We start from the raw sequence: 55,125 nt of genomic DNA, 5'->3' as shown, positions 1-55,125 counted from the left end.
CACGCAGGTTCCGGGCGCTTTTCGTTTCAAGACCTCGCACGGTCTTCAGCCCACCAGCGCCTCGTATTCAACCCGCACGTCTTCGTCGATCTCCACACCACGCTGCCCACCGTACAGCCGGTCGTTGCGATCCTTGCGTGGGCCGGAAATCCAGTAGGGATCGCCGCTTTCGGTCTCGAAATAGTTGGCTTTGGACCCCGCCCCCTTGAGGCTCTGAAATCGTCGCCCCCTGTAATGGAGCGTCTTGCCGGACTTGGAGAAATAGACCCGCCCGATCACGGCGGGGCCATCCAGCCCGTCGGCCTTCAGCTCGATATACATGATGCGCGACCGCTCGATCCGGAAGGCCTTGGGCAACGGCTCGTCCGGATCGTCGGACAGGGCGGCCATGTTACTGCGCCCCGACCTCATGCGCTTTCAGGCGACGTTGTTTCGGAAAGGGCACGAGGTTTTCAGCCTCCTCGTCCCACAGCCGCAGGGTAAAGGCGTGCAGTGCCTCGCCAAAGGAGATGCGGCGCAGTTCGTGGGTTTTCTCCAGCTCGCGATGGGCGGCGCGCAACCGATAGGAGGGGATCGCGGCGACCAGGTGGTGGATGTCGTGTTTGGTGATATTCGCCACCATCTCGTCAAACACCCAGCCGAAATCGAGGCAGGACCCGCCTTGGATCGCTGCGCGTTCAAAATCCAGGTCCGGGCGACGGTCCCACCAGGTGCCTTCGAAATTGTGCTGAAGGTACACGAGCGCCACGCCGATGCAGCCGCCCAGCCAGATGGCGAAGGCGAAAGTGAACACGCCCGACCAGCCCTGCCAGGCATAAAGCCCGCCAAAGACCGCCAGGATCGCAAGGTTATGGGCCAGGATCGCCTTGACCCCCACCTTGCCTGCGTTCTTGGGCCAGCGGTAGACGAAGAAATAGGTCCAGAAGGACCCCACCGGGATCAGCACCGCGGGATGGCGGTAGAGGCGATAATAGAGGCGTTCCCAGAAGCCTGCCTGCTCCCATTCCGCGACCGTCATCGTGTAGATCTCGGTCGTGTGACGCTCGTTCAGATCACCGACATAGGCATGGTGCAAATTGTGGTTATAGGTCATCTGCGGATAGGCCGCGAAGGTAAAGGGCGACACCACATAGCCCCAGAACTGGTTCTGTGCCTTGGTTTCGAACAGGGACAGATGGCCCAGGTCGTGTTGCAGCACGTACAAGCGCACCCCGGCAAAGGCCAGCACCACGATGGCGGGCACTGCGACCAGCCAGTCCCCCTGCCCCACGGCCAGGATCGCGGTGACGGCAGAAAGGGCGTAGATGGCGATGTTGGACAGAAGGCTCAAATAGGCCAGGCGATTGTCCTTTTTCGTATAGGCCCTCAGGGCTTTGCGCAGTTCCATGGTCTTCTCCAAAATGCGGGACCGGGGATGGATATCCGGAGGCTGGCACCCGCAGCCGGGGCTGGCTTAAATCGGCTTGGAAACAATTTAGTAACGAACGGGGGGTGCAAGCAAGAGGGTGCACACCACCTATGATTGCGCTCGGCGGTGTCCCGCGCGGATCAGCGGGGGATGGCGACGCCCTTGCGCCCCGCCAGGTCGATGAAATACTGCCAGGCGACCCGGCCCGAGCGCGCCCCACGCGTGGCCTGCCATTCGATGGCTTCGGCGCGCAGGGTCTCGTCGTCGGTCTGGACCCCGTAGGCATCGCAATAGCCGCGGATCATCTGCAGGTATTCGTCCTGGTCGCAGGGATGGAAGCCCAGCCAGAGGCCGAACCGATCGGATAGCGACACCTTTTCCTCGACCGCCTCGGACGGGTTGATGGCCGAAGAACGTTCGTTCTCGATCATGTCGCGTGGCATCAGGTGGCGGCGGTTCGAGGTGGCGTAGAAGACCACGTTTTCCGGCCTCCCTTCGATGCCGCCGTCCAGCACCGCCTTGAGGCTCTTGTAATGCTGGTCATCATGGCTGAACGACAGGTCGTCGCAGAACAGCACGAAACGGTGGCGCGCGCCGCGCAGCAGGTTCAGCAGACGGCTGACCGAGGGCAGATCCTCACGTTGCAGCTCAACGATCTTCAGGGGCATGCCCTGGGCTTGAACCTCGGCATGTACCGCCTTGACCAGGCTGGATTTCCCCATACCTCGCGCGCCCCAGAGCAGCGCGTTGTTCGCGGGTAGCCCGCGGGCGAATTGCAGGGTGTTTTCCAACAGCGTATCGCGCGAGCGGTTCACCCCCACCAGCAGGTCGATGGCGACGCGGCTGACGTGTGGCACGGGCTCCAGCCGATCCGGGTCGGTGTGCCAGACGAAAGCACCGGCCTGGTCGAATTCGGGTGCTGCCAGAGGGGCCGGAGACATGCGCTCCAACGCCTCGGCAATGCGGATCAGCGCGTCGTCACCCGTCGCCCCAGTCATTTGGTGTCGTCCACCATGCCCGGGTCCTCGTCGTCACCGCCCTTGGTCCCGTCGTCCTCGTCATCTTCGTCGAACTCGGCCAGAAGCGGATCGTCGGCCTCTTCTTCGGGATCGGTGGCTTGGGTGGCATCTGCCGCCTTGGTCTCGGCGGTTTCGATATCCTCGTCATCCTCCTCGAACCACAGGCCTTCGGCCCGCAGGCGCGCTTCGCGCTGGCGTTCGACACGGGCGACCAGGAAGATCGAGATCTCGTAGAGGCCATAAACCACAACGAACAGGATGATCTGAGTGATCACATCCGGGGGGGTGACCAGTGCGGCCAGCACCAGGATGCCCACCATCGCGTATTTGCGCACGCCACGCAGGCCCGGAGCGGTGACCAGCCCGGCCTTGCCCATCAGGGTCAGAAGCACCGGCAGCTGGAAACACAGGCCGAAGGCCACGATGAACTTGATGGTCAGGCTCAGGTATTCCTGCGCGGAGCCCTGGAAGGCGATGCCTGCGGTGGCGTTTTCAATCGCCTCTTCGCCCAGGATGCTGCCCGGCTGCTGGAAGCCCAGGAAGAAGTCGAATGCCAGCGGCGTCACCACGTAGAAGGCAAAGGTTGCCCCCAGGAAAAACATGAAGGGCGAGGCAAGCAGGAAGGGCAGGAACGCGTTCTTTTCGCTCTTGTAGAGCCCCGGGGCGACAAAGCGCCACAGCTGGTAGCTGATGAAGGGGAAAGACAGGATCAACCCACCCAGGAGCGAGATCGACACCGCGACGAAGAAACCTTCCTGCAGCTTGATCAGAATCAGCCCGCAATCGGCGTGCCCGCGCAGGGCCATGGCGTCACACAGCGGATGGGTCAGGAAGTTGAAGATCGGGTTCCAGACCGTGAAACAGATCACCATGCCGACGATGAAGGCCAGCACGGACCGGATCAGCCGCGTACGCAGCTCGGTCAGGTGTTCGATCAACGGGGCGGAGCTGTCTTCGATCTCGTCGGCTTTGCTCATGCGTCAGGCTTTTCCGTGGGGGCTGGTGTCTTCTCGGCGGCTTCTGCAGCGGCCGCTTCGGCGGCCTCGGCCGCCTCCTTGTCAAGGCGCGCCTGGGCCTTCTTCGCCGTGGCCTCGTGGATCTTGCGCGCCGCTTCGGCACGTTCCTGGGCCAGTTTTGCGGTCTCGCCGCCACGTTCGGCGGCGGTCATCGGTTTGACGCCATCTTCCGAGGGTTTGGTGGGATCCCATTTCTCGAAACTGTCAGCGGCCTTGTTCAGCGCGTCCAACCCCATCGCCTTGGGATTGGTCACGTTTTTCAGGTCCTTGGCCACGTCCTGCACACCGGATTCATTGGCAGCTTCGTTCATCGCACGGCTGAACTCGCGGCCCAGCGACCGCGCCTTGGCGGTGAAGCGCCCCAGCGTGCGGAACATGCCGGGCAGGTCCTTTGGACCCACAACGATAAGCGCAACGATGCCGATGACCAGCAGTTCGGTCATTCCGATGTCGAACATGGGCCGCCCCTTAATCTAGTGTGCTGTGAGGACGGATCAGGCCTTGTCCTTGTCGATCTCGGGCGTCACGTCCTTGGCCTCTTCCGAGGCGGCCTTTTCGATCTCTTCCTGGCCTTCGGCGACGCCGCGCTTGAACGAGGTGATGCCCTTGCCGACTTCGCCCATCAGCGACGAGATCTTGCCGCGGCCGAACAGAACCAGCACCACGACGGCAATCAGAAGAAGGCCCGGCAGGCCGATATTGTTGAGCATTGGATGTCTCCCTTGAAGGCAGGGCTGTCCCCACCCTGTCATATATCGCCCTGTGTATTTATTGCGTTCGCCCGCAAGTTCAAAGCCCCAAAGCGGGATTTTGCGCAAGAAACTGTCTGAACAGCGGGAACAACCCCGTGACGGCTCAGCGATCCACGGGAAAAACGAAGCAGCGGTCGCGGCGGATTGCGATCCACAGCGCCGTGTCGCGCTTGGGCAGGAAGACCGAGGGAACGGTGGCCTTGAGCCGCGTGCCGTCACCGTCCATGACAAACTCCACCAGGCTTTCATTGCCGATGAAACGCGCCCGTTCCACACGCCCGCAGGCCCAGACGCCATGGTCCGGCGAGGGTTCCGGCGCGTGGCCGTTGCGGTGGAAATCCATCTTCAGGTGTTGCGGGCGCACGACGATCTCGACTTCGGCGCCATCCTCGAGCCCGGGGGTGAGGAACTGGCCGAACGCGGTCTTGGTCAGCGCCCCGTTCGACTGCCCCCGGATGACGTTCACGTCAGAGAAGAAGGCCGCCGCGGCCCGATCCACGGGCGTGTTGTAGATATTGTAGGGCGCGCCACGCTGCACGATTCGGCCTTCGCGCATCAGGGCGATCTCATCGGCCATGCGCATCGCCTCTTCCGGTTCATGGGTGACCAACAGGACCGCCGTACCCTCTTCCTTGAGGATCGCCAGCGTTTGGTCGCGCACCCCGTCGCGCAGCCGGTTGTCGAGGCCCGAGAAGGGTTCGTCCATCAACAGGATTCGCGGGCGCGGCGCGATGGCGCGGGCCAGCGCCACGCGCTGTTGTTCACCACCCGACAGTTCATGCGGGAAGGCGTCGATGTAGTCGGCCAGATCGACCCGTGCCAGCAGTTCCTCGGCGCGCTTGCGGTTCTCGGACCGGCTACCGGTCAGGCCGAAGGCAACATTGTCCCCGACGGACAGATGCGGAAACAGTGCAAAATCCTGGAACATCAGCCCGACCGAGCGTTTCTCGGGGGCGACGAAAGTGCTGCCACCGCTGATCAACTGCCCGTCGATATAAAGCTCGCCGGAATCCTGGCTGTCCACACCCGCGATGATGCGCAGGGTCGTCGACTTGCCGCAGCCCGAGGGGCCAAGCAGGCAGGTCACGTTGCCTGCGCTCAAGGTCAGGTCGACCCCCTGCACCACCGGACGTCCGGCAAAGCTCCGCGACAGGTTGCGGATTTCAAGGCGGGGCGGGGTGGCGGTCACGTGCGGTCTCCGGTTGGGTCCGACCATTTTCGTCAGACTTCGTCCGCAGATATCAGCCTCACCCGGCACTCGCAACCCTGCCGGGGGCACGCGTACCGGCCAGGACTGCGGCAAACCCGACCAAAAGGACGACAATGCAAATCGCCAGCAGTTGTTCGTATTTATGGCCTTCGGGCAGGATCCCGGCGGCCCAGGCGCTGGCGCGGGCGAAATAGAGCGCGGCGCCCAACATCGCCGCGGCGAAGCTGACCAGGTAGGACCAGCGCGCGACGGGGCGGTTCATCACCAGCCCGACCACCAGCACCGGGGTTAGGAACATCGAGGCCGTGCCCGACACGGCGACCGCATCGAAGAGCGACGCGTTGCCCCAGAGCGTCAGCCCCGCGCCGCCTGCCATGAAGAGCGCCATGACCACGCGCCCACCGGTCAGCGTGCGTGGGGCCAGGCGCAGTTCCTCGACCACCAGGCGCGCGGCGGAGGACAGCGCCGAATCGAGCGTGGACAGGGCGGAAACCAGCAGGCTCAGCATCAGCGCGGCAAAGACCCAGGTCGGGAACATGCCCGCCCAGCTGCCGATCAGTTGGTTGTCATATTCCGCGCCGACCAGGGCCGCCTGGATGCCGAAGGCGCCGAAGGCCAGGATCGACAGGGCGGAAATCCAGAAAGCGTGCAGGAAAGCCAGGCGTGTGGTCACCCGGTCGGCGATGAAGCCGCGGTCCATCATCACCGGGTCATGCACCGGGTAGGAGAAGACCTGGAGCGCCGCCACCGCCAGCAGCACCCAGCCGCTGTAGCTGCCGGACGCACCTTCGGCGGCAACAATGGCGGCGAGCGAGAAATCGGGCCGCGTCACCAGCGCCAAAAGGGCGACGGCGAAGACCACGAGGAACAGGACCATCTGCACCACATCCGTGCGCAGGGCGGCGGACAGACCTCCCCAGGCGGAATAGGCCAGGCCCAGAACCGCCACGGCGAGGATCGCCAGGGTGCCGTCGCCGCCCGTGATGGCGCCGAAGATCAGCCCGACCACCAGCAGATTGGCAAAGACCTCGGACAACAGGCGCAGGGCGATGACAAGGTTGTAGGCGCCGGTGCCGACGGCCCCGAACCGCGCGCGCAACCAGTCCTGGACCGAGGTGGCGCCCCCTTCGCGCAGGCGCCCGACGATGAAGCCCCCGGTCAGGAAGCTGAGGTAATAGGCGGCATAGGCCAGGCTGCCCGCGAAACCGTAGTAATAGCCCAGGATCGCGGCGTTCATCAGCGAGCGGGCGAAGATCCAGGTGGTGACCTGGCTCAGCACAAGGGTCCAGAGCCCCGGCGCGCGCCCCTGGGCATCTGCACCCGAAAAGAACCCCTGAACCGTTGCCCGGCGCGGGGCGGCGGCGAGGCTTGCCACCACCACGACCGCCAATCCCAAGATGGTCCACGTTGCTTGCATGATGCCCTCCTGCCAGCCTGCTCGGTTCTGCGTGTCGGACCCGGGTAGCAGGCTGGCTGGACCCCGGCCACCGGGTCACACGAGGATGTGAGCGGGCGTGTGGGCGCAGCGGGAAGCCCCGAAAACGACGCCGAATTGTCGCAGGGGGCCAAGAGGTGCCGCCCCACCCTGTCACCATGGGGGAAATGTGACCCGGCGGACCAACCCATGCGCCTGATGATTTCCTTTGCCTCACTGCTTCTGTCGGTGATCCTGCTTCAGCTCAGCTCGGGCGGTGTTGGCCCACTGGACGCGGTGTCGGGGCTGACGGTCGGCTTTTCCAAGGCCGAGGTTGGCCTGCTGGGCTCGGCGCATTTCCTGGGTTTCTTCATCGGCTGCTGGTGGGCGCCACGTCTGATGGGCTCGGTCGGACATTCGCGCGGCTTCGCGGTCTTTACCGCGCTGGGGGCGATCGGCCTGCTGGCCCATATGCTGTGGGTTGACCCGTTTGCCTGGGCGCTGATGCGCATCGCCACCGGCCTGTGCATCGCCGGTTGCTACACGGTGATCGAGGCCTGGCTGAACGCAAAGATCACGAATGAGACACGCGGCCGGGTGATGGGCGGCTACCGCATCGTCGACATGGGCGCGTCGCTTTGTGCGCAGCTTCTGATCGGCGTGTTGGAGCCTGCGCATTACGTCTCCTACAACGTGCTCGCGATCCTGTGCTGCGCGGCGATCCTGCCCTTGGCGATGACCCGCAACGCCCAGCCCGAAACGCCTGCCGCACCGCGTCTGAAACCGGGCATGGCCTGGTCCATGTCGCCCCTGGCCGTGGGCGGGGTGATCGTGGCCGCGCTCAGCTCGGCCTCCTTCCGCATGGTCGGCCCGGTCTATGGTCAGGAGGTTGGATTGCAGCTCGATCAGATCGCCTTCTTCCTGGCGAGCTTCGTCCTGGGCGGGGCGCTGGCGCAATGGCCGATGGGCTGGCTTGCGGACAAGTATGACCGGCGCTGGGTGCTGATCTGGCTGTCGGTGGCGGCGGTGCTGTCCTGCGGCACGACCATGCTGGCGGGCGGCGTCGGCACGCTGGGGGTCATGCTGGCCGCAGGGATCTTCGGCTTTACCACCTTCCCGATCTTCTCGGTCTCGGCAGCGCACGCCAATGACTTCGCCACCTCCGAGCAACGGGTCGAACTGTCGGCCGCGCTGATGTTCTGGTACGCGCTCGGCGCCATCGCAAGCCCCTATATCAGTTCGAAACTGATCACCGCCTACGGGCCCGGCGCGCTGTTTGCCTTCGTGGCTGTGGGGCATCTGGGGCTGATCCTGTTCGGCCTGACCCGGATGCGGGCACGTCCCACCGTGGAGGACAAGACGCCCTATACATATACGCCGCGCACCTCGTTTTCGATGGGGCAGCTGTTCGGGCGTCTGCGCGACAAATAGGCCCGGCGTGACAGGCTGGTTGACAGGCGGGGCGGCCATCGCATAGACCCGCGCCCTTTCCCGTTCGAAAGGTGCCGTCATGTCCTTGCCCGATTGCGATCCCATCCTGGCCGTGGATTTCGGCACCTCCAACACGGCGCTGGCGGTGCTGGGCGCCGACGGTTTGCACCGCATCCCCGTCGAGGACACCCATGACACCCTGCCCACCGCCGTCTTTTTCCCGACCGAGGGTGGCGGGATGCAGATCGGCCGCCAGGCCAGCGCCGCGCTGATCGAGGGCGAAGATGGGCGCTACATGCGCGCGTTGAAAAGCATCCTGGGCGATCCGCTTTTTCACGAAAGCCGCCTGCTGGGTGGACGTCGCCAGACCCTGGCGGATGTGGTCACGGCCTTCCTGGTCGAGATCAAGGCACGGGCCGAGGTGGCGACGGGGCTGCGGTTCGCCCGTGTGCAGTCGGGCCGCCCGGTGCGGTTTCACTCCGAAGACCCCACCCGCGATGCCCAGGCCGAGGTTGATCTGCGCGCCTGTTACCACGCCGCCGGATTCGAGGGGGTGGATTTCCTCTGCGAACCCGAAGCAGCCGCCCATGCCTGCCACCAGTTGGGACGCGACAGCCACACCGGTCTGATCATCGACATCGGCGGCGGCACCTCGGATTTTACGGTCTTCCGCAGTCAGGGCGGCGCGGTCGAGATCATGGCCAGCCACGGCATCCGCCTGGGAGGGACCGATTTCGACCAGAAGATTTCCATGTCCCATGTCATGGGCCTGTTCGGCCATGGCGGCCAGCTGCGCCGGACCTTCGGCGATGAGCTTCTGCCCATGCCCAACGCGCTGTTTCACGACCTGTCCACCTGGGCCAAGATCCCGTTCCTTTACACCCGCGAGACAGAGCGCAAGGTCGCGGACCTGCTGGCCCATGCGGTGGAGCCCGCGAAGGTCTCGCGCCTCAAGGAGGTGATCACCAACAGGCTGGGCCACGAAGTCGCCTTTGCGGTCGAGGACGGCAAGATCGCCGCCAATGCCGCCACGCCGCATGCAGGGATCGACCTGGGTTTCGTGGCACGGGGTCTGGCCGCGCCCATCACGCCGGGCAGCATGAACGCGGCGCTCACCGGGTTTGACACAGCGCTGACCCAGGCGATCTATGCCACGCTGATGCAGGCGCAGGTCGCGCCGGGCCAGATCGACACCGCAATCCTGGTTGGTGGCTCAAGCCTGATGCGGTTTGTCTCGGACGTGGTTGGGGCCACGTGCCCCACTGCAAAGATCGAACGGTCCGAGGCCTTTACCGCCGTGGTCGACGGGCTGGCGATTGCCAGCGCCGCCTGAGCCCAGCGTGGCATGAGTTTTATTTCAGCCCCCAGAATGTGATCAGCGCCAGCACACAGGCCAGGACCATTCGGGCAGTCACCACGGGGAATCGCCCCTCGCGAACTTTCGGCCATTTGAACGCAATTGCAATCAGACCAAGCCCGACTACCGCCACACAACACAGGAACAGTTCTTCGATACCCATTTCGCACTCCTTTTAAAACCAAATGCAGGCATGGGTTTTTATCTAACTATTTCAGCAACTTATCACGGAATTGCTTAGCTTTTCCGGACACCCCATCAGTGGCAAGCGGAGAAAACACATTCTCTTTCGGTTATATGGGGTCAATTTCATCTGTATTTTCGGTCTTGCAAGTGTATCGAATGCGATTCATAGCAATTACCACTCGCAAACAAACACATTGCAAACGCTATGGAATGCAATGTCATAACTTCAAATGCGCTCCTATCCATTTTGTGACGAGCGCATGCCATTTATCCCACGCTAATGCGATCCGTTACCACTCGCCTGGATCGAACTGCGTGCAATGTGGATCGAAACACCAACCGAGAGAGAGTGCGATTTAGAAGGACCCAACGCAATGAGCGACGAAACGCCACGCGAATCGCCGTTGAACAAGAACGCAAGTGAGCTCGTCTCAGAGCTCGCCTTGTTGGGTGCTGCCATTTCTGCCTCTATGCGCGAACTGCGCGATACCCCGGATCTTTCGCCCGATGGTGCGAAGACCCTAGACCTTCTACGCTCTGGATTGCAAATGTTTGATGCAGCAGTGGCTGATTTCCGCGGTCCGGTTGTGGCCGGAAATCCTCAACCGGCACAAACTGTCCGAACGGATATCCCCCGCGCGTCCAAGCCGTCCGCACCGCCGACCCCGCCGCACGCATCAAGCGCTTCGCCGCAGAGAAAGGCCAAGTCCCGCCCCCGAAATCCGGCCATGGACGCCGCCTTGCTGCACATTTTCGACTATGAAGACCGAACTGATTTTCCGATCGGGCAGTCCACCCTGAAGAAAGTCATGCGTCATTTCAACAAGGACGCCAAGAAATCGACCCTGGTGTCGAAAGTGAACCGCTGGAAGAATGATCATGACTATCTGCGCTGGAGCCACAGCGAGGACATTCACCGCACCCCGGCGGGGAAGGAAAAGGCCGACCAGATGATGGCGATTGCCCGGCGCGACGGGCATGAAGAGGCGATTGTGGCCGCGATCAACAAGGCGCTGAACATTCGCAAGGGGGAGTAACGCCCTCTCCCTCTGGAACTGCGGCACACATTAGTCTAGACCCCTGCCAAACAGTTTTGGGACATGACATGAACCGCATCCTCATCACCTCGGCCATTCCTTACATCAACGGGATCAAGCACCTGGGCAACCTGGTGGGCTCGCAGCTGCCTGCCGACCTTTACGCCCGCTACCAACGGGGCCGTGGGCGCGAGGTCATGTTCATCTGCGCCACCGACGAGCACGGCACGCCTGCCGAGCTGGCCGCGGCCAAGGCCGGCAAGCCGGTCGATGAGTTCTGCGCCGAGATGCATGAGGTCCAGGCTGAGATCGCCAAGGGTTTCCGCCTGTCCTTTGACAACTTCGGCCGCTCGTCGTCGCAGCGCAACCACAAGCTCACCCAGCATTTCGCAGGCAAGCTGGCGGAGAACGGGCTGATCGAGGAAGTCAGCGAGAAACAGGTTTACAGCCACGCCGACAAACGCTTCCTGCCGGATCGCTACATCGAAGGCACCTGCCCCAACTGCGGCTATGACAGCGCGCGCGGCGACCAGTGTGAAAACTGCACCAAGCAGCTGGACCCGACCGACCTGATCGACCCGCGTTCGGCGATCAGCGGCTCGACCGACCTGGAGGTGCGCGAGACCAAGCACCTCTATCTGAAACAATCGGCCCTGAAGGACAAGCTGGACGCCTGGATCGACACCAAGGCCGACTGGCCGGTGCTGACCACCTCGATCGCCAAGAAATGGCTGCATGACGGCGACGGGCTGCAGGACCGCGGCATTACCCGCGACTTGGACTGGGGCGTGCCGGTCAAGAAGGGCGACGAGGATTGGCCGGGCATGGAGGGCAAGGTCTTCTATGTCTGGTTCGACGCGCCGATCGAATATATCGCCGCCACCGCCGAGCTGGCGGATGAGCTGGGCGAGGATGACAGCTTCTGGCAGCGCTGGTGGCGTACCGACAAGGGCGCCGATGACGTGCGTTACGTGCAGTTCATGGGCAAGGACAACGTGCCCTTCCACACGCTGAGCTTCCCCGCCACCATCATGGGCTCGGGCGAGCCCTGGAAGCTGGTCGATTACATCAAGTCCTTCAACTACCTGAACTATGACGGCGGGCAGTTCTCGACCTCCAAGGGGCGCGGCGTCTTCATGGACCAGGCGCTGGAGATCCTGCCGGCGGATTACTGGCGCTGGTGGCTGCTGTCCCATGCGCCCGAGAACTCGGACAGCGAGTTCACCTGGGAGAACTTCCAGGCCTCGGTCAACAAGGACCTGGCCGACGTGCTGGGCAACTTCGTCAGCCGCGTGACCAAGTTCTGCCGCTCGAAGTTTGGTGAAGAGGTGCCCGATGGCGCCTATGGCGAGGCCGAGACCGCGCTGATCGAAGACCTGACCGCGAAAGTGCGCGCCTACGAAGGCCACATGGACGCGATGGACGTGCGCAAGGCGGCACAAGAGCTGCGCGGCATCTGGGTCGCGGGCAACGAATACCTGCAAGCCGCCGCGCCCTGGGCCGCTTTCAAGGAAGACCCGGCGCTGGCCGCCGGTTCCATCCGCCTATCGCTGAACCTGATCCGCCTCTACGCGGTCCTGTCGGCGCCCTTCATCCCCGATGCCTCCGCCACGCTGACGGAAGCGATGAACACCGACGCAGCCTGGCCCGACGATGTCGCCGCCGCGTTGGACACGCTGAAACCGGGCCACGGCTTCACCGTGCCCGACAACCTCTTTGGCAAGATCACCGACGATCAGCGCGAAGACTGGCAGGCACGGTTCTCGGGCACCCGGGACTGAGAACCCCACGGTTTGTGAAAGACCGCCCCACCCGGGCGGTCTTTTTCATTTTGGAGTATGGCCTTACAGCGCCCTCTTAATCCCAGCGCAGCGGGTCCAGACGCAAGAGCGCAACCAGTTGCGCGTATAGATCCGGCTCATCGGCCTGCAAAGCCTCAGGGCGCTCGAAGAACAGCTCGATGGACACGGCAAAGAACTCCTCCGGCCCTTCCGCACCATAGGCGTCGATTACCGTGCGTCGCCCGGCCTGCACCTGCCTCAAATGACGTTCGAAGGCCTCGACGATGACCCGGCGCCAGGCGGCAAAGCTCTGCCCGCGCGCCATCAGCGGTGCGCCGTCGGTCTGGCCGGAAAGCCCGTCGAGCTGGTGGGCGAACTCATGCAGCACCACGTTGCGCCCGTCGCCTTCGTCCAGCGCACCCGCCTCGCTGTGCTGCCAGGACAGGACGACCGGCCCGTGCTGCCAGCTTTCGCCCAGCCGCACCGTGCGCCGCTCGGTCACCACATAACCTTGCCGTTCGGCGCGCAAGGACTGAAACGCCCCCGGATAGACCAGCACGGTGCGCAGGTCGCGATACCAGGCGTCGCTGTTCGCCACCAGCAGGCAGGCCTGGGCGGCGATGGACAGGCGCATCTCGTCAGTCACGTCCAACCCGTCGCAGCCGATGAACTCGACCTGGTGGAGGAACAGGTTCACCTTGCCCTCGAAGCGTTCCCGCAGAAACAGCGGCAGGCGGCGGGTCAAGGGCACCTCGCGGGCCACAACTTGCCGCGCCCAGTCACTCAGCGGCTGCGCCAGCAACGCGGCCCGCGCCCGGCGCCGTGACCAGATCCACCAGAGCGCGGCACCACCCAGCACCACACAGAGAAACAGAAACAGCGGCATGGGCTCCTTTCAGCACGTTCTAGACAGAAAGCTAATCCCTCACCTTCGGCGCGCAACCCTGCCACTTTCATCTTTCCTCAAATATCCCGGGGGAGCGCGGAACGCGCGTGGGGGCAGCGCCCCCGCTCCTCCCCTTGCCAAAGCCACCGCCGCCTGAGACAGTCCGCCCAACCATCAGGAGGCAGCAGATGTTCACCCGCCAGGAAATTGAAGCCGCGCAAGAGCTTGTCTACCGGCACATGTCGCCCACGCCGCAGATCGAATGGCCGCAGCTGGCGGCCGGGACCGGCGCCCGCGTGGTGGTGAAACATGAAAACCACGCCCCCACCGGCGCCTTCAAGGTGCGCGGCGGGATCACCTTTCTGGACTGGGTGAAACGCAGCCACCCCGAGGCGCGTGGCATCATTACCGCGACGCGCGGCAACCATGGGCAAAGCCAGGCCCGCGCGGCCCGCGCGCTGGGGCTGGAGGCCAAGGTCTATGTGCCCCACGGCAATGCGGTGGAAAAGAACGCGGCGATGCGCGCCTATGGCGCCGATCTGGTGGAACACGGTCAGGATTTCGACGAGGCCCGGCTGGAGGCGATGCGCATCGCCAAGGCGGGCGATTACATCCCCGTGCCGCCCTTCCACAAAGAATTGGTGCGCGGCGTGGCGACCTATGGTTTTGAGCTCTTCTCGGCACATCCGGATCTGGACACGGTCTATGTGCCGATCGGCTGCGGCTCGGGCATCTGCGGCGTGATCGCGGCACGCGACCTGCTGGCGCCGGGGTGTGAGGTTGTCGGCGTGGTCTCCACCGAAGCGGCGGGGGCGAAACTGTCGGTCGAGGCCGGGGAACTGGTGGAAACCAATGGCGCCGCGACCTTTGCCGATGGCATGGCCGTGCGGGTGCCGGTGCAGGCGGCTTTCGAAGTCTATGCCGCGAAGGCCGCGCGGATCGTGGCCGTGAGTGACGCCGAAATCGCCGACGCCATCCGCCTCTATTTCCGCAGCATTCACAACGCGGCCGAGGGCGCGGGGGCGGCGGGCCTGGCCGCTCTGTTGGCCGAGAAAGATCGCCAGCAGGGTCGTAAGGTTGGGCTGATTCTGTCCGGCGGCAATATCGACACCGATTGGTTCCGGACGGTTCTGGCCGGTGAAGTGCCGCAAATCTGACCCCAAACCTTCCCCCCGGTCAGGTTCTCCCTACCAAATGTGCCATTTTTCTTTGCCACTGCGGCGAAACGCCCTATCTTGAGGGAAACAAGGAACTTCCCCGCGAAAACAGGGGGAAATGGTATGAAGGCAAAGGCAGTGACGGTGGAACAGGTCAAGCAACGGCCGATCCGTCTGGCAGTGACGGACAAGCGCGCGATACGCACCCAGTTTGGCGCGCTCTGCTACCGTGTTCGCGAGGGCAAGCTGCAATTCCTGCTGATCACCTCGCGCGGGACCGGGCGCTGGATCATTCCCAAGGGCTGGCCGATGGATGGCGAAACCCCGGCAGGCGCTGCCGCGACCGAGGCCTGGGAAGAGGCCGGCGCCACCGGCAAGCTCAGCCACAACGTGTTGGGCTTCTATGCCTATGACAAGGGGCATGGCGGCGACAAGATGCCCTGCGTGGTCGCGGTCTTTCCGCTGAAGGTCAAGAAGGTCGCGCAGGACTTCCCCGAAGCGGGCCAGCGCAAACGCAAGTGGGTCGGGCGCAAGAAGGCCGCCGCGATGGTGACAGAGCCCGAGCTGCGCGCAATCATCCTGGGCTTCGATCCGCGCCTGCACCGCTGAGCGCGTGGCCTGTTTGCGCAGCGGCTCCCACCCCGGCTGGCCGCAACACGCGGGGACACCGGTTGCCACCCCACCCCGCCGCCCCGCAAACAGGGTTGTGCCCCTTGCCCCAACTTTCCCGCTTTGCCATACTGCCCCGGCTTTGACGACGGGATACCAATGATCCGATATGCGCTGAAATGTGACCAGGGACATGTGTTCGAAAGCTGGTTCCAGAATGCCTCGGCCTTTGACGGGCTGAAGGCGGGCGGCCATGTGACCTGTCCGACCTGCGGATCCAGCGCCGTGGAAAAGAGCCTGATGGCTCCGAAGGTACGCCCCGCGCGCAAGGCGGCCCCGGCCCCCGCCGAGCCCACGCCTGGCCCGCAAGGGGACACGCCGGTCGCCGCGCCCTCCCCGGAGCTAGAACAAGCCATTGCCGAGATGCGCGCCAAGGTCGAAGCGGAAAGCGATTACGTCGGCGACAGTTTCGCCAAGGAAGCCCGCGCCATGCATCTGGGGGATACCCCCGAACGCTCGATCTATGGCGAGGCCAAGCCCGACGAGGCCCGCGCGCTGATCGAAGACGGCGTGCCAGTCCTGCCGCTGCCTTTCCGCCCGACCCGCAAGTCGAACTGAGCCCGGCGCCCTTGCTAGGGGGAAGCAGGCCCCTTCCCTGTTGCCTCGAATCCCGATCTACGCCTATGTGAGCGCAAACATTCCTTGTGCGACCTTCGGGAGGCCCTGCCATGACCATTCTTCTCACCGGCGCGAACCGCGGTATCGGACGGGCCCTGTTCGACGGCTACCGGGACCGGGGCACGCAGATCATCGGCACGGCCCGCACCGGCGCGGGTTTCGAACCGCTCGAAGTCACGGACTCCGCCAGCCACGCCGCCCTCGCCCAGCGCCTGGACGGGCGCGGCATCGACCTTCTGATCTGCAACGCGGGCGTCTACCCGGACAAGGGCATGGCGCTGGAGGGCGGATATGGACCCGACATCTGGGCCGAGGCCTTCGCGGTCAATGTCACCGGCGTCTTCCTGACCGTGCAGACCCTGCTGCCAAACCTGCGAAAGGCTGGCGGCAAGGTGGCGATCATGTCGTCCATCATGGCCAGCCACACCCGCGCGCCGGGTGGGGCCTATGCCTACCGTGCCTCCAAGGCGGCAGCCCTGAACCTTGGCCGCAACCTGGCCCAGGACCTGGCGCCCAAAGGCATTGCCGTCGGCATCTACCACCCCGGCTGGGTGCGCACCGACATGGGCGGCGACGCGGCCGATATCGACGTGGCTGAAGCCCGCGACGGGCTGATGGCCCGCTTCGACGCACTGAGCTTGCACACCACCGGCTGCTACGAAGACTACCGGGGCGAAACGATCCCCTTTTGAGGGATAATGTGCGACAACATTCCGCTTGAGCGAGTGCCTCGCCGATGCCACCTCTGTCCTATCGCAGAACGCGTATTTCAACAAAGGACAGAACATGGCCCTCACCATTGATTTCTCGGATACGGTCAAAGACGCACTGGACCCCACCAAGGACGCCAAGGCCGTCGCGGCAACCCTGTTTGGCGGCATTGCGCTGAGCACCCAACCGGCCCGCGACGGCATGGATTATGACGACCTTTACGAAGAAGCCTTTGACGCGCTCGATCTGAATTTCATTCGGTTTCCGGACGGGGAACTGCCGGACGGTTTTGCGATCGAGAATGCAGAGGGTACCTGGCGGTTTGATCATAACGAGTTGAACGGTGGCAGCGGCGACGTCACCGATCCGGAAACTGGCGCACCGCTCGACCCTGCGATAGGTATTACGACTGAGTATCTACAAGGGCTGACCCCGGCCATGTCGCTGACCTACCCCGAACTGATCCATCCCATCTGCTCTCGGGCGATGGCGCAGGCCGCATGAATTTCACAGAAAGCCTGTCCCTCGCGATTGAGACCGGCAGTAGCTATTCTCTGGTGCTGCCGGAGTTTCAGTATCTCTACAGCCCCGATGAGGTCGTGGACGAAGGCGATTTCTCGCCCGAGGCCCATGCGGATGTCGCCCGGATCAAGGCAGAGCTGACACAGTTCCTGACCGACCTCTTTGTCAACGGCAAATGGAACGGTGGAGACCTACCCGAGGATTTCATCATCGAGCTGGGCAATGAGGACTTCTTCGGCTGGAACTCCACCTATTTCGACAAGGATCTGGATCCGGATGATCCCACGGATCGGGACAGGGACAGCTATTCCGCCTATGCCTTTGCCTGTCTTGAGGCCATTGCCGAGTTTCGTGACCAGAACGCCGAGCTTGCTGACAAGTTCAAAGTCTCGATGCAGGCTCACGGCAAAAACACCGTCAATGCCATTATCGACAATTTCGGCGCCGACCACGCACACCTGTTCGGTGAGGTGGATGTGATCGATACGGATCACCTGGGGCTGGACGCGACCGTGGACAGGGTCAAGGGCTTTGAAAGCGATTGGACGATTACCTCCGGCATCAAGACCCTGCGCGACGAGATCATCGCGAATGGCGGGGAGGCCCCCGATCTCTACAACTCGGCCTGGAGCGCCAATAGCGCGGACGTTCTGGGCGCGCTGACCAATCATGAACTGCCCGCTGCCGGTGCCGCCTTGTCACTGCTGTCCGGCATGGCCGAGCTGAGCATCGACTATACCGCCAACTGGGGCATCGGCAGTTGGGGCGGCAAGGGCACTCAGGCGGTCGATGCCAAGGATGGTGCTCTGATCTTTGCCCCCTATATCGAGGCCTATCGCCAGATGGCGGAAGTTCTCCCCGGCATGAAACAGGTGGTGACCGCCACCATGGATAACGGGCGCGACGAGGATGTGAACACCTATGCCTACGTAGACGGCGCCAAGGCCGTGATCACCCGCGAACTTGCCACCTCGGTAGACGGGTCCGAAGTCACGGTAGAGTTCCAGAAGGACTACGAGGTCATCCGCGTCGTCGTGAACAAGGTGGTCCCGAACGGCGATGGCTGGTTCTTGTGGAACGGCAACGGTGGAGGGGATCTGGTCGGCTCAGACGGGGACGATACGCTCTTCGGTGGCGCAGGCGACGACACGCTGCGCGGCGGGGCCGGGGCGGATGACATGGACGGCGGCACCGGGACGGATACCGCAAGCTATGATGACATCACCTCGGGCGGCATCGGCGTGAATCTGGGCGCAAACACGGCCTGGGGCGCGGCTTCGGGTGACACGTTTACTTCGATCGAGAACCTCACCGGCACTGATTTCGGCGACACGCTGATCGGTGACACCGGCGCCAACACGATCCAGGGCGGCGACGGCAATGATGTGCTCGACGGGCGCCAGGGGGATGACACGCTGGAAGGCGGCGAGGGCAATGACACGTTGCGCGGTGGCTGGGGGGCGGGCAACGATACCCTTGTCGGCGGCGAAGGTAACGACACGCTGGAAGGCGGCGACGGCAACGACATCCTCTCCGGCGGCACGGGCGCGGACCATCACGACGGTGGCGCCGGGTCGGATTACATCGACTATCGCGACATCGACGGCGGCGGGATCGGGATCAACATGATCGCGGGCTCGTCCTGGGGGAAATCCGCGGGCGACACGTTTACCTCGATCGAGAACGTCTGGGGCTCACTCTACAGTGACAAGATCGTCGGCACCGATGAGCGCAACATCCTGATCGGCGGCGGCGGCCATGACAATGTCGAAGGCCGCGGCGGCAATGACGTGATCTATGGCGGCTGGGGTCACGATGTGCTGGATGGTGGCAACGGCAATGACTATCTGAACGGCGGCCATTACAACGACACCTATACCGGCGGGGCCGGGGCGGACACGTTCGTGTTCCACCAGCACGCCGATACGATCACCGATTTCGATGCCTCCGAAGGGGATATGGTCGCCTTCGACGATTACCGCTGGGGCGGTGGCCACAAGACCGATGCGGAGCTGCTGGCCTATGCCACGGTGGTGGATGGCAACCTGGTGTTCGACTTCGGCAATGGCCACACGCTGACCCTGACCGGGGTGACCGATGAGAGCGAGTTGGAGGGGCAGATGGCGATCGTTTGAGGTCTGGCGACCCACCGGGCTGATGCAACGATGATCGCCCCGGCGGGGCGGGGTGGGATGGCACGATGCCGCCCCGCCCGCTGCCCTTTCCAGGGTGGGAGCCCCGCCGGGGCACCATAACCTCCCATAAGCGCTTGCTCTTTGTCCCCCGCCTGCGTAAGACACCCCGGATCGCAAGCGGATAAAGGGAAAAGAGGCACCAATGCCCATTCTCGTGATGAAATTCGGCGGCACTTCGGTCGCCACGCTGGACCGGATCGCCCGGGCCTCGAAACGGGTCGCCCGCGAAGTGGCCAATGGCTATGACGTGATCGTCATCGTCTCGGCCATGTCCGGCAAGACCAACGAGCTGGTTGGCTGGGTCGAGGAAACCTCGCACATGTATGACGCGCGCGAATATGACGCCGTCGTGTCGTCGGGCGAGCAGGTCACCGCCGGTCTGATGGCCCTGCGCCTGCAGGAAATGGACGTGCCCGCGCGGTCTTGGCAGGGCTGGCAGGTGCCGGTCAAGACCACCGGCGTGCATTCGGCCGCCCGGATCGAGGACATCCCGCCCGCCAACATCATGTCGAAGTTCGCCGAGGGCATGCGCGTGGCCGTGGTCGCAGGCTTCCAGGGCATTGCCGATGATGGCCGTGTGACCACCCTGGGGCGCGGCGGGTCGGACACGACCGCGGTGGCCTTCGCCGCCGCCTTCGGTGCTGAGCGCTGCGACATCTACACCGATGTGGACGGCGTCTATACCACCGACCCGCGCATCACCGACAAGGCCCGCAAGCTTGACAAGATCGCCTTCGAGGAAATGCTGGAACTGGCCTCGCTGGGCGCCAAGGTGCTGCAGACCCGCTCGGTCGAACTGGCCATGCGTTACAAGGTGAAGCTGCGGGTGCTCTCCAGCTTTGAAGAATATGACCCGGAAGCAGGCACGCTTGTCTGTGATGAGGAGGATATCGTGGAACAGAATGTCGTCTCCGGCGTCGCCTATCAGCGCGACGAAGCCAAAATGACCCTCTTGTCGGTGGCCGACCGCCCCGGCATCGCATCGGCCATCTTCACCCCCCTGGCCGAGGCCGGGATCAACGTGGACATGATCGTGCAGAACATCTCGGAAGAGGGGCGCACCGACATGACCTTCTCCTGCCCGACCAACCAGGTGGCCCGCGCCGAAGCGGCAATGGCCGCCGCCAAGGAAGCGGGTGACATCAACTTCCACGAGATGGTGGCGGATACCGAGGTCGCCAAGGTCTCGGTCGTGGGTATCGGCATGCGCAGCCACACCGGCATCGCGGCCAAGATGTTCGACGTGCTGTCCAAGGAAGGCATCAACATCAAGGTCATCACCACCTCCGAGATCAAGATCTCGGTGCTGATCGAACGCAAATACATGGAGCTGGCCGTGCAGGCGCTGCATGATGCGTTCGAACTGGAGAAGGTGGGCTGAGGCCAAGCCCTTGACTAAAGACAGACAAACGGCGCTATTGGGCGCCGTTTTCATTTTCAGAAGGACTGCCCAGCCCTTTGCACTCACCCTGCCTAGGTTACATCTTCCTGATCCGTTTGAGCGAACAGCTCGGCAAACCCCGCCTCGGGCCGCTTCGCCAACGCCAGAGCTTCCTCTTCGCTCCAAACCGGGCGCAGTTGGATGGCGCTGAAGAAGTCCAGTACCTGTTCCAGCATGCGCACCATGCCATAGGTGGTTTCATCGCCGACCAGAACAATGCTGAGCGCCCCTTTGTCAAACCGACGCAGCGGGCGAGCGAGGCCCAGGATATTCGTGACGATCCGACGATAGCTCGCGTCCAGCTCGGTCACCTCGCGCGCGTCCGAGATCATGGTGAAGCCGGGGTCGAAATCGGGATGGGCGACGTAGTCCTCAAAGGCCCGCCGGGCGGTGGCGACCGAGATCACCCCGAAGAAGCGGAACTGCGCAACGCGCAGGTCGGGGTGGATGCGAATCTCGTATCCCATAAGCCTTCCTTCGCCTGCATCCGGGGGGCCGCATGCGGTTCAAATCCAACGAAGAACACACGTGTCACAACAATCCGACCCGGTCGGGCGGCAGGGGGGCTCAATCACCCCGCCAAGCCACTCTCAACTTAAACGCGTAACATGACAATACCTTGACCTGTATCAATTGAATTTCGAAACTGACAGGATAGGGCTGTTCCGCGCCTGCATCACGGGCGAGCACAGCGCCGGAAACTTCATCCGTTACGAGAAAATATCTGCCCATGACGGTGCGAAAGAATTGGAATGCGGCCCGGCAGTGCCTACTATAGGGAACAACAAGAAAAGAAGGACAGGGAGCGCATGGCGGAAAGCCATCAAAGCGACAGCCGCAAGCTGCTGGTCAGCCTGCGTGAGACTCTTGCGGCGGCGTCAGCCGGGCAGGAACGTCTGGATCGTATTACGACGCTGATTGCCGGAGCGATGCAGACCGAGGTCTGTTCGATCTACCTGTTTCGCGACGACACCACGCTGGAACTCTGTGCGACCGAGGGGTTGAACCCCGACGCGGTGCACCAGACCCGTATGCGCGTGGGCGAAGGGCTGGTGGGCCGTGTTGCGCGCGCCGCCAAGCCCATCAACACGGCCGATGCCCCCTCGGCGCCCGGGTTCCGCTACATGCCGGAAACCGGCGAAGAGATCTTTTCCTCCTTCCTCGGCGTGCCGGTGCAGCGTCTGGGTGAGACGTTGGGCGTGTTGGTGGTGCAGTCGAAGCAGGCGCGCGAATTCACCGCCGACGAGATCTACGGCCTGGAAGTCGTCGCCATGGTGATCGCCGAGATGACCGAACTGGGCGCGTTCATCGGCGAGGGCGCAGCAATGGGCGCACTGCACCAGCGGCCTGCGACCTTCAAGGGCGGGATCGGCCAGGAAGGCGCGGCCGAGGGCCATGTCTGGCTGCATGAACCCCGAGTCGTGGTGACCAACCCGGTGGCGGATGATCCGCATGAGGAACTGAAGCGTTTGACCGAAGCGGTTGAACAGCTGCGTGTTTCGGTCGACGAGTTGCTGGCCACCGCCGAGACCGCCGACAAGGACCAGATGCAGGTGCTTGAGGCCTATCGCATGTTTGCCAATTCCAAGGGCTGGATGCGTCGCATGGAGGAGGACATCGCGCGCGGGCTGTCCGCCGAGGCCGCCGTGGAAAAGGAACAATCCACCGCGCGTGCGCGCATGTCCCAGGTGCCGGACCCGTACCTGCGTGAACGGCTGCATGACCTTGACGACTTGTCCAACCGGCTGCTCCGCATCCTGACTGGTCAGGGGTCGGAAACGGGGGCCGAGATGCCCGACGACCCGATTCTGATTGCCAACAACATCGGTCCCGGCGAGCTGCTGGAATATGGCCGCAAGCTGAAGGGCATCGTGCTGGAGGAAGGCTCGGTCGCCTCGCACGCCGCGATCGTTGCGCGCGCCTGGGCGATCCCGCTGATCGTGCACGCAGGCCCCGTCACCACCGAGGCGCTGAACGGCGACCATATCCTTGTCGATGGCGAACAGGGCACGGTGCACCTGCGCCCCGAGGACACGATCATCGGCGCCTTCCGCGACAAGATGGCGATGGAGGCAGCGCAACAGGCGCGATACGCCGAGCTGCGCGACAAGCCCGCGATGGGGCTTTGCGGCACCGAAGTGTCCCTGCACATGAACGCAGGGCTGATGGCCGACCTGCCCTCGCTGGAGGGGTCCGGCGCGGATGGCGTGGGCCTGTTCCGCACCGAGCTGCAATTCCTCACCGTCTCGCGTGTGCCGCGCCGGGGCGACCTGGTGGTGACATACAGCCGCGTGCTGGACGCGGCCAAGGGCAAGCGCGTGGTGTTTCGCACACTCGACATCGGGTCGGACAAGGTGCTGCCCTACATGAACCCGCTGGATGAGCCGAACCCGGCGCTTGGCTGGCGTGCGATCCGCGTGGGGCTCGACAAACCCGGCGTCATGCGCATGCAGCTGCAGGCGCTGATCCGCGCCGCCGCCGGGCGTGACCTGTCAGTCATGTTCCCCTTCATCGCGCAGCAGGAAGAGTTCATTGACGCGCGTGAGATCCTCTGGGGCGAGATCGAGCGCGAACGCCGTCTGGGCCACATCCTGCCCGGCAAGGTCGAGGTGGGCGCGATGCTTGAAACCCCCTCGATGGTCTTTGCCCCGCAGCAGTTCTTCGAGATGGCAGATTTCATCTCGATCGGCGGCAATGACTTGAAACAATTCTTCTATGCGGCGGATCGGGAAAACGAGCGGGTGCGGCGGCGCTATGACACGCTGAACGTCAGTTTCCTGAACCTGATCGAGGAAATCGTGACCCGTTGCGATGCCGCCCGCACTCCGCTGAGTTTCTGTGGCGAGGATGCCGGTCGGCCGATCGAAGCGGCCTGTTTCGCCGCCCTCGGCATGCGGAACCTGTCGATGCGCCCGGCCTCCATTGGGCCGGTCAAACACCTGATCCGATCAATCGACATCGACGCGTTGAAAGAGGTGATCGACGCGGCCCGCCTGTCCGGCGCGCAATCAGTACGCCCTGCGGTTCTTGACTGGATGACCCGAAACAGACGACGCTGAGATCCGACATCGGTTAAGGATTGCTTTATCCATTCATGTCATCTTGCCGGAAGGTAACCGGAGGATGACATGTACGGCTCAATCTTGCTGACGTCGATCATTGGCGGTCTCGCATCCGCGTTCCTGGCGCTTGATGCCGGGGCCGGGTTGCTGCTGTGCCTTCTGGCCTATGGGATCGGCGGAGCGGTAAGCCTTGTAGCCGCTGCGGGCCTTCATCTTGCCTTTCCCGAAGGTGACGATCCGACCGATGGTCCCCGGGGCGGCCCGCCGCGCGGCCGCACGCACGCGAAGCTCGTCAGAGTACGTGTTGAGGCGCCTGCGAACCGGCATTCCCGTCGCTGACCGTTCCTGATCCCGACTGACATCCGCGAACTCTCGGCACTCATATGCTGCGCCGTATCCTCACGCCTGCGCCATCCCGACAAGCGGCCTTGGCCCTGCGCCTTAAGACTTTCTTCGTCTCTTCGCGGCAGGCTGAAGCCACACCTGGGAAAGGAAGATGTCATGCGTTTTGCGATTCTGTTGATCAGCCTGATGGCCGGGGGCGTGGTGGCGATGAATGCCACGGTGGACGGGGTGCCCTTCCTGTTTGCCGCGCTGATTTACGCGATTTTCAGCGTCTCGGCGGCGCTGGTCGCCGCCTTGATCGGCCACGCGCCGCGCCCTGTGGGGCAAAATCCCTTCGTGCGCATGGATTGACGGGCAGTTGCCCCGGCGCCGCTGCTACGGCGCGCGAGGTCAGACCAGCCGCGTCACCTCACCGGTCACGCCCTGCCAGGCATCCGGGCGCAACTCGATCCCCAGAACCCGGTCGGGGTTCGTGGGCGGCGGCATGATCACGCCCGGCTGCTTTTCAAAGCCGAACTTGCCGTAATAGGGCGCGTCCCCTACCAGCAGCACGCGGGACCAGCCCAGGGGGCCGGCCCGTTCCAGCGCGTCGCGGATCAGAAGCCCGCCCAGCCCCTCGCCCTGACGTGTCGGGTGCACCGCGACCGGGCCCAGCAGCAACGTCTTGGCCCCACCGACCAATACCGGCCAGAAACGGATCGCACCGCCAACGATCTCGTCCGCATCGCGCGCCACCAGACACAGCGCGGCCACCGGATCGACCCCGTCACGCAGGCGATAGGAACTGAGCGCCTCGCGCCCCGGCGCAAAGCAGAGGTCATAGAGCGCCTCGACCTCCCACCAATCGTCCGATGTTTCAACGTCGAGGCTATACACCCCTGCCCCCGCGTGGTTTTCTGCTTCGAACCGCTTTAGCAGGCCCCGCGCGGGACAGGAAGGAAAACCCCATGTTCTACGAACCGAAAAATGGCCACGGATTGCCCCACAATCCGTTCAACGCCATCATCGCCCCGCGCCCCATCGCCTGGATCGCCACGCGCGATGCGGACGGGCGCGACAACCTTGCGCCCTACAGTTTCTTCAACGGTGCCGCCTATGAGCCGCCGCAGGTCATGTTCGCCACCACCGGCTCCAAACCCGACCGCACGCTGGGTAAGGACACGCTGGACAACATCCGCCAGACCGGCGTTTTCTGCGTGCACGTGGTCGAGGAGGCCGCGACCGACGCGATGAACGTCAGCGCGGGCATCCACCCGCGCGAGGTGGACGAGTTTGCGCTGGCCGGGCTCGACCGGCTGGACTGCGAAACCATCGCCTGTTCGCGCATCGCCTCCGCGCCCGCTGTACTGGAATGCAGGCTGACGCAGATCACCCAGTTGCCCGGCGAGGCCAATCATATCTGTTTCGGCGAGGTCACGGGCATTCACCTGCGCGACGACTGCCTGGTCGAGGGCAAGTTCGACGTCACCCGCTTCACCCCGCTCGCCCGGCTGGGGTACCGTGACTATTCCGTGGTGCGTGAGGCCTTTACCTTGAAACGCCCCGGCGAGTGACTATCCTGACAGGTGCAACCAATGGAGGGTGACATGATCAAAGCGGCCTGACGAGACCAGCATATTCTCTGAAAGGACCTGTCATGTCATACGACCTGCCGGATGCGCGTTGCATCCATCCCGTGACCCTGCCCGACGGAACCAGACACAAGGGCACCGTTTTCCTGAAACCGGCAATCGACCACCCGCGGATCGAGGTGGGGGCGTTCACCTATGCCTCGGATTTCGACCCGCCCCCGCCCGACGGCTGGGCGGCGCAGCTGGCGCCCTATCTGTTTCCCATGTCCAAGGACCGGCTGGTGATCGGCAGGTTCTGCCAGATTGCCCACGGGGTGCGGTTCATTACCGCCTCGGCCAACCATGCCTGGCATGGCGCGACCAGTTTTCCCTTTGGCATCTTTGCCCTGGACAAGGAGGTCATGGCCCAGCCCGACACCCGCGACACCCATGTCGGCCATGACGTGTGGATCGGTTACGGCGCGCTGATCGGCCCCGGGGTGCGGATCGGCAATGGCGCTATCATTGGCGCGGGCGCCGTGGTGCGCGGCGATGTGCCGGATTATGCGGTGGTGACGGGCAACCCGGCGCGAGTTGCACGGATGCGGTTCGGGCCTGCGGAGGTAGCCCGGTTGAATCGGCTGGCATGGTGGCATTGGCCGGAGGCCAGAATCGCGGCCGCCCGCCCCCATCTGGAGGCGGGCGCCCTGGACGTGTTGGAGGCTATGGCGCCTCAGTGACCGCCGAGGATCCCGGTGCGCACGGAGTAATCGACCGCGATCTCGTAATCGGGGTCATCGTCGCTGTCGACCATCAGGTGCCCGGCCTTGGTCAGAAGGTCGTGGCAGTCGCGGCTGAGGTGGCGCAGCTGGATCTTCTTGCCGGCGGCCTCGTATTTCAGGGCCACCGCCTCAATCGCCTGAAGCGCGGACTGGTCGACGACGCGCGAACGGGCAAATTCGATGACGACGCGGTCGGGGTCGCCCGCCACATCGAAAAGCTCGATGAACCCGTCGGCCGACCCGAAGAACAGCGGGCCTTCGACGTCATAGACCTTGGCGCCGTCCTCCTCGCGGGTGACGGCGTGGATGCGCGCGGCGGCGTTCCAGGCGTAGGCCAGCGCCGAGACGATCACACCCACGATCACGGCCACCGCGAGGTCTTCCAGCACGGTCACGACGGTCACCAGCAGGATCACAAAGGCGTCCATGCGCGGCACGCGGCGCAGGATCTTCAGCGAGTTCCAGGCGAAGGTACCGATGACGACCATGAACATGACGCCCACCAGGGCCGCCAGCGGAATACGCTCGATCAGCGGCGAGGCGACGACGATGAAGGCCAGCAGGAACAGGGCGGCTGCAATGCCCGCGATGCGCGTGCGCCCGCCCGATTTCACGTTGATCATCGACTGGCCGATCATCGCGCAGCCGCCCATGCCGCCGAAGAAACCGGTGGCGACGTTGGACACGCCCTGGGCGATGCATTCCTGCGAGGCGCCACCGCGACGGCCGGTCATTTCACCCACCAGGTTCAGGGTCAGAAGGCTCTCGATCAGGCCAATCGCGGCCAGGATCACCGCGTAGGGCAGGATGATCCAGAGCGTCTCCAGCGTGAAGGGCGCCAGCAGCGCGGGGGCATAGATCCCCTCGCCCGAGCCGAAGGGGATGTGGAAGGACGGCAGCCCGCCCGAGATCGAGGCCATGTCGCCGACGGTCGGCACGTCGATGCCAAGCGCGATGACCAAAACGGCCACGATGCCGATCCCGGCCAGCGGCGCGGGCACCAGTTTCGTGACCTTGGGCGTACCCCAGATGATCAGCATGGTCAGGCCAACGAGCGCCAGCATCATGTAAAGCGGCATGCCCGACAGCCATTCGCCAGCAGTGGCAGTGTGGCCCGAGGTGGTGACGGAGCCCGGCACCTTGAACTGGGTCAGCTGTGCCAGGAAAATCACGATCGCAAGCCCGTTGACGAAGCCCAACATGACCGGGTGCGGCACCAGGCGGATGAACTTGCCCCAGTGCATGACCCCCGCGAAGATTTGCAAAAGCCCCATCAGGATCACGGTGGCGAACAGGTATTCGACTCCGTGTTGCGCCACCAGCGCGACCATGACCACGGCCAGCGCGCCGGTCGCGCCCGAGATCATGCCGGGACGTCCACCGATCACCGCGGTGATCAGACCGACCATGAAGGCCGCATAGAGCCCGACCAGCGGGTGCACGCCCGCGACAAAGGCAAAGGCCACCGCCTCGGGCACCAGGGCCAGGGCGACGGTAAGGCCCGACAGCACTTCGATCCGCAGGCGGGACGCATTGAGCGGCTCCCCCTGACTCAGACGCAAGTCGGGTTTCTGAATACGGGCGGCATAGGAGGCCAGAAGGGCTCGGGGCAAGGGATCACCTATCGTGTGGGGATGGTCGCGTGGGACTTGAGCGCTGGTTAGTTGATTTGTTCAAGAAATGAAAGCCTGAACCCGCCACGCCCCCTCGCCGCAACGTGATTGGACGGTGAGCGCTGCGCGCGCCCATGGTCAGCCAAAGCAGAGCCAGCACAAACGGAGCAACCATGATCCGCCCCCTCCTTCGCCTTGTTACCCTGTTCCTGGCCGCTGGCGCATGGGCAAACCCCGCCTTGGCCCAGGATGCCCAGGGCAATGACCGCCCGTCGAACTGGCGCGTGACGCATCAGCACGCCCATGGGATATGGGAAACGATTTGTGACGAGAGACACTCCGCCGACTATCTGGAAAAGAGATGCTATATCAGGCATGTAGAGGTATTCTCCCCCCGCCCGACCTTCGCGGCGCAATTCCTGTTCGTGACGGCAACGGACGGCGGTGAGGTGCAGTTCGGGATCGAACCTGGCACCCTGTTTCGCCCCGGTAACTTCCGGCTGGAGCGGGACGGGGAAACCGCGTGGTCGACCGCACGGCTGGGTTGCCTGACCGGGCTGTCCTGTACCTTTTCCAGGGAAGACGCATTGGCCCTGCTGGCCGAAATGCGGACCGGCGGCGGTTTTGTCTTTGCCTTTCGCGACCGGCATGGGGAAAGCCGACGGCTGGATTGGCCGCTCGACGGGTTCGATGCGGCGCTCGCGGATTTCAACGGGCAGTCACGGGCGCGCGGCCTGCCGACCATCACCCTGGGACCGTGATTCCCGTACTGCCCCTGACTGATCAGCCGGACGAGATTTGCATATGCAACATCGCCCGGCCACTGGCCCGCGCACCGCTGAGGCTCCATTCCGACAGCACCTGGGCCATGGCACAAAGCACGGCAAACCGGTTCAACTCGGTTTTCTCAAGCACCGGATGGACATGACGCATGAAATTGCGAAAGGCATCATGATCACTGGACCGGCAGGTCACAGAGGTATGCCCGGCGTCATCCGGCATGATCGTGTTCGTGCGGCGGGTCGACACCGCAAGCGTCATCGTGCTGAAACGGGCCTGGGTCAGCTGGAACTGCGTTCGCAGACTGTCCACGCAGGTGATCGTGCCCATGGCCACCAATCCTTGTTGCAGGGCGCTGTCCGGCGTCACGGCGCCCTGAACCTCGTTCTGGGCGAAACTGCGCACCCCACCAACCGATGCGTTCATACGGCCCATCAGGGTGGCGAGGACGAACACATCGCCCTCGTCCGCATGTTCACGTGTGTGGTTGAAACCGCCGGTGCCTGCGGCGAACATCCTGAAACTCATACTTTCCTCCCAATCCACTTAAAAATTGACCTGACATTCAAGATCCTTACCAGGGACGCTAACCTTTAATGGGCAACAGACCAAGTTCCTCGGTTTACTCTCGGCGGGCTCTGGCTCAAATTGGCGGCAATTCCAAACGAGAGGACGTCACATGGACACGATGATCGGGGTAATCGGCGGCTCGGGCCTGTATGAGATCGACGGGCTGGAGGGGGCGACCTGGGTGGATGTCGATAGCCCCTGGGGGGCGCCGTCGGATCAAATCCTGACCGGCACGTTGAATGGCGTCAAAATGGCCTTTCTGCCGCGTCACGGGCGTGGCCATGTACATTCGCCGACCACCGTGCCCTACCGCGCCAATATCGACGCGCTGAAGCGGTTGGGCGTCACGGACGTGATCAGCGTCTCGGCCTGTGGCAGCTTCCGCGAGGAAATGGCGCCGGGTGATTTTGTCGTAGTGGATCAGTTCATTGACCGGACTTTTGCACGTGAGAAAAGTTTCTTCGGCACCGGTTGTGTGGCCCATGTTTCGGTCGCCCACCCGACCTGCCCGCGCCTGTCCGACGCCTGCCACACCGCCGCCAAGGACGCCGGGATCACCGTGCACAAGGGCGGGACATATTTGGCTATGGAAGGACCGCAGTTCAGCTCGGTCGCCGAAAGCAAGGTCTACCGCGAAAGCTGGGGCTGCGACGTGATCGGCATGACCAACATGCCGGAGGCGAAACTGGCCCGCGAGGCGGAGCTGTGTTACGCGAGCGTGGCCATGATCACCGATTATGACAGCTGGCACCCGGACCATGGCGAGGTCGACATCAACCAGATCATCGCGACGCTCACCGGCAATGCCGACAAGGGCCGCGCCCTGGTCAGCCGCCTGCCCGCCCTGCTGGGCGCCGACCGTACGCCCTGCGAACACGGTTGCGACCGGGCGCTGGAGTTTGCCATCCTCACCGCGCCTGACAAGCGTGACCCGGCGCTGCTGGCGAAACTGGACGTGGTGGCCGGGCGGGTTCTCTGACCCCTGCGGCTACGCGCCCCTTGCGTGGGCGCGTCACATGGGCCAAACCGGAGCCGGACTGAAACGGGACGGAACCGGAGGCCCCGATGAACACGAAGAAAGAGGTGCGCGACTATATCCGCACCATCGTCGACTTCCCCCACGAGGGCATCCTGTTTCGTGATGTCACCACGCTCTTTGCCGACCCGCGGGGGTTGCGCATGGCGATCGACCAATTGCTGCACCCTTACGCGGGCATGCGGATTGACAAGGTCGTGGGGCTGGAGGCGCGCGGCTTCATCCTCGGCGGCGCGATCGCGCACCAGCTGACCCTGGGCTTCGTGCCCATTCGCAAGAAGGGCAAGCTGCCCGGCGCGACGCTGTCCCAGGCCTATACGCTGGAATATGGCGAGGCAGTGATGGAGATCCATGACGATGCGATCCAGCCGGGCGAGAAAGTGCTGGTGGTCGATGACCTTCTGGCCACCGGCGGCACCGCCGAGGCCGGCATCAAGCTGATCGAACGGCTGGGCGGCGAGATCGTCGGCTGTACCTTCGTCGTCGACCTGCCGGAGCTGGGCGGGCGCAAGAAGCTCGAAGACATGGGCATGGACGTGCATATCCTGTGCGAGTTCGAGGGGCTTTGAGGGCCCGCGTGAACCTTCCCTTAAGGTCTTGCCCCTATTCTGCCTGAGCCTGTCGGGAGCAGGCGCTGCTTGTGCACAAGGCACCGACTTTGTGACACGCCCCGTCCCCACCCAGGGCGGGGCGTTTTCACATCTGCCCCTTAAGATTGGTCTGTGGTGATTTTCCGATTTTGGACATTCCAATAGATCCGCCCACTTGGCATTCCCAAGAGAAAGACCAAGGAGGCCAGAATGACCCAGCCCGACACGCTTGCAAAAACCGACCGCACCCGCCTGCGCCGCGCTCATGAACGGGGCGCCTTCGACCGTGCGACCATCGACGCGATCCTGGACGCGCAGCCCATGTGCAACGTCGGCTATGTCATTGACGGCAAACCCTATGTCACGCCGACGCTGCAATGGCGCGAGGGCGATCACATCTATTGGCACGGCTCCTCGGCCAGCCGGGCGATCCGTGCCTCCAAGGGGGCCGAGGTCTGCGTGACCGTGTCGATCCTAGACGGGTTCGTCATGGCACGCTCGGGCTTTCACCACTCGGTCAACTCGCGCTCCGTCATGCTGTTCGGCCGGGCCGCGCTGGTGCGGGACGAAGACAAGCCAGCCAAACTGGCCGGGATGCTGGAGACGCTCTTTCCCGGCAGCACCGACACCCTGCGCCCGGACCACGCCCAGGACATCAAGGGCACCACGGTGCTGTCCCTGCCGATCACCGAGGCCTCGGCCAAGGTGCGTACCGGCCCGCCGGTGGACGATGACGCGGATTACACCCTGCCGATCTGGGCCGGTGTGATCCCGGTGGAAACCCGCACCCTGCCGCCCATCCCCGACCCGTGCAATCTGCCGGGGGTCGAGGTGCCCGCGCATGTGCGGAACTTCCGGTATCTTGGGTAAGGGATTGCTCTGACATATGATTTCCGGCAAGCATGGGGAAAATAGGATTTCTCATGCTTGCCCGTTTCCTGTTCACCCTGTTTCTGCTGTCCACACCGGTTCTCGCAGATGCACAAGGCCCAGACCCGATTGAGGGAACACTACACCGGTTACGCGTCGCCGTTAACATTCGTCCAGACGTTGAGTTCGCCTGGGTGTCGCCAAGAGATCGCTCGGTCGCATTTCGAATGGCCGGCGAACATAATGGTGTCGAGGGGCGAATATTCGGCGGAAATCTTCATCGTCGCCTGCTGGAAGCAAAGACCCAAGCAGAGCGTGAAGTACTCGTGACACTTTACGCGAATCCTCTGCCTCCCCCGCAAGAGCTTGATCCGCTAACCATTCTTCCGGTTCTTCGCCGATTGGATTTCCTAAATGAACAGGAAAGTAATCGCGATTTGCTTACCCACCCATTCCCAGGTGGGCTTGTTGCAGTTTACGCTCAAGATTTGCCAACCAGGATGGCGTTCCCATCTCGAAGCCATGTCGCCCAGATTGCGACGTCTCCCAAAGACCTCCGTTCCCTGGCAATTAACAACCTGCGTAGATACGCAGAACGCAGGGTCGAGTTCCAAGGCGGCCTGTTCGGTTTGACCATTGTCAGCTTGGACGGGGTGTATGACACCAGCCTGTTACTAGATGAAACCTTCTGGCGTGACATTGATGGCAGGATTGGGAGGGTTGTAGCAATGGCGCCCTCTCAGGATACATTGATCTATACAGATGCAGACATTCCAGGCGGTGTCGAGTACCTTGTTTCCCTTGTCACCAGGACCAGGAACGAGCTGTCAAATCCTCTCTCGGAAACCCTGCTGGAATGGACCGAAGACGGCTGGCAGGTCTATACCCCCTGACGCAGCACCGCGCCGGGGTTCATGATGCCGTGGGGATCCAGCGCCTGTTTGATCGCGCGCATGGCGGCGAGTTTTGCCGGGTCTCCGAAGCGCTCGAGGTCGCCAACCTTCAGGCGCCCCACACCGTGTTCGGCGCTGAACGACCCGTCGTATTCGTGGACCAGGGTATAGACCGCCTCGGCCACCTCGGCGCGGAGGTGGGCGAACTCGGCTTTCGTGCGGCCCTTGGGTGGGAAGACGTTGTAATGCAGATTGCCGTCGCCCAGGTGGCCGAAGGCGTTCACGCGGAAGGGGCCGAGGTCCGCGACCAGTGCGCCCGCGCGGGTCAGGAATTCGGGGATCACGCTCAAGGGTAGGGAAATGTCGTGGGAGCTGACCGAGCCGAGGCGGCGGTTTGCCTCGGGGATTTCCTCGCGCATTTGCCAAAGGGCCGCGCGCTGCGCCTCGCTTTGGGCGATGACGCCATCGGAGCTGAGGCCTGCGTCCAGGGCGGCCTCGAACAGGGCCAGCAGTTCCGCCTCGGCCGCCTGCCCTGCCCCCAGGCCCAGTTCGATCAGTACCGCCCAACCGGGCAGGTCCGCGAAAGGCGCACGGGCGGGGCAGTCGGTTTCCGCGAGGAACCCCATGCCGGTGCCGGAGATCAGTTCGAAGGCCGAGATGCCCCCGCCCAACCGGCTGCCCGCCAGCGCCAACAGGTCGAGGGCGGCGGAGGGGTTGGGCACAACCAGCAGCGCGGTGCCCACCGATTCAGGCCGTGGGAACAGCCGCAGAGAGGCGGCGGTGATCACGCCCAGCGTCCCCTCGGCGCCGCAGAGCAGGTCGCGCAGATCATAGCCGGTGTTGTCTTTGCGCAGCCGTTTCAGCCCGTGCCAGATGGAGCCATCGGGCAGCACCGCCTCCAGACCCAGGCACAGCTCCCGCGCGGTGCCGTAACGCAGCACGTTCACCCCGCCCGCGTTGGTCGCAAGTGTGCCGCCGATGCGACAGGAGCCCTCGGAGGCAAGCGAGAGCGGGAACAGACGGTCGACGTCTGCGGCGGCCTGCTGGACATCCGCCAGTGTCGCGCCGGCCTCGGCGACCAGCACGTTCTCGGACGGGTGCACGGCGCGGATGTCCTTGAGGCGTTCGGTCGACAGAATCACGGGGGCCGGACCGTTAGGTTGCACCTGCCCACCGACCAGCCCGGTGCCGCCGCCATAGGGCACGACACCCACGCGGGCCTCGGCACAGGCGCGGATCACAGTGGCGACCTCGTCCACCGTGCGCGGCGCCACCAGCAGACCGTCCTGCCCTTTGAACAATCCGCGCGGCTCTTCGAGGTAGGCGGGGGTAAGCGGGCGAAACGCCGCCTCGGGCAGGCGCGCGCGCAGGGTCTGTTCGAAGGGGCCGGTGGCCGGGTTCAAGGTGCTCATGCCCTCGGCATGGCACGGGGGCCGGGTCATGGCAAGGGGCTCAGGGGGACAGGAACTGGGGTTCCAGCACGACCACGGTCGGGTCGCGCGGCAGGGTGCGCAGCGACAGGGTCATGCTGTTGGCGCCTTCACGTTTCACCGCGAACTCCGGCGTCATGTCGGACAGGAAGATGTCCAAGGTCGAGCGACCGAACCAGTGCATCGGCAGTACCACCCGGGCGCGGAACCGCTGCATGACCTTGACCATGGTCGCGTGGTCCAGCGTCATGCCACCATCCACCGCTGCCATGACCACGTCCAGCCTGCCGATCGCGGCGTATTGGTCCAGGGTCGGTTCGTGGTGCAGGTGGCCCAGGTGGCCGATGCAGAGCCCTGCGACCTCGAAGACGAAGATCGAATTGCCGTTTTCGCGCCGCCCACCCGCACCGCCGCGCGTGTCGGTGTGCACGTTGCGGATCAGCATGTCACCAAGGTCGAGGTGATGATCCTGCGGGAAATCTGCGGTGCCCCAGCCTTCCAGGACATGCTGGATCTCCTCCGGCGGGAAGAGGGTGAAATGCGTGGAATGCGCGTTGTTCATGGTGACCGCGGTGGGCACGAAGGTGACGGGGCCCAGGTAGCCCGCGTAATCGGTCACCACGCTGGTGCCCTCCGGTCCCTGGATCAGGAACATCGAGTGATCGATATAGGTGATGCGCACGTGGTCCTGGGCGACCGGGTCGCGGAAGGAGGCGCGTAGCAGGGTCTCCGGCGGCGACTGATCGGCCAAGGCGATGCAATGGCTCGGGCGGCGCTCCTGCGCCAATCCCGCGCTTGCAAGGGTCACGAAAAGGAGGATCCAGCGCAGCATGGGGACAGGATAGCATGTTTTGCGGGAGTTTTGTTCAGGGATGCGTGAGGTGGGGGAGTGACGTGCATCGAGCGTAAGCGAAGACAATTATCACGCACCGTGCAGCGGGGCGGCGCCCGACCCTCCCCACGGGAGGGCGCATTGCGACGTTTCAGCCTACATTGAAGTCTCGGGTGGGACGGGGCGATTGCATCAAATTCAGGTTGCAAACGCGCCCACCCAGGGTGGGGCGCCGCCCCGCTGCTTAGTCCTCAGCCGAAAAGAGGTGGACGGTATCAGCTTCAGCCTTACCCCACCGTGGTCCGCCCACGCCGGTCCGCGCGCAGGTTGGCGTAGAGCACGTGGTTGCGCCAGCGGCCGTTGATCTGCAGGTAGCTCTGCGCGACGCCCTCGTATTTGAAGCCGACCTTTTCCAGCGCCCCACGCGAGGGGGTGTTTTCGGGCAGGCAGCCGGCCTCCAGCCGGGACAGGTCGAGTTCGGTAAAGGCGTGGTGCACCATCGCCTCCAACGCCTCGCGCATATAGCCCTTGCGCGCGTGCACTTCCCCGACCCAATAGCCCAGCGTGCCCGCCTGCGACGGCCCACGGCGGATGTTATCAAGCGTGATCGCCCCCAGTAGCACCTGGTCAGACCGGCGGATCATGAACAGCGGCACCGCAGTGCCAGCCGCGATCGAGCGGTTGGCCCAGTAGACCCGGTTGGTAAAGCTCTTGCGCGTCAGGTGGTCGGCGGCCCAGGTGGGCTCCCAGGGCGACAGGAAATCGCGGCTCGCATTGCGCAGCGCCGCCCAGGCGCGATAATCGCCATGGGCGGGCGGGCGCAGGGTCATGCGCTCGGTCTCGATCTTCAACTTGCGACCGCGTCCCAGCACCATCAGGCGACCAACCTCGCGCGGATGTCCTCCAGGCTGGGCGCATTCTGCGCCGGGCCATAGATCGCCAGCGCCGCCGCGCCCGGTGAAATCAGGTTGGCGGCGAAGTCACGCACGTCGGACACGCCGACTGCGTCGATCTTGGCCACGGTTTCCTCCAGCGGCGGGACACGGTCCCAGATCGCCACCAGACGGGCCAGCCGTTCGGCGCGATTGGACGGACTTTCCAGCCCCATGAGCAGCCCCGCCTTCATCTGGGCGCGGGCCCGGGCGACCTCGGCCTCCGACATATCCTCGGCGGCGCGTTTCAGTTCGGACAGGGTGATTTCGGCCAGCTCGCCGATCTGTTCACCAGAGGTGCCCGCATAGATCGTCGTCATCCCTGTGTCCGAATAGGCGCCGGTCTGGGCGAAAATCGAATAGCACAGCCCGCGTTTCTCGCGCACTTCCTGGAACAGGCGGGAGGACATGCCACCCCCCAGCGCGTTGCCATAGATCTGCGCGGTGAAAATCGCGTCGTCGCGGTAGCCGGGGCTTTCCAGGCCCAGGGTGAAATGCACCTGCTCCAACCCGCGAATTTCCGTACGTGCGCCGGAGGCGAAACCCGCCGGTTGCAGCACGGTGTCGCCGCCGCGTTTGAGGTGGCCAAAGGTTTCCTCGGCCAGACGCATGATTTGATCGTGGTCGACGGCACCTGCGGCGGACAGGATCAGCCGTTCCGGCCCATAGTGGCTGGCAACAAAAGCCGCCAGATCATCGCGCGAAAATCCCTGCACGCGTTCCGCCGGGCCCAGGATGGTGCGACCCATGGGCTGGTCGGGAAAGGCGACCTCCTGCAACCAGTCGAAGACCACGTCATCGGGGGTATCGAGCGCCTGGCCGATCTCCTGCAGGATCACGCCGCGTTCAATCTCGATCTCGTTCGGGTCAAAGACCGGGTTCAGCACGATGTCCGAGATCACATCGAAGGCCAGCGCCACGTCGTCCTTCAGAACGCGGGCGTAATAGGCCGTGACCTCGCGCGAGGTATAGGCGTTGATATAGCCGCCCACGTCCTCGATCGCCTCGGCAATCTGCAGCGCCGAACGGCGCCGGGTGCCCTTGAAGGCCATGTGCTCCAGAAAATGGGCGATGCCATTCTGGGCCTCGGTCTCGTGCCGTCCGCCGGCGGTGACCCAGATACCGATGGAGGCGCTTTCCAGGCCCGCCATGGGCTCCGTGACCACACGGAACCCGTTGGGCAGAGTATCGAATTTCACGCTCAATTGCCGGTCCGTTCCCGAATGAGGGCTTCCAGCGCGCCCAGGTCGTTGGCGACGCGGGTCACGCGTTCCTCGCGATCAAACAGGTCGGCCATGTGGCCGGGCAGCGGCGTATCCTGGCCGCAGGCCTCCTTGACGGCGGCGGGGAATTTCGCCGGGTGGGCGGTGGCCAGCGTGATCATCGGGCTGTCACCCAGATGCTCTTCGGCAACCTTCACGCCGATGGCGCCATGGGGGCAGATGACCTGACCGGTGGCCTTGAAGCTGGCCGCGATCTGCGCCTTGGTTTCCTCTTCCGAGGCGCGGCCACTGTCGAACTGTTCGCGCAGGAATTCCATCGCGCCCTGGCTGACCTGGAACCCGCCAGATTTAAGGTCCTCCATCTGACCGGCCACGGCGGCGCCGTCGCGCCCGTAGGCGTCGAACAGCGCGCGTTCGAAGTTGGAGCTGACCTGGATGTCCATCGACGGCGAGATCGACGGGGTCACGTCGCCCTTGGTATAGGCCGAGGTCTCCATCGTGCGGTGCAGGATGTCGTTCTGGTTGGTGGCAATCACCAGGCGGTCGATCGGCAGGCCCATCTTCTTGGCGATGTAGCCCGCGAAGATGTCGCCGAAGTTGCCGGTGGGCACGGTGAAGCTGACCTTGCGATGCGGTGCGCCCAGGGCCACGGCGGAGGTGAAGTAATATACGACCTGGGCCAGCACCCGCGCCCAGTTGATCGAGTTCACGCCGGCCAGTTTCACACCGTCGCGGAAGTCGAAATCGTTGAACATGTCCTTCAGGCGGGCCTGGCAATCGTCGAAATCGCCATCCACCGCCAAGGCGTGCACGTTGGACTCGCTGGGCGTGGTCATCTGGCGGCGTTGAACTTCGGACACGCGGCCATGCGGGAAGAGGATGAAGACATCCACCGCGTCGAGCCCCTTGAAGGCCTCGATGGCGGCGGACCCGGTGTCGCCGGAGGTGGCGCCGACGATGGTCACCTTCTCGCCCCGGCGGCTCAGCGCCACCTGGAACAGCTGACCGATCAGCTGCATGGCGAAGTCCTTGAAGGCCAGGGTCGGGCCGTGGAACAGCTCCAGCAGGAAGTGGTTCGGACCCAGCTGCGTCAGCGGTGCACGGGCGTCATGGTCAAAGCCCGCATAGGCCTTGGCGATGATCTGTTTGAACTCTTCGTCGGTAAAGCTGTCACCAACGAAGGGGCGCATCACGCGGAACGCGGCCTCCTCATAGGACAGGCCCGCCAGGGCGGCGATCTCGTCCTTGGTCATGGTCGGCACGGTCTCGGGCACATAAAGCCCACCGTCGCGGGCCAGGCCCGTCAGCATCGCCTCTTCAAAGCTCAGAACCGGGGCTTCACCGCGGGTCGAGATATAACGCATCGTCCATTGTCCTCAGTTGGTCCGGCGCTTCATACGCCAAAGCGCAAAGCCTGTCATCACGATCCATGTCGCGGCCAGCAAAAACCACGTCATGGCATATTCCAGATGGTCGTTCGGGATGCCCTGGCTGGTCACCGGCAGGGGCGACACGGATGGGTCGGTTTCAGACCGCGCGATGATCAGGATGGGCTCGGTGCCCAGGGCTTCGGCCATGACCGCGACCTCGCGGGCGTACCAGTAGTTCTTGTCGGGGTCGTTCGCCGGGGTCGAGTCGCTGCGTTCATCCGGCCAGTGCAGGTTGCCGGTGATGTCGATCGGCCCGGTCACGCGGGGGGCGTCCTTGGCGGTCACGCGCACATAGCCGCGGTCCACCAGCACCCGTCGCCCGTCCACTTCAAACGGTGCAATGATGCGAAACCCTGCCCCCTGATCGCGGGTGGAGACGAGCACATGCAGCTCCCCCTCCCCCATCACGCCCGTGGCGGTGACCGGCAGGAAGCGGTCGGCCTCGGGGTTCGGGTCGGCAGGGATCGCCACAGGAGCCGCGCTGATCCTAGCGTCAATCTCGGCCAGCACTGCCTGCTTCCATTCCAGCCGACGCAGCTGCCAGGTGCCCAGAGACAGGAACACGGCCAGCACGGCGATGGACAGGATGATGGTGATGATGACGCGCATCGGACCCTCGAATGCAAAAGCGCGGGACCTTGGCCCCGCGCTTCTTAAACCCTGTCAGGAGGTCAGGTTCAACCGCCCCAGATGTAGACGGCGGCGAACAGGAACAGCCAGACGACGTCGACGAAGTGCCAGTACCAGGCGGCGGCCTCGAAGCCGACGTGGCTTTCGGGGGTGAAGTGTCCCTTCACGGCGCGCAGCAGGCAGACCGCCAGGAAGATGGTGCCGATGATCACGTGGAAACCGTGAAAGCCGGTCGCCATGTAGAAGTTGGCGCCATAGATGTTGCCCGACAGACCGAAGGCAGCGTGGCTGTATTCATAGGCCTGGAAGAAGGTGAACAGCATGCCCAGCAGCACGGCGATCAGCAGACCGTTGATCAGGTCCTTGCGGTTGTTTTCATGCGCGATGGCGTGGTGTGCCCAGGTCACGGCGCACCCCGACAGCAGAAGAATGATCGTGTTGATCAGCGGCAGGTGCCAGGGGTCGAAGGTCTCGATCCCGACCGGCGGCCAGACACCGTCGACGCGCGGCGAGTTGTCCGACATCGGGTACATGGCGTGTTTGAAGAAGCTCCAGAACCAGGCCGAGAAGAACATGACCTCGGACATGATGAACAGGATCACGCCGTAGCGCAGGCCGATCTTCACCACCGGGGTATGGTCGCCGACACCGGATTCGGTCACGACCTCGGACCACCAGGCGAACATGACGTAGAGCACGCCGACGAAGCCCGCGGCGAAGATCAACGGCGTGCCGCCAGACATCCATTGCACCGCGCCGTAGAGCATGATGAAGGCGAAGACCGCGCCCAGGAAGGGCTGAATGGAAGGCGGCAGGATGTGGTAGTCGTGGTTCTTTGCGTGCGCCATGTGTTTCGTCCCTGGTTCTAGTTGTTCTGGGTCCCACCGGAGGCCACGGGCGTCAGCGCCGCCATGTCCTCGGGCAGGTCGGTTTCATGGAAAGTGTAGGACAGGGTGATCACATGGGCGAATTTCGCCTCCCGGTCCTCGACGATTTCGGGGTCGACATAGAAGGTCACGGGCATGGTGACCCGCTCGCCCGGCTGCAGCACCTGTTCGGTAAAGCAGAAACAGTCGATCTTGGAAAAGAAGCCGCCGGCCGCATAAGGAGCGACGTTGTAGCTTGCGGTGCCGGCGATGGGGCGGTCGGTCGGGTTCCAGGCCTCGTAGAAGGCCAGGCCGGTTTCACCGATCTTCAGTTCCATCTCGCGCTGCATGGGTTTGAAGCCCCAAGGCATGTCGCGTTCCAGCGAGGCGTCAAAGCGGATCTTGATGGTGCGGTCCAGCACCACGTCCGAGCCCGCCTCGGCGGTCTGGGTCACGCCGCCAAAGCCCGTGACCCGGCAGAACCAGTCGTAGAAAGGCACCGAGGCCCAGGCCAGCGCGCCCATGGTGACGGCAACGCCGACCATCTTGAACGCGGTCTTCTGCGGGGCGGAAAGGCTCATTCGCGACCCTCCGCCGCCGGCAGGGTGTTCGGTTTCGGTCCGCCCACCTTGGCGATGGTCAGCCCATAGACGAGGCCCACAAACAGGACCAGCACGATCCCCAGACCCACGTTGCGGCTCAGGCGGCGGCGGTGGATTGCATGTTCGACCTTCATCGCCATGTTACCAGCCTCCCAGCCCATAGGGTTTCAGCGCGGCTTCGGCCAGTAGAGCGCCATAGTGCAGGAACAGGTAGAGCAGCGACAGTTTGAACAGCCCGCGCTCGGCCGCGTGTTTGTCCGCTTCGCTGTCGTCGTCGGTGCGGCGCCAGACCGCCCAGGCACCCTTGAGGAACAGGGCGTTCAGAACGGTCGCCACGATCATGTAGACCGGCCCACCGATCGAGGTCAGGCCCAGCGCGACCGACACGCCGACCAGCGCGACCGTGTAGCCCAGGATATGGGCGCGGGTCGCCTTGCGGCCGTGGGTCACGGTCAGCATGGGCACACCGGCATTGGCATAGTCACCCTTGGTGAACAGGGCCAGTGCCCAGAAATGCGGCGGGGTCCAGGCGAGCGTCAGGGCAAACATCAACACGCTTTCCAGCGAAACGCCGCCGGTGGCCACGGCCCAGCCGATCATCGGCGGGAAGGCCCCTGCGGCGCCACCGATCACGATGTTCTGCGGGGTCCAGCGTTTCAGCCACATGGTGTAGATCACCACGTAGAAGAAGATGGTAAAGGCCAGCAGCGCACCGGCCATCAGGTTCGCGGCCAGGGCCAGCATCACGACCGCGATGCCCGACAGGGCCATGCCGATGGCAAAGGCTTCGCCCTCGGTCACGCGGCCCGACGGGATCGGGCGCGACTGCGTGCGCTTCATCTTGCGGTCGATATCGGCGTCATACCACATGTTCAGCGCGCCGGAGGCACCGCCGCCCAGAGCAATGAACAGGATCGAGGCCAGCGCCACCACGGGGTTTACCCCAACGGGCGCAACCAGCAGGCCGACAAAGGCGGTAAAGACCACCAGCGACATGACCCGCGGCTTCAACAGCTCGAAATAGTCCCCGAACTGCGCCTCATAGTGGCCTGTCTGGGGACAGATGCGGGTCTTGGTATCGAAGCTTGCGTCGCTCATATCAGGGTCTTCTGGGGCAGTGCTGGCTTGGTGGGGTGGCGGGGGCGATTACCACCCCCGCGAGAGGTCTGTTCAGTCGGCGGAGGCCACGGTCAGCGCGGGCGAGACGCCCGCATATTCCTCGATCGCGCCAGTCAGCCAGGCGTCATATTCGGCCTGGGTCACCGCCTTGACGGTGATCGGCATATAGGCGTGGTCCTTGCCGCAGAGCTCGGAACACTGGCCGAAGTAGATGCCTTCCTTGCCTTCCTCGACCTCGAACCACAGCTGGGCGATACGGCCAGGCACGGCATCCTGTTTTACGCCGAAGGCCGGGATGGTCCAGGAATGGATCACGTCGGCGCCGGTCACGTCCATGACGACCTTGGCACCGGTCGGCACGACGACCGCAGTGTCGGTGGCCAGCAGGTATTCCTGATCCGAGTAGCCGTGATCGGCCAACTCTTCTTTCGCCAGCAGGAAGCTGTCGAAGCCGAACTCGTGGTCGGTGTATTCATAGCCCCAGTACCACTGGTAACCGGTGACCTTGATATGCACGTCGCCTTCCGGGATCTCCTGCTGCTGAAACAGCACCGGCAGGGAGTTCGCACCGATGAAGACGAGAATGATGATCGGGATCAGCGTCCAGGCGATTTCAACGGTGGTGTTATGGGTAAAGGTGCCCGGCGTCGGGTTAGCACGACGGTTGTAGCGAACGATAATGTAGACGACCAGCGCGCCGACGAAGATCGAAATCGCGGTGATGATCCACAGAAGCAGGTTGTCCAGCCCCTGGGTGTTCACGGCAATATCGGTCGCGGCCGGTTGGAAGTTCAGCCCGCCAGGTTGCGGAGCGCCGATGATTTCCAGGTTCTCCTGGGCACGGGCGGCGGTCGCTGTCAGTGTGGCAAGAGCGGCGGCCAGGCCAGCCGTGAGGGTCTTCATCGGTCGCATGTATCTTTCCTGTTCACTCGGTGCTGCTGCCGCACCTGGCTCGGGTCCACGCCTCTTAATGCGGGAATCCCGTTGTATCCCTGTCGGTTTGAAACCATATCTGGAAACCGTGAACAAGGAAAATCTGCGCTGTTTTGTCGCTCCCGCACATTGTCGCAGCGCTAACAATAGGGGTTGTCATGTCAGAGGATACCAGTTTCCGGCCGTTCGAGACTCATCTGGGTCAGGAAGAGGCGCTCTCCACCCTGCGCGCGGCCACCGATGGGGCCGAGGATGGCGAGCTGTTCTTGGAGCGTCGGCGCAGCGAGGTGCTGACCTTCGATGACGGGCGCGTCAAGACCGCCAGCTACGATGCCTCCGAAGGGTTCGGGCTGCGCGCGGTGAAAGGCGAAGTGTCCGGTTACGCCCATTCGACCGAGATCAGCGAAGCCGCCTTGAAACGCGCCGCCGCGACCGCGCGGCTTGCGGTGGGCGACGGCGGTGGCGTGCTGGCCGAGGCCCCTGCCCCGACCAACCGACGCCTTTATACGGACGAGGACCCGATGGCGGGCGCCGAGTTCCCGGTCAAGATCGAGACCTTGCGCGAAATCGACGCCTTCGCCCGCGGCCTGGACCCGCGCATCGTGCAGGTGACCGCGACCCTGGCCGCGTCCCTGCAAGAGGTGCATATCCTGCGTCCGGACGGCACTCTGGTGTCCGACACCCGTCCGATGACCCGGCTGAACGTATCCGTGATTGTCGAACAGGACGGCCGACGCGAGGCCGGCGGCCATGGCGGCGGTGGGCGTGTCGGGCTGGACGGGCTGTTGGAGCCCGCCCATTGGCAGGGCGTGACCCGCGAGGCGCTGCGCATCGCCCTTGTAAACCTCGACGCGGTGCCTGCGCCTGCCGGGCAGATGGATGTCGTACTGGGCTCCGGCTGGCCCGGTATCCTGCTGCATGAGGCCGTGGGTCACGGGCTGGAGGGTGACTTCAACCGCAAGGGCAGCTCGGCGTTTTCGGGCCTCGTGGGCACTAAGGTCGCCGCCAAGGGTGTGACCGTGGTCGATGACGGCACAATTCCCGACCGGCGCGGATCCATAACAGTGGATGATGAAGGAACGCCGTCGACCCGCAACGTGTTGATCGAGGACGGCGTGCTGGTCGGCTACATGCAGGACCGCCAGAACGCGCGCCTGATGGGGGTTGCCCCCACCGGCAACGGGCGGCGGGAAAGCTATGCCCATACGCCGATGCCGCGCATGACGAATACGATCATGGAGGGCGGCAACGCCACGCGTGACGAGGTGCTGGGCGAGCTCAAGGACGGCATCTATGCGGTCGGTTTCGGCGGCGGTCAGGTGGACATTACCAACGGCAAGTTCGTGTTTTCCTGCACCGAGGCCTACCGCGTCGAGGGCGGTAAGATCGGCGCACCGGTGAAGGGCGCGACCCTGATCGGCGACGGCCCGCAGGCGATGAAACAAATCCGCGCGGTGGCAAATGACATGGCGATGGATCCGGGCATCGGCACCTGTGGCAAGGCGGGACAATCCGTGCCCGTGGGAGTGGGCCAGCCGACGCTGTTGATTGGCGGGCTGACCGTGGGCGGCTCGGCGGCGTGAAGCCATGGGGATTGCGTCGTCTGCTCAATCAGCTCGACGGCGCTTTCCTTGAAGTTAGCTGCCCGGAGCCAACCTCACCGAAAGAAGGTGAACAAATCCCGTTCTGATTTACACCTCGTTAACCATTTCGCCCCTATGGTTAATCCGCAAGAGCCGGAATCAGGACGACCAAGTGGATTTATTCCCTTCCTCCCACCCCCTCACCCCACCCCTCAGTGCGGAAGATGAGGTCGCCTGGCTCCGGCTCTTGCGCTCGCGCCGGGTTGGCGTGACGACTTTCTACAGATTGATGAACGAACACGGCTCGGCCCAGGCAGCCCTTGAAGCCCTGCCCGAGGTGGCCCGCGCTGCAGGGGTCAAGGACTACCAGCCCTGCCCGGTCGCCGTGGTCGAGGACGAAATCAAACGCGCGCAGTTTGCCGGGGCGCAGCTGATCGCCCGCGGGTCGGCAGACTACCCGCCTGCCCTGACCGAGATTTCAGATGCCCCGCCGCTGCTCTGGGCGATGGGCGACATTGCCTGCCTACACCGCCCCACCGTGGCCCTGGTCGGCGCGCGCAACGCCTCATCCCTGGGCACGCGCATGGCCCGCAAGTTGGCGGGCGAACTGGCCGATGCCGGGTACACTGTCGTCTCGGGCCTGGCGCGCGGGATCGACACGGCCGCCCATGGCGCGGCGCTGGAGCATGGCACCACCGCAGCCGTGATGGCGGGCGGGGTCGATGTGCTCTACCCCAAGGAAAACACGGTGCTGGGCGAAGAGATCGCCCGCCAGGGCGTGCGCCTGTCCGAACAGCCCATGGGCCTGTCTCCGATGGCGCGGCATTTCCCGCGCCGCAACCGCATCATCTCAGGCCTGGCCCAGGCAGTGGTCGTGGTCGAGGCGGCGGCGAAATCCGGCTCGCTGATCACGGCGCGCGACGCGCTGGACCAGGGACGCGAGGTGCTGGCCGTGCCAGGCCACCCGTTCGACGCCCGCGCCTCGGGCTGCAACATGCTGATCCGCGACGGCGCCCTGTTGGTGCGGGGCACCAAGGATGTGATCGAGGCGGTACAACAGGCATTGCCGGACGTGGACGAGGTTGCTCCGCCCCTCGAACCAACACCTGAACCTGCCGTCACCGCGCAGGCTGCACCGACACCGCCCACCCGGTCCCACGCCGACCACCTGGCCCTGCACCAGCAGATCCTCGACCGGCTCGGCCCCAGTCCGGTGGCCGAAGACCAGCTGATCCGCGATCTTGGCGCCAATGCCGCCCAGGTAGCCCGCGAGCTGACCGATATGGAGCTGGACGGCCAGGTGCACCGCGAACCGGGTGGCCTGCTGACCCGCCTGAACTGAGCCAACGCCGCATTTCCCGTCATGACTGCCGCACCTGGGACCACCCCACGGGGCTGACGCTCTATTGTCCCACAATGTCGCACCCGCGCCTTCCGCGATTCTTTCAGAAATGTTACAGAACGCTTGCGCTGCGTCGCAGCATGACTATAACTGGTAAGAAATCCTGACCAGTGAGCAGACGGGGGAGCCTGCCATGCCTGATTTTCAGAAGATCCTGATCGCCAACCGCGGCGAGATTGCCATTCGCGTGATGCGCGCGGCAAACGAGATGGGAAAAAAGACCGTCGCGGTCTATGCCGAGGAAGACAAGCTCGGCCTGCATCGTTTCAAGGCGGATGAAGCCTACAAGATCGGCGAGGGGATGGGGCCCGTGGCCGCCTATCTGTCGATTGACGAGATCATCCGCGTCGCCAAGGAATCGGGTGCCGATGCAATCCACCCGGGCTATGGCCTGTTGTCGGAAAACCCCGACTTCGTGGATGCCTGCGCGGCGAACGGCATTACCTTCATCGGCCCCAAGGCCGAAACCATGCGCGCGCTTGGCGACAAGGCCAGCGCGCGGCGCGTGGCAATTGAGGCCGGCGTGCCGGTCATCCCGGCCACGGAAGTGCTGGGCGACGACATGGACGCGATCCGCGCCGAAGCCGCCGAGATCGGCTATCCCCTGATGCTGAAAGCCTCCTGGGGCGGCGGCGGACGCGGCATGCGCCCGATCCATGGCCCGGATGAGCTGGAAGAAAAGGTGCTGGAAGGCCGCCGCGAGGCCGAAGCCGCCTTCGGCAATGGCGAAGGCTACCTGGAAAAGATGATCACCCGCGCCCGCCACGTGGAAGTCCAGATCCTGGGCGACACCCACGGTGCGATCTATCACCTTTACGAACGCGACTGCTCGGTCCAGCGGCGCAACCAGAAAGTGGTCGAACGCGCCCCCGCCCCCTACCTGTCGGAAGCGCAGCGTGAAGAGATCTGCGAACTGGGCCGCAAGATCTGCAACCACGTGAATTACCAATGCGCGGGCACGGTCGAATTCCTGATGGATATGAACACCGGCAAGTTCTACTTCATCGAGGTGAACCCGCGGGTGCAGGTCGAACACACCGTGACCGAAGAGGTCACCGGCATCGACATCGTGCAGGCGCAAATCCTTATTTCCGAAGGGAAACCGCTGGCCGAGGCCACGGGCAAGGCGTCGCAGTACGACATCCGCCTGAACGGTCACGCGCTGCAAACACGTGTCACCACGGAAGATCCACAGAACAACTTCATCCCGGACTATGGCCGCATCACCGCCTATCGGTCCGCGACCGGCATGGGCGTGCGCCTGGACGGCGGCACAGCCTACGCGGGCGGGGTGATCACGCGTTACTATGACAGCCTGCTGACGAAAGTGACGACCTGGGCCCCGACGCCTGAGAAGGCCATCGCCCGCATGGACCGCGCCCTTCGGGAGTTCCGCGTGCGCGGCGTCTCGACCAACATCGCCTTTGTCGAGAACCTGCTGAAACACCCGACCTTCCTGAACAACCAGTACACGACGAAGTTCATCGACGAGACGCCGGACCTGTTCAAGTTCAAGAAACGCCGCGACCGGGCGACCAAGATCCTGACCTATATCGCCGATATCACGGTGAACGGCCATCCGGAGACCGAAGGCCGCCCCGTGCCCGCCGAGGACCTTAAGGCGCCGAAAGCGCCCGCCCCCCGGACGGAGCCGGCCTATGGCACCCGCAACCTCTTGGAGGAAAAGGGCCCGCAGGCGGTGGCCGACTGGATGGCGGCGCAGAAGCAGCTGCTCTTGACTGACACCACCATGCGCGACGGGCACCAGTCGCTGCTGGCCACCCGCATGCGCTCGATCGACATGATCAAGGTGGCGCCGAGCTATGCGGCCAACCTGCCCGGGCTCTTCTCGGTGGAATGCTGGGGCGGCGCGACCTTCGACGTGGCCTATCGCTTCTTGCAGGAATGCCCCTGGCAGCGTCTGCGCGATCTGCGCGCAGCCATGCCCAACGTGATGACGCAAATGCTGCTGCGCGCCTCGAACGGGGTGGGTTACACCAACTACCCGGACAATGTGGTGCAGGAGTTCGTGCGCCAGGCGGCTGACACCGGCGTGGACGTCTTCCGCGTCTTTGACAGCCTCAACTGGGTCGAGAACATGCGCGTCGCGATGGACGCCGTCATCGAAGCGGGCAAGGTCTGCGAGGGCACGATCTGCTACACCGGCGATATCCTGGACCCGAACCGCGCGAAATATGACCTGAACTACTATGTCAACATGGGTAAGGAGCTGCGTGATGCGGGCGCCCATGTGCTGGGTTTGAAGGACATGGCGGGGCTGTTGAAACCCGCCGCCGCGTCCAAGCTGATCAAGGCACTGAAGGAAGAGGTCGGCCTGCCGATCCACTTCCACACCCATGACACCTCGGGCATTGCCGGGGCCACCATCCTGGCCGCCGCCGACGCGGGCGTGGATGCGGTGGACGCGGCGATGGACGCCTTCTCCGGCGGCACCTCGCAGCCCTGCCTGGGCTCGGTCGTGGAAGCCTTGCGCAATACCGACCGCGACACCGGTCTGGACATCGGCGCGATCCGCGAAGTGTCCAACTACTGGGAAGGCGTGCGCGCGCAATATGCGGCCTTCGAGAGCGGGCTGGAAGCCCCGGCCTCCGAGGTCTACCTGCACGAAATGCCCGGTGGGCAGTTCACCAACCTCAAGGCGCAGGCGCGCTCGCTGGGGCTGGAGGAACGCTGGCCGGAAGTGGCCCAGGGCTATGCCGATGTGAACCAGATGTTCGGTGACATCGTGAAGGTGACGCCCTCGTCCAAGGTGGTTGGCGACATGGCGCTGATGATGGTCAGCCAGGGCCTAACCCGCGACGACGTGGAAGATCCCGACACCGACGTGGCCTTCCCGGACTCGGTCATCGACATGATGAAGGGCAACCTGGGCCAGCCGCCGGGCGGCTTCCCTGAGGGCATCGTCGACAAGGTGCTGAAAGGCGCCAAGCCCGACACCTCGCGCCCCGGCCAGCACCTGAAACCGGTCGATCTGGAACAGGCGCGTGCGGACCTGTCCGAAGAACTTGAAGGCTTCAAGGTCGATGACGAGGATCTGAACGGCTACCTCATGTATCCCAAGGTGTTCCTGGATTACATGGGCCGCCACCGCACCTATGGCCCGGTGCGCACCCTGCCGACGCGCACCTTCTTCTACGGCATGGAGCCGGGTGAAGAGATCGAAGCGGAAATCGACCCCGGCAAGACCCTGGAAATCCGCCTGCAGGCGGTGGGTGAGACCGGCGAGGATGGCGAGGCCAAGGTGTTCTTCGAGTTGAACGGTCAGCCCCGTGTGATCCGCGTGCCCGACCGCAAGGTCAAGGCCAGCACGCAAGCGCGCGCCAAGGCGGAAGTCGGCAACGCGAACCACATCGGCGCGCCGATGCCTGGCGTGGTCGCCAGCGTGGCCGCCACTGTCGGCAGCCAGGTGAAGGAGGGCGACCTGCTGCTCACCATCGAGGCGATGAAGATGGAAACCGGCATCCACGCCGAACGCGACGCCACCATCAAGGCCGTGCACATCACCCCGGGCGCACAGATCGACGCAAAAGATCTGCTGGTGGAGCTGGAGTGATGCGCCGTGCCGCCCTGTCAGCCGGGTTGATCCTGAGCCTTCTCGCCGCCCCGCTTTGGGCGGCAGATCCGACGGTGGATTTCCTGCCGGACGATCCGAGGATGACCAGGGCCGAAGCCGAGGCGGGCGGCACATTGGACAAGTTCCTGGCCCATGCACTGAACGAGCATGGGCTGGGATACCCGAACGCGAACCTCAAGGTGGCCTTCGCCACGCCGGAACTGGGCACGAAGGCCGCCGAGGTCATCTGGGTTGCCCGCATCCGACGCGACGGTGACGGGTTCAGCGGCGAACTGGCGAACGAGCCCGCCGCCCTGCCCGGGCTTCACCTGGGCGACCGTGTTCCCTTTTCCCGGGACCAGATCCGCGATTGGGGCTGGAAGGATCATATCACCGGCAAGCTTTTTGGCCATTACACCACGCGGGTGATCGTGTTGGAGCTGCCAGCAGCGCAGGCGGCCCCGGTCCTGGAGATTCTGTCGGACACCCCCGTGCCTTCCCACTGGTAAGGCATTGACAGGCAAGCCTTCCCTGCCCCACCGTCCGCCAAAGTGCGTTCAGGGAGGGCAGACATGTTCCAGATCACAGCCATTTACGCCGGGCTTGCGGCGCTTCTGTTTACCTGGCTCAGCTTTCGCATCAGCCTCATCCGGCTGCGCGTGCGGGTAAGCTATGGTGACGGCAAGGACCGGGTTTTGGGCCGGGCGATCCGGATGCAGGGCAATTCGGCCGAATATCTGCCGCTGGGGCTGATTCTGGTTGGTCTGGCCGAGGCCTTGCACGCGCCGTCAGGCGTGGTGCATCTGTTGGGCCTGATGCTATTGGGCGGGCGCGCGGCCTATCTGATCGGCTATGGCCGTGAAAGGCAGATCCTGCTTTTGCGCCAGTTGGGCATGGTCCTGACCTATCTGCAACTGGCCTTGGGCGGGGTCGCCGTGTTGTTGCACGCCCTGCTGTGATCTGCGGAAGTTTTTTTGCCCAATATCGCAATTTTCCCCTTGCGGCCCCCCGGCATATTTCTTATTTCACGCCTCACCCAAGGAAGCGGGCGTAGCTCAGGGGTAGAGCATAACCTTGCCAAGGTTAGGGTCGGGCGTTCGAATCGCCTCGCCCGCTCCAACATCCTCCCACCCCGGGGGACTTTGGGATTGGACCCGGAAACGGGCTGATCGCAAGGAGGGTCGTAACCGAGCCGACGTAACAGGCTGGACGTGAGCGGGCGTAGCTCAGGGGTAGAGCATAACCTTGCCAAGGTTAGGGTCGGGCGTTCGAATCGCCTCGCCCGCTCCAACAACTCAAAACGGCCTCCGGCAGATTTGCCGGAGGCCGTTTTGCTTTCTGCCCCGCCATCGTGACAGAACCGCTCCAGCGGCGGACACAAAAAAAGGGCCTTGCGGCCCCGAACTCGTCACCCTGAATAAGGCTGGTGTCAGCCCTGCCCCGCAGCCGCTTCGCGCGACGCGATTTCGTGGATCATTGAACGCAGCCGCGCCTTGACCTTTTCGTCTGCGATCGAGGCCAGCGCCTGGGCCGCCCGCGCCGTGCGGTCGTCAATCAGGTCGCCTGCCCCCGCATCGGCACCGTCCAGACCTTCGAAGAACACGTTTGGACCGACGTCCAGAAGTCGTGCAATTTCATAGAGTTTGCTGGCCGAAACACGGTTGTGGCCGGTCTCGTACTTCTGCAGCTGCTGAAAGGATAGCCCCAGTTTCGCAGCCACATCCGCCTGGGTCATGCCGCGCAACAGCCGCACTTCCCTGATCTTGCGCCCGACATGGGCGTCAACAGGATGGTTCATTTGTTTGTCCCCGCGTGAATCTCGCTTAACGAGAGTGCATTTTTGGGGCCGAAAATTCAATTGATGAGGTTTGAACCCACATAGGGGTGGATTTCTTACCTGAAATGGGTGATAAATCACCCCTATCCTTTCGGAGAATGTCGGGAGACACCTATGCCACCGCCGCCCCTGCTTCTGGAAATGATGCGGTCCTTCGTGTCGCTGGCCGAGACATTGAACCTCTCGCGCACGGTCGAGGTCCTGAACAGCACACGCCAGACAGTGCGCCGCCACATTGCCACGCTGGAAGAGCACAAGGGCGGCCCGCTGTTCACCATCGAGGATCGCAAGTACCATCTGACGGAGCTGGGTCGACTTTCCCTGCCCGAGGCGAGCGAGCTGGTCATGCGCGCCGAGGCCTGGCTGGACGGCAGCTCTTATCACGTCCGGGGCCTGCAGCGGCTCAACCTCGCCATGCCCGAAGGGTATCCCTATCATCTGCAGCAACAGCCGCTGAGCCGGATCTGGAACGACAGTTCCCCCCTGCTTCTTGAGGCGCTGCGCACCTGGGGACGGGCCTGCGGCAAGGTGGAATGCCCGCAATATGCCGCGATCCGCCCCTGGCTGATGATCTTTCGCAAGCATCAGGACGAATGGATCTGCGTCGATGTAGGCGAAAAGAGCTCGTACACCACCTTCTACGGCTGGGCCTGGCAGCGCAGCTCGATCGGGCGACCGGTCTCCGCCCTGCCCGCGGGTCATTCTTTCGGCCAGCTCCTGACCATTCCCTTCGAGGACGTGATGACCCGTGGCGGCGCGCGACTGGATCACATCCACACCGCCATTGCAGCCACCGATGGCCCGAATGCAGGGCGTTATGTTCCGATCAGTTACCAGCGACTACTGACCGCATGTCGTTTCCCGGATGAAAGCTTCGCGCTCGCCTCGCTGGTTGATCGCACCTACAATGTCGAGATCGAGGGCGTCAGCCGCGAAACGATCCGGTCGATGGACAAGGCTCTGGTCATGGATGTCGACATCCACGCCGAAATCGCCGCCGGGCAGGAAAACCAAGCCAGCGAAGACACATCACGGCCACAGGCCCGCGCGCGGTCGATTTCACGCCTTCCCCCACGCCTTTGAGCCGCCTATAACCGCCTCGTAAACACGAGGGACAGCCATGCGCACAGCCGAGGTCACGCGGGCCACCGCCGAAACCGACATTACCGTCCAGGTGAACCTTGACGGCACCGGAGCCTATGACAACCAGACCGGCGTGGGGTTCTTCGACCACATGCTGGACCAGCTGGCGCGCCATTCGCTGATCGACATGACCATCCGCGCCAAGGGTGATTATCACATCGACGACCACCACACGGTCGAGGACACCGGCATTGCCCTGGGTCAGGCTCTGGCTCAGGCGCTTGGCGACAAGAAGGGCATCCGTCGTTACGGCGAATGCCACCTGCCAATGGATGACGCCCAGGTACGCTGCGCGTTGGACCTGTCGGCGCGGCCTTTCCTGGTGTGGAATGTCGAGCTGCCGACGCCCAAGATCGGTAGTTTCGACACCGAGCTGGTGCGCGAGTTCTTCCAGGCCTTCGCGACCCACGGCGGGATCACCCTGCACGTGGACCAGATCCACGGCTTCAACTCGCACCACATCGCCGAGGCCGCCTTCAAGGCGGTCGCCCGCGCCCTGCGCATCGCGGTCGAGACCGACCCGCGCAAGGCGGATGCGATCCCCTCGACCAAGGGCGCGCTGTAAAAGGCGCTGTGTGGTATCCTCCCTGCAATGACATTTGCGGGGAGGAATTCTGATGCCCTATCAGGCTGGCGGTTGCCTTTGCGGTGGCCTGCGCTACCGGGTTACCGGCGATCCGCTTTGGGTGACCGCCTGTTTCTGCCGCTTCTGCCAGAGCGCAACGGGCGCCCTGGGCATGGTGGAACCGATCTTTGATACCGACCAGTTTGCCGTGACCACAGGCACACCCACACGCTACGATCATGTCTCAGGCGGCAGCGGCAAGCAGGTGAATGTGCATTTCTGTACCACCTGCGGCACCAAGACCCATCTGACCTTCGAACGCTGGCCCGACCGGCTCGGGGTCTATGCAGGCACGTTTGACGACCCGGGTTGGTTCGCGTTCACCCCCGAGAACAGCAAGTTCATCTTCCTCGATGACGCGGTGCGCGGGACCATGGTGCCCGCGGGGTTCAAGACCTATGCACAGCACGCGGCCACGGCCGAGGGCGAGCCTTTGGAGCCGGAGGTTCTGAGCGAGATCCTGCACATCCGGTGAAGGCTTGGCAGCGCTCCCCTCTTGCGCTAGGCAGCGGGCATCAGACCCAACGCCGAGGAGAGCCAGACATGCTGACCGCCATTATCGACTACGAAAGCGGCAACCTGCATTCGGCGGAAAAGGCGTTTCAGCGCATGGCGCGCGAGACCGGGGCGGGCACGGTTATCGTGACCTCGGACCCGGAAGAGGTCGCCAAGGCTGACCGGCTGGTCCTGCCCGGCGATGGCGCCTTCCCGGCCTGCTGGAAAGCTCTATTCGACCATCGCGGCATCTTCGAAGCGGTGGATGAGAGCGTAAACCAGAAAGGCCGCCCCTTCATGGGCATCTGTGTCGGCATGCAGATGCTGGCCTCGGTCAGCCGCGAATATGTGGACACCGACGGGTTCGACTGGATCGGCGGCGAAGTCGTGCGCATCGCCCCGGCGGACCCGGCGCTGAAAGTGCCCCACATGGGCTGGAACGACCTGGTGATCGACAGCCCGCACCCGGTTCTGGAGGGGGTGAAAACCGGCGATCACGCCTATTTCGTGCACTCCTACCACATGCAGGTTGCCAACCCGGCGGAACGTCTGGCCCATTGCGACTATGCCGGTGATATCACCGCCATCGTCGGGCGCGACAACATCATCGGCATGCAGTTCCACCCGGAAAAAAGCCAGGAGGCCGGTCTGCGCATGATCGCAAACTTCCTGACCTGGGCGCCCTGACAGGAAAAGGCCGGACGTTGCCGCCCGGCCCCATCCTCCGCTCTGGCGCGCGGTTTACTGTTTGGTCCAGACCCCGCCCTCGCGGCAGATGCCCAACACACAACCTTCCACGACAAGGCGGTTACCGCTCAAGATCAGCTTCGACTTGTAGGTCTTGTCACGGTCCGGCGAGTAAACCTTTCCGCGATACAGCCCGTCGCCCTTGTTGACCGTGTCCCAGATCAGCTGTCGACCGACATTGTCCGACTGCATCTCGGCCCCGTCCGGCCCGAAGGCCTTGATCAGCGTGCCGCAGAAGGCATTGCCGCAGGTGGTTACCTGGATCAGCCCGGAATTGCCGTTGTCATCCTTTGCGGTACGCCACAGGCCCTCGATCGGATCGGCGGCCAGGGCCGGCAGAGCCAGGCCGATCAGCATCGCCGCCGCTGCAAAGAGTTTCTTCATGTCTTCCTCCCACTGGTTTTGCCGCATCCTGACCCGCACCCGCCCGATCTGGCAACCGTTACGTTAAGGCAGCCCTCCGCTTGGCAATACTTGGCTTTCCGGGGCCCGCGTGGCAAAAGCACGCCGAACAGACAGGAGGCCCCCATGATCCTTTACCCCGCCATCGACCTGAAAGACGGCCAATGCGTGCGCCTTCTGCGCGGCGAGATGGAGGCGGCGACCGTCTTCAACGACGACCCTGCCGCCCAGGCGCGCGCCTTTCAGGACGCAGGCTGCGAGTGGATCCACCTGGTGGACCTCAACGGCGCCTTCGCGGGCGAGCCGGTCAACGCCGCCGCGGTCGAAGCAATTCTGGGCGCCATCGACGTGCCCGCCCAGCTGGGCGGTGGCATTCGCGACATGGCGACCATCGCAACCTGGATCGAAAAGGGCCTGTC

At 63.9% G+C, this 55,125-nt stretch carries 58 protein-coding genes and 2 tRNA genes (1 of these 60 cut by a window edge); 32 read left to right on the top strand and 28 right to left on the bottom strand.

The genetic code is table 11. The annotated features are described in order from the left end of the window. Positions 1–45 precede the first annotated feature (45 nt). From ACO07D_RS13995 to ACO07D_RS13960, 8 genes are all read right to left on the bottom strand, one after another. Positions 46–390, bottom strand: coding sequence for a 1-deoxy-D-xylulose-5-phosphate synthase (locus ACO07D_RS13995; protein WP_421703560.1), 345 nt, complete (start codon positions 388–390; stop codon positions 46–48). A 1-nt stretch (position 391) separates the two neighbouring features. Continuing rightward, a complete protein-coding gene (locus tag ACO07D_RS13990; protein WP_421703559.1) occupies positions 392–1,387 on the bottom strand; it encodes a fatty acid desaturase in 996 nt (331 codons plus the stop codon). Positions 1,388–1,548: 161 nt separating this feature from the next. Next, positions 1,549–2,406 (bottom strand): ATP-binding protein, encoded by an 858-nt coding sequence (locus ACO07D_RS13985; RefSeq protein WP_421703558.1) that lies wholly within the window; start codon positions 2,404–2,406, stop codon positions 1,549–1,551. Beyond that, positions 2,403–3,404, bottom strand: coding sequence for a twin-arginine translocase subunit TatC (gene tatC, locus ACO07D_RS13980; RefSeq protein ID WP_421703557.1), 1,002 nt, complete (start codon positions 3,402–3,404; stop codon positions 2,403–2,405). The genes ACO07D_RS13985 and tatC overlap by 4 nt, the downstream gene beginning before the upstream one ends. Further along, positions 3,401–3,901 carry a Sec-independent protein translocase protein TatB gene (gene tatB, locus ACO07D_RS13975; protein ID WP_421703556.1) on the bottom strand — a complete coding sequence of 167 codons (501 nt, stop codon included), beginning with the start codon at positions 3,899–3,901 and terminating at the stop codon, positions 3,401–3,403. The genes tatC and tatB overlap by 4 nt, the downstream gene beginning before the upstream one ends. Positions 3,902–3,937: 36 nt before the next feature. Continuing rightward, positions 3,938–4,153, bottom strand: coding sequence for a twin-arginine translocase TatA/TatE family subunit (locus tag ACO07D_RS13970; protein ID WP_421703555.1), 216 nt, complete (start codon positions 4,151–4,153; stop codon positions 3,938–3,940). A 145-nt stretch (positions 4,154–4,298) separates the two neighbouring features. Then, positions 4,299–5,411, bottom strand: coding sequence for an ABC transporter ATP-binding protein (locus tag ACO07D_RS13965; RefSeq protein WP_421703554.1), 1,113 nt, complete (start codon positions 5,409–5,411; stop codon positions 4,299–4,301). 31 nt (positions 5,412–5,442) lie between these two features. Next, complete coding sequence (locus ACO07D_RS13960; protein ID WP_421703553.1) at positions 5,443–6,822, bottom strand: sodium:solute symporter family transporter; 1,380 nt, start codon at positions 6,820–6,822, stop codon at positions 5,443–5,445. Between the two features lie 207 nt (positions 6,823–7,029). Between ACO07D_RS13960 and ACO07D_RS13955 the strand changes: the two genes are divergently transcribed. After that, on the top strand, positions 7,030–8,250 hold the full coding sequence (locus ACO07D_RS13955) for an MFS transporter (RefSeq protein WP_421703552.1): 1,221 nt from the start codon (positions 7,030–7,032) through the stop codon (positions 8,248–8,250). Between the two features lie 79 nt (positions 8,251–8,329). Next, positions 8,330–9,583: an Hsp70 family protein gene (locus ACO07D_RS13950; RefSeq protein WP_421703551.1), complete on the top strand. Its 1,254-nt coding sequence runs from the start codon at positions 8,330–8,332 to the stop codon at positions 9,581–9,583. A gap of 19 nt (positions 9,584–9,602) precedes the next feature. On the opposite strand, the gene ACO07D_RS13945 is transcribed toward ACO07D_RS13950, so the two are convergent. Continuing rightward, positions 9,603–9,770, bottom strand: a complete 168-nt coding sequence (locus ACO07D_RS13945; protein ID WP_421703550.1) for a hypothetical protein — start codon at positions 9,768–9,770, stop codon at positions 9,603–9,605. Between the two features lie 397 nt (positions 9,771–10,167). Between ACO07D_RS13945 and ACO07D_RS13940 the strand changes: the two genes are divergently transcribed. Both ACO07D_RS13940 and metG read left to right on the top strand, forming a co-directional pair. Next, the gene (locus ACO07D_RS13940) at positions 10,168–10,830 is read left to right on the top strand and encodes a hypothetical protein (protein WP_421703549.1); all 663 of its coding nucleotides are present in this window, start codon (positions 10,168–10,170) and stop codon (positions 10,828–10,830) included. Between the two features lie 68 nt (positions 10,831–10,898). Beyond that, positions 10,899–12,611, top strand: coding sequence for a methionine--tRNA ligase (gene metG, locus ACO07D_RS13935; RefSeq protein ID WP_421703548.1), 1,713 nt, complete (start codon positions 10,899–10,901; stop codon positions 12,609–12,611). Between the two features lie 76 nt (positions 12,612–12,687). Here the strand turns inward: metG and ACO07D_RS13930 are convergent, their stop codons facing one another. Further along, a complete protein-coding gene (locus ACO07D_RS13930; RefSeq protein WP_421703547.1) occupies positions 12,688–13,497 on the bottom strand; it encodes a zinc-dependent peptidase in 810 nt (269 codons plus the stop codon). Between the two features lie 188 nt (positions 13,498–13,685). Between ACO07D_RS13930 and ACO07D_RS13925 the strand changes: the two genes are divergently transcribed. The 7 genes from ACO07D_RS13925 (at position 13,686) to ACO07D_RS13895 (ending at position 20,750) form a co-directional block, all read left to right on the top strand. Then, entirely contained in the window at positions 13,686–14,654 is a 969-nt protein-coding gene (locus tag ACO07D_RS13925) for a threonine dehydratase (protein WP_421703546.1), read from the top strand. 123 nt (positions 14,655–14,777) lie between these two features. Further along, entirely contained in the window at positions 14,778–15,263 is a 486-nt protein-coding gene (locus ACO07D_RS13920; RefSeq protein WP_421703545.1) for an NUDIX hydrolase, read from the top strand. A gap of 159 nt (positions 15,264–15,422) precedes the next feature. Beyond that, a complete protein-coding gene (locus ACO07D_RS13915; RefSeq protein WP_421703544.1) occupies positions 15,423–15,881 on the top strand; it encodes a DUF1178 family protein in 459 nt (152 codons plus the stop codon). Positions 15,882–15,991: 110 nt separating this feature from the next. Continuing rightward, complete coding sequence (locus tag ACO07D_RS13910; RefSeq protein ID WP_421703543.1) at positions 15,992–16,633, top strand: SDR family NAD(P)-dependent oxidoreductase; 642 nt, start codon at positions 15,992–15,994, stop codon at positions 16,631–16,633. A gap of 94 nt (positions 16,634–16,727) precedes the next feature. After that, positions 16,728–17,156 carry a hypothetical protein gene (locus ACO07D_RS13905; RefSeq protein WP_421703542.1) on the top strand — a complete coding sequence of 143 codons (429 nt, stop codon included), beginning with the start codon at positions 16,728–16,730 and terminating at the stop codon, positions 17,154–17,156. Continuing rightward, positions 17,153–19,309, top strand: coding sequence for a calcium-binding protein (locus ACO07D_RS13900; RefSeq protein ID WP_421703541.1), 2,157 nt, complete (start codon positions 17,153–17,155; stop codon positions 19,307–19,309). Before ACO07D_RS13905 ends, ACO07D_RS13900 begins: the two co-directional genes overlap by 4 nt. A 202-nt stretch (positions 19,310–19,511) precedes the next feature. Continuing rightward, positions 19,512–20,750 (top strand): aspartate kinase, encoded by a 1,239-nt coding sequence (locus tag ACO07D_RS13895; protein WP_421703540.1) that lies wholly within the window; start codon positions 19,512–19,514, stop codon positions 20,748–20,750. 92 nt (positions 20,751–20,842) lie between these two features. Here ACO07D_RS13895 and ACO07D_RS13890 read toward each other — a convergent pair whose 3' ends face one another. Continuing rightward, positions 20,843–21,277, bottom strand: a complete 435-nt coding sequence (locus ACO07D_RS13890; RefSeq protein ID WP_421703539.1) for a hypothetical protein — start codon at positions 21,275–21,277, stop codon at positions 20,843–20,845. Positions 21,278–21,619: 342 nt separating this feature from the next. On the opposite strand from ACO07D_RS13890, the gene ptsP reads away from it, so the two are divergent. Next, on the top strand, positions 21,620–23,869 hold the full coding sequence (gene ptsP / locus ACO07D_RS13885) for a phosphoenolpyruvate--protein phosphotransferase (protein WP_421703538.1): 2,250 nt from the start codon (positions 21,620–21,622) through the stop codon (positions 23,867–23,869). 78 nt (positions 23,870–23,947) lie between these two features. On the opposite strand, the gene ACO07D_RS13880 is transcribed toward ptsP, so the two are convergent. Continuing rightward, the gene (locus ACO07D_RS13880) at positions 23,948–24,154 is read right to left on the bottom strand and encodes a hypothetical protein (protein ID WP_421703537.1); all 207 of its coding nucleotides are present in this window, start codon (positions 24,152–24,154) and stop codon (positions 23,948–23,950) included. A 219-nt stretch (positions 24,155–24,373) separates the two neighbouring features. Between ACO07D_RS13880 and ACO07D_RS13875 the strand changes: the two genes are divergently transcribed. Next, entirely contained in the window at positions 24,374–24,568 is a 195-nt protein-coding gene (locus ACO07D_RS13875; protein WP_421703536.1) for a hypothetical protein, read from the top strand. Positions 24,569–24,607: 39 nt separating this feature from the next. Here the strand turns inward: ACO07D_RS13875 and ACO07D_RS13870 are convergent, their stop codons facing one another. Continuing rightward, positions 24,608–25,093, bottom strand: coding sequence for a GNAT family N-acetyltransferase (locus ACO07D_RS13870; RefSeq protein WP_421703535.1), 486 nt, complete (start codon positions 25,091–25,093; stop codon positions 24,608–24,610). Positions 25,094–25,164: 71 nt separating this feature from the next. On the opposite strand from ACO07D_RS13870, the gene ACO07D_RS13865 reads away from it, so the two are divergent. Both ACO07D_RS13865 and ACO07D_RS13860 read left to right on the top strand, forming a co-directional pair. Then, positions 25,165–25,770, top strand: a complete 606-nt coding sequence (locus ACO07D_RS13865) for a flavin reductase family protein (RefSeq protein WP_421703534.1) — start codon at positions 25,165–25,167, stop codon at positions 25,768–25,770. Positions 25,771–25,853: 83 nt separating this feature from the next. Then, positions 25,854–26,507 (top strand): CatB-related O-acetyltransferase, encoded by a 654-nt coding sequence (locus ACO07D_RS13860; protein ID WP_421703533.1) that lies wholly within the window; start codon positions 25,854–25,856, stop codon positions 26,505–26,507. Here the strand turns inward: ACO07D_RS13860 and ACO07D_RS13855 are convergent. Then, the gene (locus ACO07D_RS13855; RefSeq protein WP_421703532.1) at positions 26,501–28,162 is read right to left on the bottom strand and encodes a SulP family inorganic anion transporter; all 1,662 of its coding nucleotides are present in this window, start codon (positions 28,160–28,162) and stop codon (positions 26,501–26,503) included. The genes ACO07D_RS13860 and ACO07D_RS13855 overlap by 7 nt on opposite strands. A 173-nt stretch (positions 28,163–28,335) precedes the next feature. Between ACO07D_RS13855 and ACO07D_RS13850 the strand changes: the two genes are divergently transcribed. Continuing rightward, entirely contained in the window at positions 28,336–28,923 is a 588-nt protein-coding gene (locus ACO07D_RS13850; protein WP_421703531.1) for a hypothetical protein, read from the top strand. A 22-nt stretch (positions 28,924–28,945) separates the two neighbouring features. On the opposite strand, the gene ACO07D_RS13845 is transcribed toward ACO07D_RS13850, so the two are convergent. Continuing rightward, on the bottom strand, positions 28,946–29,470 hold the full coding sequence (locus tag ACO07D_RS13845; protein ID WP_421703530.1) for a hypothetical protein: 525 nt from the start codon (positions 29,468–29,470) through the stop codon (positions 28,946–28,948). A gap of 151 nt (positions 29,471–29,621) precedes the next feature. Here ACO07D_RS13845 and ACO07D_RS13840 point away from each other — a divergent pair, with 151 nt between their 5' ends. The 4 genes from ACO07D_RS13840 to ACO07D_RS13825 all read left to right on the top strand — a co-directional run bounded on the left by ACO07D_RS13840 (position 29,622) and on the right by ACO07D_RS13825 (position 32,901). Then, entirely contained in the window at positions 29,622–30,491 is an 870-nt protein-coding gene (locus ACO07D_RS13840) for an S-methyl-5'-thioadenosine phosphorylase (RefSeq protein ID WP_421703529.1), read from the top strand. A gap of 86 nt (positions 30,492–30,577) precedes the next feature. Further along, positions 30,578–31,117 (top strand): adenine phosphoribosyltransferase, encoded by a 540-nt coding sequence (locus tag ACO07D_RS13835; protein ID WP_421703528.1) that lies wholly within the window; start codon positions 30,578–30,580, stop codon positions 31,115–31,117. Positions 31,118–31,348: 231 nt separating this feature from the next. Beyond that, positions 31,349–32,008, top strand: a complete 660-nt coding sequence (locus tag ACO07D_RS13830) for a pyridoxamine 5'-phosphate oxidase family protein (protein ID WP_421703527.1) — start codon at positions 31,349–31,351, stop codon at positions 32,006–32,008. A 53-nt stretch (positions 32,009–32,061) separates the two neighbouring features. Continuing rightward, positions 32,062–32,901, top strand: a complete 840-nt coding sequence (locus ACO07D_RS13825; RefSeq protein ID WP_421703526.1) for a DUF1444 family protein — start codon at positions 32,062–32,064, stop codon at positions 32,899–32,901. Here the strand turns inward: ACO07D_RS13825 and ACO07D_RS13820 are convergent. From ACO07D_RS13820 to coxB, 11 genes are all read right to left on the bottom strand, one after another. Beyond that, positions 32,889–34,313 carry an FAD-binding oxidoreductase gene (locus ACO07D_RS13820; RefSeq protein WP_421703525.1) on the bottom strand — a complete coding sequence of 475 codons (1,425 nt, stop codon included), beginning with the start codon at positions 34,311–34,313 and terminating at the stop codon, positions 32,889–32,891. The two genes, ACO07D_RS13825 and ACO07D_RS13820, sit on opposite strands and share 13 nt — an antisense overlap. Positions 34,314–34,353: 40 nt before the next feature. Further along, on the bottom strand, positions 34,354–35,139 hold the full coding sequence (locus ACO07D_RS13815; protein WP_421703524.1) for an MBL fold metallo-hydrolase: 786 nt from the start codon (positions 35,137–35,139) through the stop codon (positions 34,354–34,356). 311 nt (positions 35,140–35,450) lie between these two features. Next, positions 35,451–36,038 carry a GNAT family N-acetyltransferase gene (locus tag ACO07D_RS13810; protein WP_421703523.1) on the bottom strand — a complete coding sequence of 196 codons (588 nt, stop codon included), beginning with the start codon at positions 36,036–36,038 and terminating at the stop codon, positions 35,451–35,453. Further along, complete coding sequence (locus tag ACO07D_RS13805) at positions 36,038–37,300, bottom strand: M16 family metallopeptidase (protein WP_421703522.1); 1,263 nt, start codon at positions 37,298–37,300, stop codon at positions 36,038–36,040. Before ACO07D_RS13805 ends, ACO07D_RS13810 begins: the two co-directional genes overlap by 1 nt. Then, on the bottom strand, positions 37,297–38,682 hold the full coding sequence (gene thrC, locus ACO07D_RS13800) for a threonine synthase (protein WP_421703521.1): 1,386 nt from the start codon (positions 38,680–38,682) through the stop codon (positions 37,297–37,299). The genes ACO07D_RS13805 and thrC overlap by 4 nt, the downstream gene beginning before the upstream one ends. A 12-nt stretch (positions 38,683–38,694) precedes the next feature. Continuing rightward, the gene (locus ACO07D_RS13795) at positions 38,695–39,357 is read right to left on the bottom strand and encodes an SURF1 family protein (protein WP_421703520.1); all 663 of its coding nucleotides are present in this window, start codon (positions 39,355–39,357) and stop codon (positions 38,695–38,697) included. A gap of 68 nt (positions 39,358–39,425) precedes the next feature. Continuing rightward, on the bottom strand, positions 39,426–40,226 hold the full coding sequence (locus ACO07D_RS13790; RefSeq protein WP_421703519.1) for a cytochrome c oxidase subunit 3: 801 nt from the start codon (positions 40,224–40,226) through the stop codon (positions 39,426–39,428). Between the two features lie 17 nt (positions 40,227–40,243). After that, complete coding sequence (locus tag ACO07D_RS13785) at positions 40,244–40,825, bottom strand: cytochrome c oxidase assembly protein (RefSeq protein WP_421703518.1); 582 nt, start codon at positions 40,823–40,825, stop codon at positions 40,244–40,246. Further along, a complete protein-coding gene (locus ACO07D_RS13780) occupies positions 40,822–40,986 on the bottom strand; it encodes a hypothetical protein (protein ID WP_421703517.1) in 165 nt (54 codons plus the stop codon). The genes ACO07D_RS13785 and ACO07D_RS13780 overlap by 4 nt, the downstream gene beginning before the upstream one ends. A gap of 1 nt (position 40,987) precedes the next feature. Then, complete coding sequence (cyoE, locus tag ACO07D_RS13775) at positions 40,988–41,944, bottom strand: heme o synthase (protein WP_421703516.1); 957 nt, start codon at positions 41,942–41,944, stop codon at positions 40,988–40,990. A gap of 72 nt (positions 41,945–42,016) precedes the next feature. After that, on the bottom strand, positions 42,017–42,877 hold the full coding sequence (gene coxB / locus ACO07D_RS13770) for a cytochrome c oxidase subunit II (RefSeq protein ID WP_421703515.1): 861 nt from the start codon (positions 42,875–42,877) through the stop codon (positions 42,017–42,019). 179 nt (positions 42,878–43,056) lie between these two features. Between coxB and tldD the strand changes: the two genes are divergently transcribed. From tldD to ACO07D_RS13735, 7 genes are all read left to right on the top strand, one after another. After that, the gene (gene tldD / locus ACO07D_RS13765) at positions 43,057–44,481 is read left to right on the top strand and encodes a metalloprotease TldD (protein ID WP_421703514.1); all 1,425 of its coding nucleotides are present in this window, start codon (positions 43,057–43,059) and stop codon (positions 44,479–44,481) included. Between the two features lie 172 nt (positions 44,482–44,653). Then, positions 44,654–45,823, top strand: coding sequence for a DNA-processing protein DprA (gene dprA / locus ACO07D_RS13760; RefSeq protein WP_421703513.1), 1,170 nt, complete (start codon positions 44,654–44,656; stop codon positions 45,821–45,823). A gap of 193 nt (positions 45,824–46,016) precedes the next feature. Beyond that, the gene (locus ACO07D_RS13755; protein WP_421703512.1) at positions 46,017–49,457 is read left to right on the top strand and encodes a pyruvate carboxylase; all 3,441 of its coding nucleotides are present in this window, start codon (positions 46,017–46,019) and stop codon (positions 49,455–49,457) included. Beyond that, on the top strand, positions 49,457–49,966 hold the full coding sequence (locus ACO07D_RS13750; RefSeq protein WP_421703511.1) for a YegJ family protein: 510 nt from the start codon (positions 49,457–49,459) through the stop codon (positions 49,964–49,966). The genes ACO07D_RS13755 and ACO07D_RS13750 overlap by 1 nt, the downstream gene beginning before the upstream one ends. Before the next feature lie 63 nt (positions 49,967–50,029). Continuing rightward, a complete protein-coding gene (locus tag ACO07D_RS13745; protein WP_421703510.1) occupies positions 50,030–50,416 on the top strand; it encodes an MAPEG family protein in 387 nt (128 codons plus the stop codon). Positions 50,417–50,501: 85 nt separating this feature from the next. Continuing rightward, positions 50,502–50,576 (top strand) — tRNA-Gly (locus tag ACO07D_RS13740). Between the two features lie 96 nt (positions 50,577–50,672). Then, positions 50,673–50,747 (top strand) — tRNA-Gly (locus tag ACO07D_RS13735). A 139-nt stretch (positions 50,748–50,886) separates the two neighbouring features. Here the strand turns inward: ACO07D_RS13735 and ACO07D_RS13730 are convergent. Then, positions 50,887–51,255 (bottom strand): helix-turn-helix domain-containing protein, encoded by a 369-nt coding sequence (locus tag ACO07D_RS13730; RefSeq protein ID WP_421703509.1) that lies wholly within the window; start codon positions 51,253–51,255, stop codon positions 50,887–50,889. Between the two features lie 153 nt (positions 51,256–51,408). Between ACO07D_RS13730 and ACO07D_RS13725 the strand changes: the two genes are divergently transcribed. From ACO07D_RS13725 to hisH, 4 genes are all read left to right on the top strand, one after another. Beyond that, complete coding sequence (locus tag ACO07D_RS13725; RefSeq protein WP_421703508.1) at positions 51,409–52,377, top strand: helix-turn-helix domain-containing protein; 969 nt, start codon at positions 51,409–51,411, stop codon at positions 52,375–52,377. A 37-nt stretch (positions 52,378–52,414) separates the two neighbouring features. Continuing rightward, a complete protein-coding gene (hisB, locus tag ACO07D_RS13720; RefSeq protein WP_421703507.1) occupies positions 52,415–53,002 on the top strand; it encodes an imidazoleglycerol-phosphate dehydratase HisB in 588 nt (195 codons plus the stop codon). Positions 53,003–53,054: 52 nt separating this feature from the next. Continuing rightward, complete coding sequence (locus ACO07D_RS13715) at positions 53,055–53,537, top strand: GFA family protein (protein ID WP_421703506.1); 483 nt, start codon at positions 53,055–53,057, stop codon at positions 53,535–53,537. Between the two features lie 68 nt (positions 53,538–53,605). Beyond that, on the top strand, positions 53,606–54,244 hold the full coding sequence (gene hisH, locus ACO07D_RS13710) for an imidazole glycerol phosphate synthase subunit HisH (RefSeq protein WP_421703505.1): 639 nt from the start codon (positions 53,606–53,608) through the stop codon (positions 54,242–54,244). 54 nt (positions 54,245–54,298) lie between these two features. On the opposite strand, the gene ACO07D_RS13705 is transcribed toward hisH, so the two are convergent. Further along, a complete protein-coding gene (locus ACO07D_RS13705; protein ID WP_421703504.1) occupies positions 54,299–54,688 on the bottom strand; it encodes a DUF2147 domain-containing protein in 390 nt (129 codons plus the stop codon). A 144-nt stretch (positions 54,689–54,832) separates the two neighbouring features. Here ACO07D_RS13705 and hisA point away from each other — a divergent pair, with 144 nt between their 5' ends. Continuing rightward, positions 54,833–55,125, top strand: the beginning of a protein-coding gene (hisA, locus tag ACO07D_RS13700; RefSeq protein ID WP_421703503.1) for a 1-(5-phosphoribosyl)-5-[(5-phosphoribosylamino)methylideneamino]imidazole-4-carboxamide isomerase. The gene runs 427 nt beyond the window's last position; 293 of the gene's 720 nt are visible here — the first part of the coding sequence; the start codon lies at positions 54,833–54,835; the stop codon falls past the right edge of the window.

The organism is Aliiroseovarius sp. (assembly GCF_965228805.1).
GTDB lineage: Bacteria > Pseudomonadota > Alphaproteobacteria > Rhodobacterales > Rhodobacteraceae > JASBTN01.
This window is presented reverse-complemented; position numbering and strand designations above follow the sequence as displayed.

Coding starts and splice junctions, on each gene's coding strand:
- ACO07D_RS13995 (WP_421703560.1), bottom strand. CDS start 390: ATGGCCGCCCTGTCCGACGATCCGGACGAGCCGTTGCCCAAGGCCTTC.
- ACO07D_RS13990 (WP_421703559.1), bottom strand. CDS start 1,387: ATGGAACTGCGCAAAGCCCTGAGGGCCTATACGAAAAAGGACAATCGC.
- ACO07D_RS13985 (WP_421703558.1), bottom strand. CDS start 2,406: ATGACTGGGGCGACGGGTGACGACGCGCTGATCCGCATTGCCGAGGCG.
- tatC (WP_421703557.1), bottom strand. CDS start 3,404: ATGAGCAAAGCCGACGAGATCGAAGACAGCTCCGCCCCGTTGATCGAA.
- tatB (WP_421703556.1), bottom strand. CDS start 3,901: ATGTTCGACATCGGAATGACCGAACTGCTGGTCATCGGCATCGTTGCG.
- ACO07D_RS13970 (WP_421703555.1), bottom strand. CDS start 4,153: ATGCTCAACAATATCGGCCTGCCGGGCCTTCTTCTGATTGCCGTCGTG.
- ACO07D_RS13965 (WP_421703554.1), bottom strand. CDS start 5,411: ATGGTCGGACCCAACCGGAGACCGCACGTGACCGCCACCCCGCCCCGC.
- ACO07D_RS13960 (WP_421703553.1), bottom strand. CDS start 6,822: ATGCAAGCAACGTGGACCATCTTGGGATTGGCGGTCGTGGTGGTGGCA.
- ACO07D_RS13955 (WP_421703552.1), top strand. CDS start 7,030: ATGCGCCTGATGATTTCCTTTGCCTCACTGCTTCTGTCGGTGATCCTG.
- ACO07D_RS13950 (WP_421703551.1), top strand. CDS start 8,330: ATGTCCTTGCCCGATTGCGATCCCATCCTGGCCGTGGATTTCGGCACC.
- ACO07D_RS13945 (WP_421703550.1), bottom strand. CDS start 9,770: ATGGGTATCGAAGAACTGTTCCTGTGTTGTGTGGCGGTAGTCGGGCTT.
- ACO07D_RS13940 (WP_421703549.1), top strand. CDS start 10,168: ATGAGCGACGAAACGCCACGCGAATCGCCGTTGAACAAGAACGCAAGT.
- metG (WP_421703548.1), top strand. CDS start 10,899: ATGAACCGCATCCTCATCACCTCGGCCATTCCTTACATCAACGGGATC.
- ACO07D_RS13930 (WP_421703547.1), bottom strand. CDS start 13,497: ATGCCGCTGTTTCTGTTTCTCTGTGTGGTGCTGGGTGGTGCCGCGCTC.
- ACO07D_RS13925 (WP_421703546.1), top strand. CDS start 13,686: ATGTTCACCCGCCAGGAAATTGAAGCCGCGCAAGAGCTTGTCTACCGG.
- ACO07D_RS13920 (WP_421703545.1), top strand. CDS start 14,778: ATGAAGGCAAAGGCAGTGACGGTGGAACAGGTCAAGCAACGGCCGATC.
- ACO07D_RS13915 (WP_421703544.1), top strand. CDS start 15,423: ATGATCCGATATGCGCTGAAATGTGACCAGGGACATGTGTTCGAAAGC.
- ACO07D_RS13910 (WP_421703543.1), top strand. CDS start 15,992: ATGACCATTCTTCTCACCGGCGCGAACCGCGGTATCGGACGGGCCCTG.
- ACO07D_RS13905 (WP_421703542.1), top strand. CDS start 16,728: ATGGCCCTCACCATTGATTTCTCGGATACGGTCAAAGACGCACTGGAC.
- ACO07D_RS13900 (WP_421703541.1), top strand. CDS start 17,153: ATGAATTTCACAGAAAGCCTGTCCCTCGCGATTGAGACCGGCAGTAGC.
- ACO07D_RS13895 (WP_421703540.1), top strand. CDS start 19,512: ATGCCCATTCTCGTGATGAAATTCGGCGGCACTTCGGTCGCCACGCTG.
- ACO07D_RS13890 (WP_421703539.1), bottom strand. CDS start 21,277: ATGGGATACGAGATTCGCATCCACCCCGACCTGCGCGTTGCGCAGTTC.
- ptsP (WP_421703538.1), top strand. CDS start 21,620: ATGGCGGAAAGCCATCAAAGCGACAGCCGCAAGCTGCTGGTCAGCCTG.
- ACO07D_RS13875 (WP_421703536.1), top strand. CDS start 24,374: ATGCGTTTTGCGATTCTGTTGATCAGCCTGATGGCCGGGGGCGTGGTG.
- ACO07D_RS13865 (WP_421703534.1), top strand. CDS start 25,165: ATGTTCTACGAACCGAAAAATGGCCACGGATTGCCCCACAATCCGTTC.
- ACO07D_RS13860 (WP_421703533.1), top strand. CDS start 25,854: ATGTCATACGACCTGCCGGATGCGCGTTGCATCCATCCCGTGACCCTG.
- ACO07D_RS13850 (WP_421703531.1), top strand. CDS start 28,336: ATGATCCGCCCCCTCCTTCGCCTTGTTACCCTGTTCCTGGCCGCTGGC.
- ACO07D_RS13845 (WP_421703530.1), bottom strand. CDS start 29,470: ATGAGTTTCAGGATGTTCGCCGCAGGCACCGGCGGTTTCAACCACACA.
- ACO07D_RS13840 (WP_421703529.1), top strand. CDS start 29,622: ATGGACACGATGATCGGGGTAATCGGCGGCTCGGGCCTGTATGAGATC.
- ACO07D_RS13835 (WP_421703528.1), top strand. CDS start 30,578: ATGAACACGAAGAAAGAGGTGCGCGACTATATCCGCACCATCGTCGAC.
- ACO07D_RS13830 (WP_421703527.1), top strand. CDS start 31,349: ATGACCCAGCCCGACACGCTTGCAAAAACCGACCGCACCCGCCTGCGC.
- ACO07D_RS13825 (WP_421703526.1), top strand. CDS start 32,062: ATGCTTGCCCGTTTCCTGTTCACCCTGTTTCTGCTGTCCACACCGGTT.
- ACO07D_RS13820 (WP_421703525.1), bottom strand. CDS start 34,313: ATGAGCACCTTGAACCCGGCCACCGGCCCCTTCGAACAGACCCTGCGC.
- ACO07D_RS13810 (WP_421703523.1), bottom strand. CDS start 36,038: ATGGTGCTGGGACGCGGTCGCAAGTTGAAGATCGAGACCGAGCGCATG.
- thrC (WP_421703521.1), bottom strand. CDS start 38,682: ATGCGTTATATCTCGACCCGCGGTGAAGCCCCGGTTCTGAGCTTTGAA.
- ACO07D_RS13795 (WP_421703520.1), bottom strand. CDS start 39,357: ATGCGCGTCATCATCACCATCATCCTGTCCATCGCCGTGCTGGCCGTG.
- ACO07D_RS13790 (WP_421703519.1), bottom strand. CDS start 40,226: ATGGCGCACGCAAAGAACCACGACTACCACATCCTGCCGCCTTCCATT.
- ACO07D_RS13785 (WP_421703518.1), bottom strand. CDS start 40,825: ATGAGCCTTTCCGCCCCGCAGAAGACCGCGTTCAAGATGGTCGGCGTT.
- ACO07D_RS13780 (WP_421703517.1), bottom strand. CDS start 40,986: ATGGCGATGAAGGTCGAACATGCAATCCACCGCCGCCGCCTGAGCCGC.
- cyoE (WP_421703516.1), bottom strand. CDS start 41,944: ATGAGCGACGCAAGCTTCGATACCAAGACCCGCATCTGTCCCCAGACA.
- coxB (WP_421703515.1), bottom strand. CDS start 42,877: ATGCGACCGATGAAGACCCTCACGGCTGGCCTGGCCGCCGCTCTTGCC.
- tldD (WP_421703514.1), top strand. CDS start 43,057: ATGTCAGAGGATACCAGTTTCCGGCCGTTCGAGACTCATCTGGGTCAG.
- ACO07D_RS13755 (WP_421703512.1), top strand. CDS start 46,017: ATGCCTGATTTTCAGAAGATCCTGATCGCCAACCGCGGCGAGATTGCC.
- ACO07D_RS13750 (WP_421703511.1), top strand. CDS start 49,457: ATGCGCCGTGCCGCCCTGTCAGCCGGGTTGATCCTGAGCCTTCTCGCC.
- ACO07D_RS13745 (WP_421703510.1), top strand. CDS start 50,030: ATGTTCCAGATCACAGCCATTTACGCCGGGCTTGCGGCGCTTCTGTTT.
- ACO07D_RS13730 (WP_421703509.1), bottom strand. CDS start 51,255: ATGAACCATCCTGTTGACGCCCATGTCGGGCGCAAGATCAGGGAAGTG.
- ACO07D_RS13725 (WP_421703508.1), top strand. CDS start 51,409: ATGCCACCGCCGCCCCTGCTTCTGGAAATGATGCGGTCCTTCGTGTCG.
- hisB (WP_421703507.1), top strand. CDS start 52,415: ATGCGCACAGCCGAGGTCACGCGGGCCACCGCCGAAACCGACATTACC.
- ACO07D_RS13715 (WP_421703506.1), top strand. CDS start 53,055: ATGCCCTATCAGGCTGGCGGTTGCCTTTGCGGTGGCCTGCGCTACCGG.
- hisH (WP_421703505.1), top strand. CDS start 53,606: ATGCTGACCGCCATTATCGACTACGAAAGCGGCAACCTGCATTCGGCG.
- ACO07D_RS13705 (WP_421703504.1), bottom strand. CDS start 54,688: ATGAAGAAACTCTTTGCAGCGGCGGCGATGCTGATCGGCCTGGCTCTG.